We start from the raw sequence: 57,487 nt of genomic DNA on the forward strand, positions 1-57,487 counted from the left end.
AGATCGGCGAAGTCAACTTCTTCGGCGTCGTCGAGCCGCTGGTCGCCTGGCAGCCGGCGCTGGCCGCAGCCGAAAGCGCGAAAGTGGTGGTCGTCGCGAGCAACTCGGCGACGACGGTGCCCCTCGTCCCGCGCCGTGCGGTGAAGGCATTCCTCGCGCATGACGCCGACAAGGCCCTGCGGTCGGTGCGACCGTTCGGCCCGGCCGCTCCGACGATGATGTACGCGGCATCGAAGATCGCCCTGAGTCGTTGGGTGCGGCGACATGCGGTGGCACCGGAATGGGCGGGCGCGGGGGTGCGCCTGAATGCGCTGGCGCCGGGAGCCGTCATGACGCCGTTGCTGCAGGAACAGCTGGCGACGCCCCGGCAGGCCAAGGCCGTCCGGTCCTTCCCGGTGCCACTCGGTGGCTTCGGCGAGGCGCGTCACATGGCCGAGTGGATGTGTTTCATGCTGTCCGAGTCCGCCGAATTCCTCTGCGGCAGTGTCGTCTTCGTCGATGGCGGATCCGACGCCTATTTCCGGGCCGGCGATTGGCCCAAAGCGCCGCCGGCGCGCGGGTTGCCGGGATACCTGCGCCGGTTCAGGCGCTCGGGGTGGGTGTGACCGGTCGCCGGCGCACCGGCGGCTGTGTGTCGCGCCACAACGCGGCTTTTCGTGGCGTTTACCCCGGCGCGGCGCGGCCGTAAAGCGGCCCGGGTGCAATTCAATGAGTCGGCGCACAGGCCGAACAGACAAAGGATCGAACCGTGGCAACACTGCCGTCCTGGATCAGCCGGAGCCCTGCCAATCTCGATGTGGTGACGCCGATGAAGGCGCGCGCGTGTGACGCATTGCAGGCGGTGCTGCGAAGCCGGTCACGCCGTGCCACCGCCCGCGTGACGCTCATGCCACGGGGCGCGGAGCGCTGCTGACGGCCGACCGCGCGGACGACTATTGGAACCACAACGCCGCGTACCACCGCTGGCTGGTCAACATCGCCGCACGGCACGGCGGCGACGTCCTGGATGTGGGGTGCGGTGAGGGGCTGCTGGCCCAGCGGCTGGCCGCGGTGTCGCGCAGCGTCGTCGGCATCGATGCCGACCCGACCGCGATCCAGCGGGCGGTGAAGCGATTGCAGTCCACCGACAACGCATCGGTCCGGCTCGCCCGCTTCGAGGCGTTCGACGCGGAACCGCGCTCCGTCGATCTCATCACGTTCGTGGCGAGCCTGCATCACCTGCCGCTGCGCGAGACTCTCCAGAGAGCACGCGAAATGCTCAGGCCCGCGGGCGAACTCGCCGTCGTCGGCCTGTCGGCCAACAAGACGGTTGCCGACTGGGCGTGGGCCGCCCTCTGCACTCCCGTCGCGCGCGCGGGGTCACTGCTGCACCGAGAGACCGACGTCGGCGTGGCCGTCGCCGATCCCCGGGAAAGCCTGCGGGAGATCCGCACGGTGACCGCCGACGTGCTGCCGGGAGCGGCCATCCGGCGTGGCCTCTACTACCGATACCGCCTACTGTGGCGAAACGGCTGAGCCCGTCGCGTGCTCGCGTTCCCGTCGACGCGCCCGCGAAGCGCGCAGATTGGCGGCGTTGCCGCACGTCTTGACGTCGTGCCACACCCCGCTGTTGTTCTTGGAGCGGTCGTAGAACGTCGACCCGCAGCGGTGGTTGTGGCACTGCTTGACGCGCCTCCAGGTATCGGCGTGCTGGCTGAGCAGAATCTCGGCCCACAGCGCCGAGGCCAGCCAGCGCCACCCGGTGCCGCTGGGCTCGAGCCGGACCGCGCCGGTGTCGGAGACCGCCAGGGTTGCGGGAACGGCGCTTCGTCCGCCCGTCGCCTCGCCGGACACCAGCGCGTCGATGGTGTTCCGTACGGCGCGCAGCTTGGTCAGGTCCGCCTCGTCGAGCTTCGGCGGCGGCAGTTCTTCGCCGCGGGCGGCCGACCAGTTGCGCACCGCTCCCGCGACCCAGTCGCGGGCCAGCGCGGTGTCGGCGAGCAGGTCGGGGCCATATCCCGCGACGCCCCGGGTGTTGAGGAAGTCCTGGACCAACCCCAGGCCGCCGGGCGCCGGGGTGACGCCGTACCGCTGTGACGCAGCCCATGAAATAGACATACCTAAAACATACTTGACTATGTCGACACCGGCAACTACGATGACAGAATCAAAGTCAGTTTACCTAAGTCAGGAGGGCGGATCATGGTCACCATCAAGGGATCGACGGTCGTGGTTACGGGCGGACAGCGCGGGCTCGGCAAGGCCATCGTGGACGAGTTGCTGGAGCGGGGCGCGGCCAAGGTCTACGCCACGGCGCGGGCGCCCAAGGCAAGTGTGGACCCGCGGGTGGTCGCTGCGGAGCTGGACGTCACCAGCGCGGAGTCCGTTGCAGCGCTGGCAGTTTCGGCTTCGGACGCCGAGATCGTCATCAACAACGCGGGCGTTCTCGGCGCGGCGAAGCTGCTCGACAGCGACATCGAGGAAGTACGTGCGGTGTTCGAGACCAACTACTTCGGTGCGTTGCGCGTTGCCAAGGCGTTCGCGCCGATCCTGGCCGCCAACGGGGGCGGCGCGCTGGTCGACATCGCCTCGATCCTGTCCTGGATGCCCGGCTCCGGCGGGTACGGGGACTCCAAGGCGGCGCTGTGGTCGACGACGAACTCGCTGCGGATCGAACTCGAAAAGCAGGGCACGCAGGTGGTCGCCGCGCACCTCAGCTTCACCGACACCGAGATGGCGTCCGGCTTCGACACACCTAAGAACGACCCGCGTCAGGTGGCGCGCGCGATCGTCGATGGCATCGAGGGCGGCGAGCCCGAGGTGCTGGCCGACGACGACACCCGCTACGTCAAGGCGGCGCTGTCGGGGCCGGTGGAGGCGCTCCCTCGGATGCCGTAGGCATGAGGGTCTGCCCGAAGGCAGATCCCCGTCTTAAGACGGTGGGTCAATCAGGCCCTTGCGGATGGCCTCGCCCAAAAATGGGCTTGCTGCACTTCGGGCAGACCACCGGGTCGCCCCGGCGTCAACTACGTTCGCACTGCGCCGGCCGGTGCCTCGACGGTCGAAGGTCCTCAACGCATCGGCCGAAGGTCACATTCACCCCGCGGCGCCCGCACGGTCGACGTGTTTGGATAGCGATATGTCCGACATGGAAATCGAAGGCATCGTGAGCGCCACGCGCGTCATCGCGGCCAACGCCGCGCGGATCTTCGAACTGATCGCCGACCCCGCTCGCCAGCCGAGCTGGGACGGCAACAACAACCTCGCCTCCTCCGCCCCGGGCCAACGAGTCCGCGCGGTCGGGGACGTGTTCACCACGAAGCTGACAAACGGCGCCGTCCGGGAAAACCACGTCGTGGAATTCGTCGAAGGCAGCAAAATCGCCTGGTGCCCAGCCGAACCCAGGAAGCAGCCGCCCGGTCACCTGTGGCGTTGGGAGCTCAGCCCCGTTAACGCCGAACTCACCACCGTGACCCACACCTACGATTGGACGGCGCTGACCGACGCCAGCCGTCTCGAACGCGCTCGCGCGACGACGCCGGAGATGTTGCGCGAGTCCATGGACCGGCTCGCCACGGTCGCACAGAACCCAGACTCATGAGGGTCTCATGAGGGCAAAGCCGCTCTGAGCGGGGACCGACTCAGCCGTTCTTTCCGCGCACCCACTGGACGGTGCCGTAGTTCTTCACCCGCACGCTGACGAATCCCCGGCTTTCCAGGATGTCGCCGATCTCGTCGTCGTCGAAGACATGCGCCCCGACGTTCGGCAACTTCTGGAACAACCGGGCGGCCGGACCGACGGTGGGCACCATGACGGCCAGCCTGCCGCCCGGTCGCAGCACCCGCGCCATCTCGCCGAGCGCGGCATCCGGGTGGGGAATCAGCTGCAACACTGCGGTCGAGATGACCGCGTCGACCGTGTCGTCGCGCAGCGGAAGTCGCTGTGCATCAGCCCGGATGAAGCCGACCTGCGGGCCGGCTTCGTTGCGGACGGCGCGCGCGAGCATGGGCTCGGAGATGTCGATCCCCAGGGCGAGCCCGTCCGGGCCGGCGGCGCGCGCGAGCGACGCGGTCACGTTGCCCGGGCCCGACCCGACGTCCAGTGCGATGCCGCCAGGCGGGATGTCCAACCACTCGAGAGGCGTCTGCCACGCGCTGATCAGCCGCCGCGACAGGGCTTGGGCGTTGTCGTAGAGCATCGACCCGATCGGTGATGCCCACGCCGCCTGGATCGGGCCGGTGTTCTTCGCGACGCCGTCGCCCCCGTCGGATCCGCTGCCGAGCAGATCGAGGTAACCCTTGCTCACATCGGGATCCGCCGGCGGATCGGCCAGCAGTTCGAGAGCCCGACGCAACGCGGGGGGCAGCGAGACGTGCACGTCGGTCATGCGCACTCCTTTTAAGAAAAGCCAAGCGGTACAACGGAAATCGGGACTGAGCCGCCGGAAGAGGGGCCCTGTGCCAGCTTACGCCGAGCGGCGCTTCGTCACCGCCTGACGACCGCGCCCTCACGCACCAGCGAGTACAGCCGCCACTGGCCCGGCACACCCTTGAGCGCCGTCTCGCCGCGGTCGCCGAAGCGGTGGCGCGAGCCGGTGACGATGTCGCGCAGCGTGGAGGACACCAGCACCTCGCTGGGTCCGGCGAGGGCGGCTACCCGGGCACCGATGTGTACGGCCATCCCGGCGACGTCCTTGCCGCGCACCTCCACCTCACCGGCGTGGATGCCCACCCGCACCTCGATGCCCAGTACGCGGACCGCGTCCACGATGGCGTCGGCGCAGGCGATCGCGGCGCTCGGGCTGCTGAACGTCGCGACGAAGCCGTCGCCGGCCGTGTTGACTTCACGGCCGGAGAACCGGAGCAGCTCGTGCCGGACGAGGGTGTCGTGGTTGTCGAGCAGGTCGCGCCAGCGGTGGTCGCCGAGCAGTGCGGCGCGCTCGGTGGAGCCGACGATGTCGGTGAACACGATCGTGGTGAGCAGGCGCTCGGCGTCGGAGGCGCCGCGCACGCCGGTGATGAATTCCTCGATCTCGTCGAGGACGGGCGCGGTGTCGCCGACCCAGTAAAGGGCGTCCCCGCCCGGCAACTCGACGAGGCGCGACCCGGGAATGTGTTCGGCCAGATAGTGGGCGTGTGCCACGGGGCTGAAGTCGGGGTTGTCGCGATGCAGGATCAGCGTCGGCACGGCGATCCGGTGGAGCCGGTCGCGGACGTCGCCCTCCCGGATCTTGTTGATGAAGGCGCGGGCCATGCTGGGGGATGCGGCCCGGTTGCCGGCCATGTCCCACCACGAGCGGAACGCGGCGTCGCCCGCGACCGAGGGCGCGATGATGCCGAGCAGGTCGAACCCCTGCTCGACGGCGTCGGGTTCCATCCCGACCGTCGTGAAGCGGTCGGCGTCATCGAGGTCGCTGCCGATGGGATAGTCGGGACCACGCAGCGTGCGGGCCGCGCCGTTCGCGATCACCAGGCTGTTCACCCGGTCGGCGTGGTCGGACGCGAGAACGACGCCGGCCAGCGACGTGAAACCGGGCGCGAAGATCGTTGCGCGCTCGCATCCCACCGCGTTCATGACCGCGATCGCGTCCTGGGCCCACGATTCCGGGCCGAGCATGTCCAGGGAGGGGACTCGCGAGGACAGGCCGATGCCGCGCTGATCGAACCGGATCACCCGGCAGAACGACGCGAGCCGGCGATGGAACCGGAACATCGAAGGCTCGAGGTCGACGCAGTCGATCGGGATTAACGGGCCCGGCAGCACGAGCAGGTCCATCGGGCCATCGCCGAAGACCTGATAGGCGATGTCGATCTCACCGCAACTGGCGTACCGGGTCCGCGGAGCCGCAGAACTCCCAGCCACGCATCCAGGCTAGTGCAGGTCACCGACACGCCGGTACCGCTCAGCGGCGGATGATCGGCACCAGGTAGCGGGCGGCGTACGCGCGGACGGCAGCGGGGTCCGACGTGTCGAGGCGGTCGGTGGGAAACACGATGATGCCGAGTGCGACCCGCAGCAGGATGTCGGCGATGTTGGTCAGGTCCCGGTCGGGAATGTCGGCCCCACAGCGGCGCAGGGTGTGGGCGATTCCGTCGGCGAACTGGCCGATGGGGAATGCCTGCGACCGGGAGAACATGCCCAACAGCTCGGGTTCGCTGTCGGCGATCCTCGAGTACAGCGGCGAGTCGTGGACCAGGCGCACGCCGAGCGCGAACGCCTCGACCACGGCCTGCTGCGGGTCGCACCCGGTGGTGGCCCGGTCCAGCGTGCTGAAGAAGGATTCGGCCTCGCGCCGGACCACGTGTCCGAACAGGTCGTCCTTGGTGGGAAAGCGCCGGTATACCGTGCTGCGGCTGACGCCTGCACGGGCGGCGACGTCTTCGATGTTGGCCCGGCGCACGCCGTAGGTCTCAAAGACGGTGCGCGCGGTGTCCAGGATGGCGCGGTCGAGGTCGGTGGGCTCGGCGAGATTGCCGCCAGGGCTGTGGTTCGGCATGGATCACGACCCTCACTGCAATCTCGAGACGCGGTTGCTAAGCTTTGACACAAAGATACGAGTTTGTGTCATTGATTCGCAAGGATGTCGCCGGCTCGAGCCGGGGGGAGGGGAGCATGACGTTCCACAACGACGGGTTGGCCGCCGCAACTGCGGGCGCCCGCTTCGACACCGGTGTCCGGGAGGCGTTGCCCATGCCGGTCGACGGGACCGCCGATCGTGCCGACGAGCGGCTCGGGCCCGAGTCGTTGATCTGGAAGTTCTACGGGGACAACCGCACCCAGTTCTTCGGGTTCCAGCGCACGGCGGGCGTCGAGAACTGCATCGAACAACTCGCCCAGGGCGTGCTCGACCATTCGGTGGTGTTCAGCGACACCCTGGGCCGGGCCAAGCGGACCGCGCCGCCGCTGATGAAGACCGTCTACTCCGACGAACCGCGCGAGTGGGGCCGCAAGGTGCGGGACTTTCACAAGACGATCAAGGGCACCATCAGCGACGGCTCGAGGTACCACGCGCTCAATCCGGAGCTGTTCTACTGGGCGCACGCCAGCTTCGTCGACCAGGTCATCTACAACGCCGACACGTTCATCCGCCGGCTGTCCCACGCGGAGAAGGAGCGGATCTTCGACGAGGGCAAGGTGTGGTACAGCCTCTACGGCGTCAGCGACCGCGGGCAGCCGCAGACCTACGACGAGTTCGTCGCCTACTGGGACGAGATGCTTGAGCGGTTCGTCCCGCACAAGACCGTCTTGTACGGCACCGGTTACATCAGGAAGGGGATACCGGGCCCCCGTTGGATCCCGGAGCCGATCTGGAAGGTGGTGTCCGCGCCGCTCAACGCCTACACCCGGCTGGTGTTGGTCGGGACCATGCCGCCGCAGATGCGCGAGGTCTGCCAGCTGGAGTGGAACGCGAAGAAGGAGAAGCGCTTTCAGCGTTTCGCCGCCGCCATGCGCGCGCTCAACCCACTGATCAACCGGCTGCCCGTCGGGTTCATCTACACGCCGTGGGCGGCGGCGGCGTGGCGGCGCGCGGGCATCGACCCGCGCCGGCTGCACAACCGCCCGAACTAGCCGATGCGCAACAGCCGTTCGCCGTTGCCGTGCGCCGACGACTCGCTCAGGAGCGGCGTTCGGCGGCGGCGATGCCGCCTTTGAGCAGCTCGTCGATCACCTTCTTGAACACCGGCAGCATCAGCCGGTCAATACCGGGAATTTTCAGCGTTGACCGCAGATGCCAGCTGATCTCGGTCCCGGTGTCCGTTTCACGCAGCTCGACCGTGCCGATGTGATCGCGGGTCGGTGCGCCGGAGAGCATCTTGTACGCGTAGCGGGTGGGCCGCTCGTACTCGATGATCTCCTCGACGAACGGCGGCCCGATCGCCACCAGACGTCTGATCGCGCCGACACCGTTTGGAGCGGGGGTTCCCTCGCGATCGAGCGTGCTGCGCCGCAATAGCCGCGTATGGTCCGCGATCGCACGGTGGTCGGTCATGGCGTCGAAGGCGGTCTCGATCGGCGCCGTGGAGGTCCGGGTGAGGGTGAACTCGATCATTGGCACTCCGTGGTGCCGATACGCCCCGCCGGCATGCAGGTGTCCGCCGTCATGATCCGTCCCCTCTCGCTACCGAGAACATAGCCTGATGGCCGACAGCTCATAAAGGTGGCACACGCCCCACCGGCGCCGAGGCCGACTCACCGGAAGCAGCCGAGCGGGACCGCGCACCCGGGGCTCCAAGGTGAACGGCGGGTACACGGGGCCGAAATTCCCTGCGAAGTAAGCCAATACGGCGGCGGACGCTTGGCGATCGGTTGCGGATGGGCCAGGATCTCTTGATATGGCCGAGGTCGACTTCTCGTTGTTGGACGTTCCGCGGTCGGAACCGCCCGAGGGTCCGGAGGCCTACCTGCGCGCGGCGATCGCGTGGCATTTCGGGGAGGACACCGGGTCCGCGTTCTGGTTGCGGACCGCTGCGACGCTGGACTTCAACCCGACGACCGACGTCAAGACGTTCGCCGATCTGCGACTGTTTCCCAACCTCGTCAACGAATTGCGCAACGTGCCGGTCGAGGACCTCATTCCGCGCGGCTACGGGCAGCCGCCGCCGGTGCCCCAGATCTTCGAATCCGGCGGCACCACCGGCGCGCCGAAAAGGACTGTGCAGCTGCCGGATTGGGTCGCACAGGTGGTGCGGTGGCAGACCGAGGACTTCGCCGCCGGCGGGTTCCGCCGCGGCCAGGGCTTCCTGTGCCTGATGCCGAGCGGGCCCCACGGGGTGGGGTATTTCTCGCGGCTGGTCGCCGAGCGGCTCGGCGCGGTCTTCCACGGCATCGACATCGACCCGCGCTGGGTCAAGAAGATTGCCGCGCGCGGCTCGGCCACCGACGTGGCCGCCTACGTCGACCACGTCGTCGAGCAGGCCGTGTTCGTGCTGCGGACACAGAATGTCGCGAACCTGCACACCACTCCGCCGTTGCTCGAGGCCATGGCCCGCGACGACCGGGTGGTCGACCTGCTGAACGACAAGGTCCGCTACCTGTTGCTCAGCGGCGCGCACGTGGACCCCGACACCCTCGACGTGCTCCGCGACATCTTCCCGGCGACCACGATCACGATGGCCTTCGGCAGCACCATGGTGCTCTCGCAAGCGGTCACCCGAACCACCGACGGCGACGCGTTCGTATTCGACCCGCGGACACCGTATGTGGTGTTCTGGGTGGTCGACCCCGACACCGGAGAGCGGGTGCCCTACGGGCAGACCGGCCAGGTGGTGATGAACCACGTCAGCAAGGGCATGTTCATCCCGAACAACCTCGAGCGTGACTTGGCGGTCAGGATGCCCGGGCCGGCGGCCGAGCTCAGCGACTCGATCAGCGCGGTGCGGCCGGTTTCCACCTTCGAGGGCGAGGCCGTCATCGAAGGGGTGTACTGAGCATGCCGGCCCAACGGAGCGGCGTCGCAGCCGATCTGCTGCCGATCGATGCGCTCGGCGCCGACGGTGAGTATCGCACCCGCCGCCGCGAGGTCATCACCACCACGGCCGGTGCCGCGGTCGCGGAGCTGAGTGTCGTGCCGCCGCTGTATGTCTCGCGCACCCTGGCCGCCCAGCGCAACGTGACCCCGCTCCCGGTCGGGCGGCGCGCCGCGGCGCTGTCGGCCGCCGCCGACGTCTTCGCGGGCGGTGTGATCGCCGGCCTGGACTTCGAGGCGTATGTCGGCCTGGCGAGCCGGATTTCGGGGCTGCCCATCGCCGTTACCCGCGCCGGGGCGCGTGGCGTGGCCGACGCCGTCGGCGGCGCGTTCGACGCGGTCCGCCCCGCCCGGCCGGTGGGCGCGGCACTCGATTGGCGTGAGGAAAGCCCCCGCCGCGGTGGGGCGGTCTGGGCGCGGCGCGGCGAGGTGTTCGCCGTGCACGCCGCCGGCAACGGTCCCGGCGTGCACGGCCTGTGGCCGCAAGCGCTGGCGCTCGGCTATCGCGTCGCGGTGCGCCCGTCGCGCCGCGAGCCGCTGACCGCGCACCGGCTGGTGCACGCCTTGCGGCAGGCCGGCTTTCGCCCGGAGGACGCCGTCTATCTCCCCACCGACCACGCCTGTGCCGACGAGATCATCTCCTCGGCCGACCTCGCGATGGTGTACGGCGGCCAGCAGGTGGTCGACAAGTACGCCACCGACCCGGCGGTGATCGTGAACGGGCCGGGCCGCGCCAAGATCCTCATCACGGCGGACCGGGATTGGCGCGACCACATCGACGTCATCGTCGACTCGATCGCCAACCTCGGCGGCATGGCCTGCGTCAACACCACCGCCGTGCTGTACGAGGGTGATCCCGCCCCGCTGGCCGCGGCGATCGCCCGGCGGCTGGCGGACATCGAGCCGCTCCCCATCGACGACGAGCGGGCGATCCTGCCCACCCGGCCCCTCGACCAAGCCCGGGCCCTGGCGGGTTACCTGGCAACGAAGGCCGGCGGATCGACGCCGCTGCTCGGCGCCGATCAGGTGGTCGCCGACCTCGGCGACGGCCACGCCGCGCTGCGGCCGGCCGTGCACCTATTGGCCGAGCCCACCGCGGACACGCTCAACGTCGAGCTGCCCTTCCCGTGTGCCTGGGTGTCACCGTGGTCGCCCGCCGCGGGCCTGGAGCCGTTGCGGCGATCGTTGGTTGTCACCGCGATCACCGGCGACGGGCAGCTGATCGACCGGCTGCTCGCCGAACCGACGATCGGCAACGTGTATTGCGGCCCGCACCCGACGTGGTACACCGCGCCCGGCATCCCGCACGACGGCTTCCTGGCGGACGCCCTGATGCGCAACAAGGGGTTCATCAGGGACAGTCGCTGACGCGACATTGCCGCCGCCGCGGCTCAGCGCTCAGCTGCCGAAGCCACCCCTACTGCTCGCCACCGTCGAGGCGCCACTGGTGCCCGCGTCGAGGTGGCTGGAGGCGAAGGCGACGCCTTTGTCGATCATGGCGCCGTCGTCGGCGTAGGTGTTGTGGGCGGCGAAGTTCATGCCGTCGGAGCAGACCGGGTCTTCGGTGGCGCAGACCTTGATGGTCTTGTCGGCGAAGGTGGGGCCGATGACGACGGGGGGTTCGCCGAGGAAGTTCATGGCGCGCACGTTGGGCATGCCGAAGAGCACGACCGAGGAGACGTGGTTGGCCACCGAGGGGTCGAGGGGCTTGGGCACGGTGTTGGGGTCGATGCCGTCGGGCACTGAGGGGGAGGTGACGAAGCCCATGACGGCCGCGCCCTGGGAGTAGCCGCCGAGCACCATTTTGGTGTTGGGGCAGTCGTGGGCCATCGAAACGATGTGGGCGCCTGCGTCTCTGACGCCGTCGATGCCGGTGGCCCATTGGTCGCTGGCGGGGTAGTTCACCGGGTAGACGTCGAAGGACTTGGCGCCGACGCGTGAGTGTAGGGCGTCGACGAAGGCTTGGCCGGTGGGGCCGACGCCGGGGGCTTCACCGGTGCCGCGGGCGAACACCACCTGCACGTCCGGACATTGGGCGGCGGCGGTGGGGAGGAGGGAGCCGGTGAGGGCCGACGCGCCGATGCCGGACGCGGCCACTACTGCTGGACCGAGAAAACGAGCTATTTGACGTGCGATCATGCCGCAATTGTGCCCAGAGAAGCGTCCGCCTAAACAGCGCGGACCCGGGAAATTACTGGGAATTCACACAACACCGTCCACATGGGGAAACGGGGCCGAGATGGCTTGCGCGCGACGGGCATCCGGGGGTGGGCGCCCACCGCTCCGGCGCCCGCGCCGACGGGCGGCACAACGGCGGGGCGCAGCGCGGGGGCGGACCGTGATGTGGTCTGCTAGCTATGACGAGTCGAGTGCACGGTGAAGCCACCCGCCGATCCTCGACATCCGGCTCGAGTGGATGCAGCGGCGATGTTGAACGTGATAGTGCAGGGCCTCAACAAGGTCACGGACCACGTGGCCAATCCGGCGCGGGTGTCGGATCCCGACAGATTGCGCCGCGCCGTCACCGGTAAGACCGCTCTGGTTACGGGCGCCTCCTACGGGATTGGGGAGGCGACGGCGCGCCGGCTGGCCGCCGGGGGAGCCACCGTGCTGGCGGTCGCCCGATCCGAGGAACGTCTGGGCGACCTGGCGGCGTCGGTCAACGCCGCGGGCGGCCGCGCGATCGCGTACCCGACCGACCTCACCGACGAGGCCGCCGTCAGGGCGCTCACCAAGGAGATCACCGAGGAACACGGCGCGCTGGACATCGTGGTCAGCAACGCCGGAAAGTCGTTGCGCCGCTCGCTGCATCACCAGTACGACCGCCCGCACGACTTTCAGCGCACCATCGACATCAACTATCTCGGGCCGATCCGCCTGCTGCTGGGGCTGCTGCCGGCCATGCGCGAACGCGGCCGCGGGCACATCGTGAACGTGTCCAGCGTCGGTGTGCGCGTGGTGCCGGGGCCGCAGTGGGGTGCCTACCAGGCGTCGAAGGGCGCCTTCGACCGCTGGCTGCGCAGCGTCGCTCCGGAGCTGCACGCCGACGGCGTGCACGTCACGTCGGTCTACTTCGCGCTGGTGCGCACCCGGATGATCGAACCCACGCCCGTCCTGGGCCGGCTCCCGGGCATGACGGCCGACCAAGCGGCCGACGCGATCGCCAAAGCGGTGATCGAGCGGCCGCGGAGCAACGAACCGCCCTGGGTGTTGCCTGCCGAGATGGCTTCGGTGCTGCTGGCCGGCCCGGCCGAACGCGCCGCCAGGCTGTGGTACCGGCGGTTCTTTTCCGATTCCGGCGCGGGGCGGGACCGGCGATGAGCAACGAGGGTGTGGTCGGCACCGCGGTGCGGGCGTTGTTGCGGTCGCGGCTGCTGGCGCCGCCGTCGCCGCTGGCAACCCTGCGGGTGCTCCGCGAGGCGCGCCGGGGCGGCACCAACCCGTACACGCTGCTGGCGGTGACGGCGACCCGCTGGCCCAACCGGGCGGCGATCGTCGACGACGACGGTGCTTGGGATTACCGCGAGCTGCGGTCGGCGACCGACTCGGTGGCGCGCCGGTTGTCCCGCGACGGTGTCGGACCCGGCGCCGCCGTGGGCGTTATGTGCCGCAACGGGCGGGGTTTCATCGTCGGCGTCTTCGCCGCCGCTCTGGTGGGCGCCGACGTGGTCCTGGTCAATACGGAGTTTCGCAGCGACGCCCTGGCGTCCGCGGTGAGCGCCCACCGGATCACGGCGATGATCGCCGACGACGAGTTCGGCGATCGGGTTCGGGCCGCCGACGAATCAGTCACCCTGATCGACCCGGCGACGGCCACGACGGCGGAGGGCGACGCGCGGCCCGACGTGGCCGCACCGGGCCGGATCATCCTGCTCACGTCCGGCACCACGGGCACGCCCAAGGGGGTTCCCCGCTCGCCTCAGCTGCGGTCGGCGGTGGGCGTGTGGGTGACCATCCTCGACCGGACCGGCCTGCGCACCGGGTCGCGAATCTCGGTGGCAATGCCCATGTTTCACGGGCTGGGGCTGGGGATGCTGATGCTCACCGTGGCCCTCGGCGGCACCGGCCTCACCCATCGCCATTTCGACGCCGAGGCCGCGCTCGCGCAGGCGTCGCTGCATCGCGCCGACGCGTTCACCGCGGTGCCGGTGGTGCTCGCGCGCATCCTCGCCCTGCCGGACCGGGTGCGGGCGCGCAACCCGGTGCCGTACCTGCGGGTCGTGATGTCGAGCGGCGACCGGCTCGACCCCACCCTCGGGCAGCGGTTCATGGACGCCTACGGCGACATTCTCTACAACGGTTACGGTTCCACCGAGGTCGGCATCGGCGCCCTGGCGACACCGGCGGAGCTGCGCGAAGCGCCGGAGACCGTGGGGCGACCGGTCGCCGGCTGCCCGGTGCGCATCCTCGACAAGAACGGCAGGCCTGTTGGGCCCCGCGTCACCGGGCGCATCTTCGTCGGCGGCGAGCTGGCGAGCGAGGGCTACACCGGCGGCGGGGCCAAGACGGTGATCGACGGCATGACCAGCACCGGCGACATGGGCTACCTCGACAACGAAGGTCGGCTCTACATCGTCGGACGCGAGGACGACATGATCATCTCGGGCGGCGAGAACGTCTACCCGCGCGCGGTCGAGAACGCGCTCGCCCAGCACCCCGCCATCGCCGACAACGCGGTCATCGGCGTTCCCGACGACAAGTTCGGCCACCGACTGGCCGCGTTCGTGGTGCTGCAGCCGGGCAGTGACACCGATGAGGCGGCATTGCGGGAGTACCTCAAGGGCAAAGTCTCCCGATTCGAACAGCCCCGCGACATCAACCTCGTCGCGAGCATTCCGCGCAATCCGGCGGGCAAGGTCGTGCGCAAGGAGCTGTCCGGCTAGCGGCAGAAAGCCTCAGTCCTGCTTCGGTTCCAGCGCGGCCACCCGCTGCGCCAGCCAGTTGGGCGCCAGCACCGAGACGACGGTGGCGCCCGCGGTGGCGCTGATGACGCCGGTCCACGCGACCGGGCCCAACGGTGTGCAGCCGAAGAAGTGGCTGACGCCGGGGGTTTGGACGATGGCGACCAGGACGCCGGCGCTGCCCAGCGCCGTGCCCAGCACCAGAGGGCTGTGGCGCCTCGTCAGCAGGGTCTGCGCGAGCTGCGTCGTCACCAGCGCGGTGAGCCCCATGGTCGAGGTGCGACGCTCGGTGCCCGGCGTCCAGCGGCCGATAGCCCAGGCCGCCGTCGCACCCGCGGCCGTGACGGCGCCCCGGGTGACGATCTGCCGCATCAGCGGCGCGTCGAGGGAGGGCGAGGGCCCGGAAAGCGTCGCCAGCTGGAACGCGCGGTGCAGCTCCTCGGCGTCACGGTCGACGCCGTCCTCGGCCTCTTCGGGCTCGGGGTACTGCGGGGTGACGGCGACCGCGAGCGCGGGGAACATGTCGGTGAGCAGGTTCACCAGCAGCAGCTGCCGGGTGCCCACCGGCGCCCGGCCGGTGCCCAGGGCGGTCCCGATGAGGGTGAACAGCACCTCGCCCACGTTGCCGCCGACCAGGATGCTCACCGCGTCGCGCACCCCGCCCCACATCCCGCGGCCCTCGACCAGCGCGTCGAGCAGCACGCCCAGATCGTTGTCGGTCAACACGATGTCCGCGGCGCCGCGGGCGGCGGACGAACCGCGACCGCTCACGCCGATGCCCACGTCGGCAATCCGGATGGCGGCCGCGTCGTTGGCCCCGTCGCCGACCATGGCGACCGCCTGCCCGCAGTCCTGCAATGCCGCGACGATCTGCACCTTCTGCTCCGGGCTGACGCGGGCGAAGACCTGCACGTCGGCGGCGACCTTGGCGCGGTCCTCCTCGCCGAAGGCGGCCAGCTCCGCGCCGGTGATCTCGCGCGCGTCCGCAGGCAACCCGAGTTGCCGGGCGATCGCCCGGGCGGTCACCGGATGGTCGCCGGTGATCAGCACCACCCGCCGGCCGGCCTGCACCAGCGCCTCGATCAGGGGCCGCGCCGACGCGCGAGCGGTGTCGGCCAGCCCGACGTAGCCGATCAGCTCGAGGTCGTGCGCCGCGGCGTCCACGGCGTCGACGTCGGTGTCCTCCTCGCCGGTCCCGTGCTCCCACCGGCGCTGCGCCACCGCCAGCACCCGCAGCCCCTGCTCGGCCAGGCGCAACACCAACCACTCCGCATGGTCGCGGCCGCCGTCAGGATCGGCGAAGCGGCAGCGCGGCAGGACTTCCTCCGGCGCGCCTTTGAGCATCAGCATCGGGCCGCCGTTCCCGCCGGTCACGCCGATCGCGGCCGAATACCCGCGGCTCGATTCGAACGGCACCTCCGCAAGCACGGTCCAATCCGAGGCCCATTGCGCGTCGACGGAATTCGCGGCCGTCAGGATCGCCTCGTCGGTGGCGTGCGCGTGGCCGCCCCCATTGTGCGGCTGGGTGCTGCTGCGCGCGGCGGCCCGCAGCACCGCCGCGGACGTCGGGGCGGTGACCTCGGGGAACGCGCCGTCCGCGCTGGCGTCGTGCGGGACGCCGTGCACGACGCGCAAGCGGTTCTCGGTAAGCGTGCCGGTCTTGTCGAAGCACACCGTTTCGACCCGGCCCAGGGCTTCGACCGCCCGCGGCGTGCGGACGAGGACGCCATGCCGCGACAACCGCTGGGCGGCGGCCAGCTGGGCCAGGGTGGCCACCAACGGCAGGCCCTCGGGGACGGCGGCCACGGCGATGGCCACCCCGTCGGCGACGGCCTGGCGCAGGGATCCCTGGTGCAGCAGGGCCAACGCGGTCACCGCCGCGCCGCCGGCCAGGGTCAGCGGCAGGACCTTGCTGGTCAACTCCCGCAACCGGGCCTGCACCCCGGCCGCCGACTCGACGTCGGCGATGGCCGAGATCGCGCGCTGGGCGGCGGTGCCCGCGCCGGTCGCCACCACGATCGCCCGGGCGTGCCCGGCGACGATGGTGCTGCCCTCGAACAGCATGCTGGCGCGGTCGGAGTCGGCGACGGCGACCGGTTCGACCTGCTTGTCCACCGGCAGCGACTCGCCGGTCAGGAAGGACTCGTCGACTTCGAGGTCCTCGGCCACCAGCAGGCGGGCGTCCGCCGGCACGACCTCCGGGGCGGCCAGGTCGATGATGTCGCCGGGCCGCAGCGACTTCGCGCTCACTGACACCGTCCGCTCGACGGTGCGCGCAGCCTCCAGGCGGCGGTGCGCGGTGGCGACCGCGGGCAGCACCACGCGCCGGGCGTACTGGTCCTGCTCGGCGAACAGCTCGGCGACCGCGGCCTCGGCCCGCAACCGCTGCACGCCACCGGCGACCGCGTTCGCCGTCATCACACCCGCTACCAGCAGCGCGTCGACGCTGCTGCCGACGATCGCCGAGGCCGCCGCACCGACGGCCAGGATGGGCGTCAGCGGATCGGCCAGCTCGGCGCGCGTCGCGGCGAGCAGCCGCCCCACCCGGCTCGCCGGGCCGCGCAGCGGCGCGACTACCGGGTTGTAGGACAGGTCGTCGAGGAGCTGCCGCCAGGGCGCGACGCCCGGCTCGACGGCCAGGGGGCGGGTGCGGCTGGCCAACCGGGAGTAGACGATCTCCGGGTCCAGGGCATGCCAGGCGGTCAGCGGTTGGGGTGTCGGGTCTGCTAGCCGAAGCACCCGCGAGGCCGCGAAGCTGCCCTGCATCAGCGCGGCCGCCGCGGCGGCGTTCACCGGATTGAGCCAGCGTTGCACGGCGAACGGGCTCAGGGTGCGTGGGTCGCCGGTGACGAGCAACAGCCCCGCCAGGGTGCTGCCGCCCTTGGCCAGGCGCACCGCCGATTCCGTGGCCTCCCGGGCCACCGGCAGCGCCGACAGGATGCGCACCGCGGCGGCCAGGTCCGTGCCGGTGATGATGTCCGCGGTCCACGGCGTCGCGGCCTGTGGGTCGTCCAGCGCGACGCCGACATCGGCGACGGCCAACGCGGCCAATGTGTCGGTCGACGCGAAATCACGGTGCAGCGCGGTGATCAGCAGCACGGGCCCGCGGTCCGTGCGCAGGTCTCGCACCAGCTGCAGCAGCGGCGTGCCCGGGGGGTGGCTCACCGCGACGCTGGCGGTCAGGTCCTCGGTGCCGGCGACGTGGCGCAGCACCACCCGTGCCCCGGTCCGGTTGGCGATCTGCAGCAGCGGGATGGCGAACGGGTCGACCTCCCAGCCGACGTCGACGCTGCCCACCCGCTCGCCGTCGACCACCAGATCGGCGTGCTCGAGGCCCTGCGCCGGCGTTGCCGACGAGCCCTGCGCCCGGACCCACCGCAGGCGCGCGCCCGTGGCCGGCAACTCGTCGGGGTCCGGTTCGGGCGCCTCCTCCCCGTGCAGCAGCGCGTCGGCGACCTCGTAGACGCGGTCCTCGTCCCATCCGGGTACGTCGCCCCGCGCCTGCAGCACGGCGCGGTTGTCGCCCCGTAGCGCGGCTCCGTCGACGACGATCACCTTGACCCGGTCCAGCCGCCGCAAGGCGCCCGGGTCGAGGAACAGCTGCCCGGCATTGGCCAATCCGCGGCCCAGCACGGCCGCGAATGCCTGTCGGCCCGTGTGCGCCGCCCTGGGCACGCCGGCCAGCAGGGCGCCGGCCGCATCCTCGGTGCCGCCGCCGGCCAACAGCGCACCGGCCGCGGCCACCAGCGAGGCGTTGGCGGCTTGGTCGGCGTACTCCTCCACCGGGCCCGCCATCGATCCCTTCGCGGTGTCGATGGCGGCGTCGATGGCACCGCCCACCACGACATGGGACGCTTCTCCCGCTGCGGCGGCTGGCGAATTATGCCGGCGCGCTTGGGATTTGGGCCCGGCCGACGAAATGACGGGCACCACGGGTGCCTGCGGCCGATTGGGCGAGGCCAGCTCCGGCTCGCGTTCCCGCCATCGCTGGCGGTGCGCCGCCGCTTCGGAGACCTGCAGGCTGCGTTGCGCCAGATCCAGCAACGGCGTGCCGACCGCCTGCGTCAGCCCGTTGGCCAGCGCCGTCGAGGCGCTGAGCGCGATGTCGGTCCCGACGCGGCCCAGCCGCGACTCGAGCACGGCGACGACGCGCGGTTGGTGGTTCAGCAGTGCGGCGGCGGCGCGCGCGCTGCGCGGCGCGACCGGGAGCCGGCCCAACCAACCGGTCACCGCGGCGCCGATGGCCGCCACGTCCATCGCCGCGGCGCTGAACGGGACCAGGATCGCCAAGGGGTTTCCGGGGTCGGCGAACGGCGCGGTGCGGGGCGCGTCCTTGAGTGCGACCAACCTCAGGTCCGCCGCCACGCCGCAGACCGTGTCCCGGACCCGGTCCAGGACGGCGTCGGCGTCGGCTTCGTTCTCGAATTCGACCACCAACCGGCCGAGGGCGCCCTCCACGTGGGCCGAGGCCACTCCGGGGATCCGGCGGACCGGTTCCTCCACCGCAGGCGCGTGCTCGTGCCAGCCCGGAAACGGCAGCAGCGGGTCCAGGTCCAGATGCACCCGCCGCCCGCTCTGCCAGCGAATCGGCGGCGTGACCGCGGGTCCGGAACCGTTGGCCGAACCGGTCAATCCGATTGCCCGGCCGGTCGTTTGGGCCATCGACTGCACCACCGGCACCGCCAGTTCGGCGACCGGGCTGGCCAACGACTGCAGCGCACCCGCGGCCCCGGCCGCGGTGGACACGCCGGCTCGCACCACCTGCGCCGCTCCGTCGGTCACGCCGGCGACGACGCTGGCAACGCCCGGAATCCTCACTCGGTCACCCTTCGATTACGTCTACCGCGCCTAATGATCCGGTGGCGCAGGGGGGCTGTCCACATTTGACCCGTGCGACGACACCGAGGACTCCGGTGGGTTGGGCCTTCTTTCTCCTAACCGGCGGTGCAGTCGCGTCCCTGCGGACAGGTTACCGGCAGGACGGGAAACCAAACCTGCTGAACAGGCCGGGGTCCAGGAACACGGTGATGGTGGCGATCCCGTCGGCGCCCCCGGTCAAGACGTGAATGGAATGGGCCCGCATCGCCCCGTCGGCGCCGCGTCGGTACTCGGCGACCGCGGGCTGCGTGTTGGCGGCCGTCGGGATCATCGCGATTTCACCGGGCTTGGCGAGCGCACGGGCGGCGAGGAATCGCAGCACCGGCTCGCGACCGGCGAACCAGACAGGGAAGGGCGGCATTTCGAGTTTCACGTCTGCTTGCAGCAGCGCGGTGAGGGCGGCCATGTCCGCGTTCTCGAACGCTGCGCAGTAGCGGTCGAGCAGTGCGCGGCGCTCGGCGTCGTCGGGCTCCGACAGGCTCTCCTCGGTGGGGGAGAGCTCGGCGAGGCGGGCCCGCGCCCGCTGCAGCGAGCTGTTCACCGCGGCGGGTGTCGTTTCGAGGAGCTCGGCGACCTCGGCGGCGCTGAATTGCACCACGTCGCGCAGGATGAGCACCGCGCGCTGTCGGGCGGGCAGCTCCTGCAGCGCGGCCATCACGGCCAGTCGCAGGCTTTGGCGCGCGGTGACGTTGTCCTCCGGTGTGGGGAACGTCAGCGCGTCGGGGATGGGCTCGAGCCACTCGTGCGTGCTGGCCGCGTCGAGTGCGGCGTCGGGATCGATCGATCCGTCGCCGAGCCCGGCGGGCAGCACTCGGCGGGCGCGGTTCTGCAGGGCCCGCAGGCAGGCGGTCGTCGCGATCCGATACAGCCACGTCCGCAACGCGGCTCGCTCCTCGAACGCCTGATAGCCGCGCCAGCCGTTGAGATAGGTCTCCTGGACGAGGTCCTCGGCGTCGTGCACCGACCCGAGCATGCGGTAACAGTGCGCGATCAGCTCGGCACGAAACGGCGCCGCCTGCGCGATGAAGTCCTCTTGGGCCGGCACGGCCTCTCCTGTCTCGGCGGGGTTCGAACGCTACTCCAGTACAGAGACGGCGGGCGGCCGAAAATCATCGGTGCAGCGGCGATGAATTCGCGCGCCGCGCCGCATCTCAATTGGTGAACGCACCTTCCGTTGAGAGCGAGGATGAACATGAACGAACCCCTGACATTCCCGTCGGGTGGCCTGGCGGGCACCACGGCGATCGTGACCGGGGCGAGCCGCGGGTTTGGCCGCGCCATCGCGGGCGCCCTGGCGGCGGCCGGCGCCGAGGTGGTCGGCGTCGCACGCAGCGTTTCCGGTCTCGACCTCGTGCGCGACGAACTCGGCGGCGGCTTCGTCCCGGTGGCCGCCGACGCCGCCGATCCCGCGACAGCGCAGCGGCTCATAGACGAATACCGGCCGCGGACACTGGTCCTGTGCGCCGGCGCGGCACCCCACATGAGCGCGCTGCAGGAGCAGAGCTGGCAGAGTTTCAGCGAGAACTGGAATGTCGATGTCGCGCAGGCGTTTCACTGGACCCGCTACGCCCTGCGACGTCCGCTGCCGCCGGGCAGCTCGGTGATCGTCATGTCCAGCGGCGCCGCCCTTGCCGGGTCACCGCTGAGTGGCGGCTACGCGGGAGCGAAGGCGGCGGTCAGGTTCATCGCCGGCTACGCGGCCATCGAGTCGCAGCGGGGCGGGCTGGGCATCCGGTTCGTGTCCGTCCTGCCGCGGTTGACGCCGGCCACCGACCTGGGCGCCAAAGCCGTCGCCGCGTACGCCGAACGGCAAGGAGTGGACGTCGAATCGTTCGTGCGGGCCGCCGGGCCCGCGCTGAGCCCCGAGCAGGTGGGCCGCTCGGTCCTGGCCATCGCGACCGGGGATCCCGGCAGCGACGACGCGTACCTGCTCACGTCGACCGGCCTGTCGGCCGTGGCCTGATGCCCCGAAACATTCAGGAGGACAACGACATGCACACACCCCCCATCGTGTCGGCCCGGGACTGGGCCGCCGCCCGCGAACAGCTGCTGGTGAAAGAGAAGGAAGTGATGCGAGCCCACGACGCCCTGGCGGCGGCGCGCCGGCGGATGCCCTGGCTGGCCGTCGAGCGGGAGTACGCGTTCGAAGGGCCCGAGGGCCCCGTCGGCCTGCTGGGTTTGTTCGAGGGGCGGCGTCAGCTGATCGTCTACCGCGCCTTTTTCGAGCCAGGCGTGGACGGCTGGCCCGACCACGCGTGCCGCGGCTGCTCGATGATTGCCGACCACGTGGGGCACCTCGCCCACCTGAACGCCCGCGACACCACCCTGGCGTTCGCTTCGCGGGCGCCACAAGCCGACATCACGCGGCTGAAGGCGCGGATGGGCTGGCAGATGCCGTGGTACACGATCACCGACGGCTTCGACGCCGACTTCGGCGTGGACGAATGGCACGGCACGAACGCGTTCATCCGTGACGGTGACCGCGTGTTCCGTACCTACTTCATCAACAACCGCGGTGACGAGGCGCTGGGCAACACGTGGAGCTACCTCGACATGACCGCGCTCGGGCGCCAGGAGAACTGGGAGGACTCGCCGGAGGGTTACCCGCAAACCGCGCCGTACGAGTGGTGGGAGTGGCACGACGCGTACGGCGAGCGGGCGCCGTCGCGGTGGTTCGGTGATCCCGATCCGGACAATCCCAACGATCCGCGGCCGGCGCGCGCCCGCTAAATGCGGCCGACCGATATTCGAGTTTTTAGTGCGAATAACACGAATGCGCGGTAGCCGTCCAACGGCTACTCGCGCACTATTCGGCTGAGTAATTCGGGCTATAAGATTCGGTGGTTCGCCCTGTTGACGTGGTAGCCCGCCGGGAACGACTTCTCGATGACCTGCAGCTGGTGGTCCACCCTGGATTCGAGCTCGAGGACCACGCAGCTGTCGCCGACGGCCTTCGATTCCAGGACTATGTACCGCTGGCCGCAATCCATGATCGGATCACCTGAGTGCAATGTTTCGACGGGCACCAATTCCGGGGTTCCGTTTGATTCCACCCGTCACACGCTAGGTCAAATTCGCGGGTGAGGGAATACTTTCGTGGCCGCCCGGGCGATTCACCGCGCGGCGGGCTGCTTGAAGAACACACTGACGTGAGAGATCAGCCCATCGTCGCCGCGCTCGAAGAGGATGCATTCGGGCCACCGCTTGGCTTCGCCGTCGATCAGGAACGACTCCGTCAACTCCGCGTACGACAGGCGGCTGTCGACATGCGATATCCGTTGCACCTCCAGGCGATGGCCGTCCAGGTTGGTCAGGACCTTGCGCAGGTAGGCGACGTAGTGCTGCTTGCCCTCGACGACATCGCAGAACGGGCCCTCGCGGGTCAACCCGTCGTCGGCGATCGTCGCGGCAAGACCGTCCCAGTCGTGCGCGGCCAGGCACTCCAGGTAGCGCTCGACCACTCCGGTGCTCACGCAGAAGACAGTAGGCGCAATGGGCCGGGCAGAAAACAGCTTTGCTAAAGCGCTGCGCCCGGCCCGGCGGCGCGGGCAAGAATAGGGCGATGAGCGCACCCAGCACACCGGATTCGCCACCCACTGCTCCGAGTTGCTATCGGCATCCGGGCCGCCCGACATACGTCCGTTGCAACCGCTGCGAGCGCTACATCTGCGGCGACTGCATGCGCAACGCCGCCGTCGGTCACCAGTGCGTGGAGTGCGTCCGTGCTGGCGCGCGGACGATCCGGCAACCCCGTACGCCGTTCGGCGGGCGGCAGCGGTCGGCAACCCCGGTGCTCACCTACGCCCTGATCGGCATCAACGTGCTGGCCTTCGTGCTGCAGATGGCGTCGGGAAACCTGGAGAAGCAGCTCGCGCTGTGGCCGCCGGCCGTCGCCGACGGCCAGTTCTACCGACTCGTGACGTCGGCCTTCCTGCACTATGGCGCGACCCATCTGCTGTTAAACATGTGGGCGCTGTATGTGGTGGGGCCGCCGCTCGAAATGTGGCTGGGCCGACTGCGATTCGGGGCGCTGTACGCGCTGAGCGGGCTGGGCGGTTCGGTGTTGGTCTATCTGATATCGCCGCTCGACACGGCGACGGCGGGCGCCTCGGGCGCGATCTTCGGCCTGTTCGGCGCCACCTTCGTGGTGGGCAAGCGGCTGTCCGCCGACGTCCGCTGGGTGGTGGCGGTGATCGCGATCAACCTGGTCTTCACGTTCCTGGTGCCGTTGTTCAGTGCGCAACGCATCAGCTGGCAGGCGCACGTGGGTGGGCTTGTCACGGGTGCGCTGGTCGCCGCGGCCTACGTTTACCCGCCGAAGGAGCGCCGCAACACGATTCAGGCCGCGGTGACCATCATCGTGCTGGCGGCGTTCGCCGTGCTGATCTGGTGGCGCACGGCCGAGCTGCTGCTCGAGTTCTCCGCATGAGCTGGTGGGTCGCTCACGCCGAGCACACGCTGACGGAGGAAGTGCCGGCGCCCCCGGATGAGGTCCGCGACTTCTATGTGGACCTGGACAACATCAAGCTGGTGCACCCGCTGATCGTGTCGGTGGAGATGCTGTCACGCGGCGAAACCCCGGACGGGGTCGACCTCAGCTATCGGGTGCGCGACCGGATTCCGTTGGGGCCGTTAATGATGACGATCGCCTACCGGGCACGGCTGCAGGTACCGGCGGAGGGCGACGTGCTGACCGAGGCGGACCAGTCGCCGGGGGTGCGCCTGCGCGGGCGGGTGAGCTTCGAGCCGACGCCGGCGGGCACGCGCATCACGGAGCGGATCCGCATCGCGGCGCCCCGGCCGCTGGCGCCGATGACCACCCGCGAAGCCGTCAAGGCGCACATCGCGATGCTGGCCGGCATCCGCCGCCACTTCGAGGCCGGCTGATCAAAGCGGCAAGCTATTGGCCGCCCTTCTCGGGCGCGTAGCCCAAGATGCTCTTGACCTCCAGGTACTCGTGGAACCCGAACTCGCTCCACTCGCGCCCGTTTCCGCTGCGCTTGTAGCCGCCGAACGGCGTGCTCATGTCAAACGCGTGGTTGATGGTCACCCAGCCGGCCCGGATCCGGCGCGCCACCGCCCGCGCCTTGTCTCGATCGGCCGCCGAAACATAGCCGGCGAGACCGTAATCCGTGTCGTTGGCGATATCGACGGCCTGGTCGAGGTCGTCGTAGCCGAGCATGCACAACACCGGCCCGAAGATCTCTTCCCGCGCGATCGCCATGTCGTTGGTGACGTTCGCGAAGACGGTCGGCCGGACGTAGTAGCCCTTGCCAAGCCCGTCCGGCCGGCCGGGACCGCCGGCCACGACGGTCGCGCCCCCGTCGATGCCGCTCTGGATGAGGCGTTGCACCTTGTCGAACTGTGCCCTGGACGCCACGGGCCCGATCGCGGTCTTGTCGGCGGGGTCGCCCACCTTCACCCGCCCGGCGGTCTCCCGCGCGATGGCGATGGCCTCGTCCATGCGCGAGTTCGGAACGAGCATGCGCGACGGCGCATTACAGCTCTGCCCGGAATTGGGCATCATGTTGGCGACGCCGGCCCGCACGCTGTCGGCGAAGGCGGAGTCGTCCAGGACGATGTTGGGGCTCTTGCCGCCCAGCTCCTGGGTCACCCGCTTGACCGTCGGGGCGGCCGTCTTCGCCACCTCCACCCCGGCGCGGGTGGAGCCGGTGAACGACACCATGTCGATGCCGGGATGGCCGGCAATCGCCATGCCGACGCCGGGGCCGTCGCCGTTCACCAGGTTGAAAACCCCGGCCGGCACGCCCGCGGCGTCGAGGATCTCCGCGAAGATGTAGGCCGAGAACGGCGCCACCTCAGAGGGTTTGAGGATCATGGTGCAGCCCGTCGCCAACGCCGGGTACACCTTGACGGCGATCTGGTTCAGCGGCCAGTTCCACGGCGTGATCAGCCCACAGACGCCGATGGGCTCCCTGGCGATCAGCGACGCCCCGTGCTGCTCCTCGAACGGGAAATTCTTCAGCACGTCGATGGCCGTCACCAGATGGCCGATCCCGAGTTGCACCTGCGGTCCCGCGGCCAAGGACGGCGGGGCGCCGATCTCCTCGGTCACCGCTTCGGCGAGATCGCCCGCGCGCCGCTGGTACTCGGCAAGGATGCCCTCCAGCAGCTCCAGTCGCTGCTCGCGGCTGGATTGCGACCAGTCGGCGAAGGCCCGCCTGGCGGCGCTCACCGCCGCATCCACATCCGCGGACGACCCCAGCGAGATCCGGCCGCAAACGTCTTCGGTGGCCGGGTTTTCGACGTCAAAAGCGTCGGGCCGGAGCGGGTCGACCCATTGCCCGTCGATGTAGAACTTCAGGTAATCGCGCATGGCTCCTCCTTCGGGGATCCTTCAACTACTGGGTGCCTTCGGCGTACCAGGTGCGGAACTCGTCGTACTTGGGCATCTCCTCGGAATTGGCCTTCGGATCGATGCAGACGTGGACCACGGCGGCCTTGCCGCTCGCATACGCTCGCTCGATCGCCGGGCCGATCTCGTCCTCCTTCTCGACGTACTCGCCGTGACAGCCGAAGCCCTCGGCGACTTTGTCGAGACGGACGTCCTTGCTCCAGTGCACGCCGGGCTGGGGTGACGGCTGGGGGAAGGTGCGCTTGTAGACACCCACCTCGAGGCCCCACTGGTGGTCGACGCCCACCACGCACACCAGCGGAAGCTTTTGCCGCGCCGCGGTTTCCAACTCGGCGATGTGGAACAGGAACGCCGAATCGCTGGTCAGCAACATCACCGGACGCTTGCCGCCGTCGGCGACCGACGCCCCCACCGCGTACGGCAAGCCGGTGCCGAGGTGACCGAAGTTCTGGTTCCAGATGACGTCGCGCGGTTTGGCCTGCGAGTAGGTCCACTGAAAGATGACCGTCGCGCCGCCGTCGCGGACCAGGATGCCGTCCTTCGGGAACGCTCGGGTGGCCTCGACGACGAACCGCGCCGGGTGGATCGGCGTGCGCCCCGTGGGAGCGTTCTCCGCGAGCCGCGCCAGCTCCGCCGCGTCCTCAAAGATCCAGCGTTCGAGGTCGGCGGACGCTTTTCTCGGGTTGCCGCGGAGCGCGTCCACCAGCTGAGGCAGCACGCCGCGAAGGTCGCCGACCAGGGGGACGTCGATGGGACGGTTGACGCCGATCGCCACCGGATCCTGTTCGACCAGAACCCATTTCCGTTTCGCGTCGTTCGGCGCCCAGTGGCGGGTCCTGCCGTAGTGGCTCGGTTCGCCGAGCTCCGTGCCGAGCGCGACGCACAGGTCGGACTTCACCACCGCCTCGACAGCAGCCGGCGAGAATCCGTACGCGAAGGTGCGGTCCTCGAGGCCGTCGATGAACGACGTGCCACCGGAGGTCTGGATCACCGGGCAGGCCATCAGGTCGGCCAGCTCCCGGACCGCCGCACCGGTGCGCGACGTGTGGACCCCGTGCCCGACGAGCAGGATGGGGCTCTCGGCCGCCTGAATCAGCTTCGCCGCCTCGGCCACCTCGCGCGCACCCGCGGTCTGGTCGACAAGCCGATACCTGTTGGGCGACGGCGGATCCGGTACGTCGAGCTCTTCGAGGATGACGTGGGACGGATACTCGATGTAGGCGGGGCCGGGTGTTCCCGACATGGCCCGGCGGATCGCCTCGTGGACGATCTCGTCGGTCTGGTCGGCGTACTCGATCGAGGCGCTGTACTTGACCGACGGCGCGAAGAGCGGTTCCTGCCGGACGAACTGGATGCGGCCGCGCCGGACCCGGCGCTCGGTGATCCGGGCGCGCTGGCCGCCGATGACGATCACCGGTGAGTTCTCCACCTTCGCGCACTGAATCGCGCCCGCGATGTTGGCCATGCCCGGCCCGAGCGTGCCGATGCACAGGCCCGGGTTACCGGTCATCCGCGACGCCGCCTCGGCCATGAAGCCCGCGCTCAGTTCGTGATGCGGGGCGACCACCGCCCAGCCACGGGCATCCGCCTCGGCGAACATGTGCACGAAGTTCGGGTCCGGGATGCCGAACAGGGTATTGACGCCTTCGGCCTCGAAGAGGTCCAGAATGCGCTTATAGACTGGTACACCCATCCTTACGGTTCCTTTCCGCAAATTTCGGCGAGTACCTCCGCCGTGTCGGCGCCGAGCTCGGGGGCCGGGCCCGCGACCCGGCCCGGCGTCCGCGAGAACCAGGTGGGCACGCCCGGGAAGCGCACCGGGCCATGCGGGGTGTCCACGGTCTCGAACATGCCGACGGCGTTCAGATGCGGGTCGTCGAACAACGCGCCCGGCGTATTCAGGGGTGCGGCAGGTATCTCGAGCTCGCGGAACAGCGACAACCATTCCTCGGTCGAGCGCTGTTTCATCGTCTCGGCCAATAAGCCGTAGACGGCGTCGATCTGGCGGGCGCGCTGCTCCAGCGTCGAATACGACCCATTGGCCCACGGCGGCTGCACGGCGTTGATGAACGCGCTCCAGTGCTTGTCGTTGTAGATCAATGCGGCGATGTAGCCGTCGCTGGTGCGGTACGGGCGGCGGTTGGGCGCCACGGTGCGCGGGTATACGGCCGGCCCCAGCGGAGGATCGAACATGGCGCCGTTGGCGTGTTCGACGAGCATGAACGAGGCCATGGTTTCGAACATCGCGACCTCGACCTCCTGCCCCTGCCCGGTGCGCTCCCGGTGGAACAACGCCATGGTCGTCGCATACAGCGCCGTCAGGCCGGCGATCTTGTCGGCCATGATGGTCCCGACGTAGTCGGCCTCGCCCGTCAGCTGCTGTTGCACCGCGGGCAGGCCGCATTCGGCCTGAATGGTGTCGTCGTATGCGGGCCGGTCGCGTTCGGGTCCACGCCTGCCGTAGCCGTAGCAGTTGGTGTAGATGATCCGCGGATTGATCGCGGCGACCTCGGCGTAGCCGAAGCCCAGCTTGGCGATCGCCTTGGCGCGCATCGAATGGATGAAGACGTCAGCCGTTCCGAGCAGCGCGCGCAAAGCGGTCGCGTCCGTGTCGGTTCGCAGGTCCAGCACGGCGCTGCGTTTGCCGCGGTTGACGTTGACGAACACGCCGCTCATGCCCGGCGCCGGACCCACCGAGATGTAGCGGGTGTTATCCCCTTCCGGCGGTTCGACTTTGATCACATCGGCGCCCATGTCGGCCATGATCTGCGTGCAGTATGGTCCCATCACCATGGCGGTGAGGTCGATCACCCGCACGCCGCCGAGCGGGCCCGCCGCTTCAGCCATGCAACGCTCCTTGATCGCTGGAGCGGTGCGACAACTCGAAGCTGTACCGAATGTGTCGGTCATGCCCGTCCGGCAGGACCGGAAAGATCAGCGGCGCCTGCACGTATCGGATCGCCTCCAGATGCCGGCCCACGTCTTCGACCGTCCAGGAGGGCCGGTAGACCCCCGGGCTTTCGGCGATGACCACCCGTGCCACCCGACCCGCCAGCGCGATGAACACTTCCCCGGTCACCGAGCAGGATTCGTGCGCGAGCCAGCCCACCACGGGCGCAACCAGTTCCGGGCCCATCGGGGGGTAGGTGGAGACGTCAATGCCGTCCGCCATCCGGGTCACCGCGGCCGGGACGATGACGTTGCACCTCACGCCCTCACCGGCGCCTTCGAGCGCCGCGACATTGGCCAGTCCGATGACGCCGGCCTTCGCGGCCGCATAGTTGGCCACGCCCGCGTTGCCGTACAGGCCGCCGATCGACGACGTCAACACGATGCGCCCGTAACCCGCCCGGCACATGAGCGGAAACGCCGGCCGCACGACGTGGAACGCGCCACGCAGGTGGACGTCGAGCACCGCGTCGAAGTCCTCGTAGCTCATGTCCTTGAGCGATCCGCGGCGGACGTTGCCGGCGTTGTGGATGAGGATGTCGACGCCGCCGTAGCGCTCGACGGCCGTCTCGATGATCGCCGCGCCGCCTTCGCGGGTCGCGACCGACGCGGTAGAGGCGACCGCGTCGCCGCCCGCCGCCGCGATCTCGGCCGCGACGCGCTCGGCCGGTCCGGGATCGCAGCCCTCGCCGGTCAGGTCGCCGCCCGGATCGTTGACCACGACCTTCGCGCCCCGCGCGGCGAGCAGTTGCGCGTATGCGCGGCCCAGCCCGCGACCGGCTCCGGTCACCACGGCGACGCGGCCGTCGAATCTCAGTTCCGCGGAAGGGATCTCGTTCACCTGCCCAGGACCAGACCTTCCAGGTCGCCCTTGTCCCGCCAGGCGCGCAGCAGATCGTCGAAGGCGTAGAAGCCGGGGCCGTACGGCTCACCCAGGTGGGACCGGATTCCCTCGCCGCCCCCGCCGCCTTCGTTGTTGTAGTAGCCGGGCGTGCATTGGGTGTCGAACGCCGAGTTGTCGACCGCCGTCTCCCGGATCGTCTGGCACCAGGCGTCCTGGGCCACCTGGCTGGGCTCGACGGTGGTCACACCGCGCGCCAGGGCTTCGGCGATGATGTAAGCGATGTGCTCGCCCTGAACCTCGTAGTTGGCGGCGATGTTCGCGGAGATGCCGACCTGGGTGAACCCGGTGTAGAACTGGTTGGGAAACCCGCGGCTGGTCATGCCGTGCAACGTCTGGTAGCCGTCGTGCCAGTAGTCGAACAGCGAAAGCCCGTTGCGACCGCGGATCGTCTCGATCGAGTAGCGTCTGCTGATTTCGGTGGTGATCTCGAATCCGCTGGCGTAGATGATGCAGTCGAGCTCGTACTCGATACCGTTTGCGAGAAGGCCGTTTTCGGTGGCACGCTCGACCCCCTTGCTCGACGACACGTCAACCAGCGTGACATTGGGCCGGTTGAACGTCGCCAGGTAGTCGTCGTTGGAGCACGGGCGTTTGCACAGGAACCGGTAGTAGGGCTTCAGCGCCTCGGCGGTCGCCTCGTCCTCGACGATGGCCTCGACGCGCCGGCGCAGCCGCTCCATGACCTTGTAGTCTTCCTCCTCCCGGATCGCCATGAACTGATCGGGAGTCAGCGCCGCCGGATCATCCAGGGCGAGGACCCGGGCCGCGGTGTTGCGGCCGAGCTCGGTCCAGAAGTCGCACACCAGATCCGGCTGACCGAGCGCCATGCCCTCGAACGTCCAGGAGTGGAAATTGCGCTGACGTTCCTTCTGCCAGCCGGGCTTAAGCGTCTTGACCCACTCGGGATCGGTCGGCGCGTTGTTGCGCGCGTCGACGGTCGACGGGGTGCGTTGAAACACGTACAGGTGTTGGGCGTGGCGCGCCAAAAACGGCACGATCTGGATCCCGGTGGCGCCGGTGCCGACCACGGCCACGCGCTTGTCGGCCAGTTTGTCCAGTCCGCCCCGGGCATCGCCGCCGGTGTAGGCGTAATCCCAGCGCGACGAATGGAAGCTGTGTCCCGTGAAGTCTTTGATGCCGGGAATTCCGGGCAACTTCGGCCGGTGAAACGGGCCGGACGCCATCACGACGAAGCGCGCTCGAATGTCGTCGCCGCGGTTGGTGCCGATCCGCCAGCGCTTGATGTCGTCGTCCCAGCACAGATCGTGCACCTGGGTGGAGAAGATCGCCGAGTCGTAGAGGCCGAAATGCTTGCCGATGTTCCGGCAGTGCTGGTAGATCTCGGCGCCGTCGGCGAACTTCTTCGACGGCATGAAGTCGAGCTCTTCGAGAAGCGGTATGTAGCAGTAGGATTCGTTGTCGCATTGGACGCCCGGATAGCGGTTCCAGTACCAGACGCCGCCGAAGTCGCCGCCGAGCTCGATGATCCGCACGTCGTCGACCCCCGCCTTCTTCAGGTAGGCCGCCGACAGCAGGCCCCCGAAGCCGCCCCCGAGAACCGCGACGTCGATGTCCTCGTTGATCGGGTCTCGAGGCGTCACCGGCGTGTACGGGTCCACCTCGTAGTACCCGGCGAAGTCGTCCTCGAGTTCGATGTACTGTTTGGAACCCTCCTTGCGCAAGCGCTTTTCGCGCTCCTGCCGATACTTCTCACGCAGCGCCTCGATGTCGATGTCTTCGGGCGTCTGCGACGGTCCGCATTCGTTTCCGAACATGGTCATGTGTCTCAAAGCTCCCGCGGTTCGCCGGTGCCCATGTACTTCGACAGCTGGTAGTGCAGATTGACGGTGCTGCGTTCCCGGTACGGGTTGGGCTTGGTGCCCGGGAAGCCCAGCGATTTCATGCCCTGCTGCACGGCGGCCATGTTCGAGAAATCCTGTGGCAGGACCGATCGCCACCTGGGGTCGCCGACCGGCGTGTGCTCCCACTCCGTTTCGGGTTCTTCGCCTTTCGGATACAGCTCGAAGACCGACACCTCGAAGATGCATTTGTCGGGGTTGTAGCTGGGGTGCGGTCGTGCGCTGTAACACAGCGCGCTGGTCAGGCCCTGGCCGATCTGGAAGTTCGGGAAGATCTGCCACGCGGTGCCGGCCTGACCGAGGATATCGGCGGGAATCGTCGGCCAGGTCACGCCGCGGGCCTCGTCGTCGCGCCGCGCGGACGCCAGCCAATGCTCGAGGACCTTGTCGGCCGGTGTGCCCTCGGGCAACTCGTCGACCAACCGCTTCGCGGCGTTCACCAGGGTTTGGGTGGTGGTGGCGTTCGTCTCCTCCATCGTGTACACCTGCATCTGGGCGGTGGACACGCGCGGATCGTCGCCGATGCCGAGGCGGATCTTGGACTTGGTGGCCTCCATGTCCTCCGGGGCGTCATAGCCGATGTTGCTGTGTTTGCCCTGCGCCTTCGCCCAGCCCTTGAATTCGCCGAACTTATTGAACTCGGGGTGGGTGGTGTAGACGTGGTAGGTCTCGTTGAAGGCCTCCAGCGCGACCTTCCAGTTGCAGTCGAAGGACAGCCATTTGCGCCATTTGTAGCGCATGTTCTCACACCCGAAGGGGTCGAGAATCTTCGCCGCGGGGAACAGGTAGTCGGCCAGCGATTCGCAGTCGGGGTCCATGTTGATCCACAGCCACCCGCCCCAGGTGTCGACCCTGACGGGCCGCAGGTGGGTGTTGTCGGGTGTGAGGGTCTGCTGCCAGTCCTGTTGTTCGCGGATGTGGGTGCACGCCCCGTCCAGACCGTAGGTCCACCCGTGGAATCCGCAGACGAACGACTTGCGGGCGCGGCCGTGGGCGTTCTTTGCGCCATCGGGTGTGTCGATCAACCGGCGGCCGCGGTGCATGCACACGTTGTGGTGGGCCTTGAATTCGCGGGATCCGGTGCGCACCACGATGATCGAGTCGTCGAGGATGTCGTAGGTCAGATAGCTGCCCACCTCGGGCAACTCTTCGACGCGGCCAACCTGTTGCCATACCTTCCGCCACAGCTTGTCGCGCTCGGCACGGGCATAGTCTTCGGAGATGTAGGCCTCGACCCCGATCGTCATCGGTCGCGAAAGTTCTTCGGCCGCCGAGGCATTCATCCCCTTGGCGAGATCGGTCATCGCATCCTCCTGATGGCCGCGCGGAAGGATTCGTCCTTGAGGAACACCGACGTGTTGTCGGCGTCGAGATGACTCCATTTGAGGTCTAGCCCACCGTCGACCAGCAGCGTCTGTCCGGTGATGTAGCTGGAGAGTTCCGACAGCAGGAACAGGATGGCGCCCGCCTGTTCCTCGGGCCGGCCGCGCCTGCCCATCGCGATCGCCCGCCGATCCCGGTCCGGGTCCTGCTCGACGTAGGTGCGCGACGCGGCGGTCTCGGTGACCCCGGGCGCCACGGCGTTCACCCGGATTCCCGCCAACGCCAGTTCGAGTGCCATGGTCCGGGTCATCGCGGCGATGGCGGCCTTGGCGGTGCCGTAGGCGATGTGGAAGGGCGCCGTGTTCATGCCGCTGATCGACGAGATCGACACGATGGATCCCGGCCGCTGCTGTGCCACCAGCTCGCCCGCCACGGCCTGGCTCATGAAGAACGCGGTCTCGAGGTTCGCGGCGAAGATATCCCGCCAGTCCCGTCGCGTCACCCGGGTGGATGGCATCCATGTCGATGGCGCGGCGCCGCCGGCGACATTGACGAGTCCGTACAGGTTGCCCTCGGCGCGCCGGGCTTGGTCGAGCACCGCGGCGATGCCGTCGTCGGTCGACGCGTCGGCCGCGACGGGCACCACCGCCAGACCCTGGCCGGCCAGCGGGGCGATGTGCTCGTCGAGGTTTTCCTTCGACCGGCTCACCGCGATCACGGTGGCGCCGGCCCGGGCGGCCATCGCCGACACGGTGGTGCCGATCCCGCCGCCGCCGGCGCCGGAGACCACCACGATGCGACCGTCGAGTCTGAGGAAGTCCTCCATGGCCCGCTTTCCCCCGCTGCGAACGCCGGCATGCGTGCGGCGGGCGGTGCTATCTCCTGGTCCGGACAAAATATGCCATTCTGCCGTTCGGAGAATACTATTCCGATCGCCGGATGCGACTGTCAAGACCGATGCCGGCGGGACTGGCGGCTATTGTCTGGACTAGCGCAATTGATAACGTCCAGCGCGAACGGCCGACGGAAGGATCGCGGCGAGGCATGTCGATTTCACGGGCCACCGCGGCGGAACCATCACGGTATGCGCCCCTCCATCACCAGGTCGATGTGGCGGAAGGCTGGCGCCTGGATCGGGTCACCGCTCCCAGCCGGCTGTTCGGCGCCAACGGGCTGCGCACCGGCCCGGACGGCCGCGTCTACATCGCGCAGGTGACCGGCAGTCAGATCAGCGCACTGGATCACCGCACCGGCCGGCTGGAAACCGTGAGCCCCAAGGGCGGCGAAATCGTGGCTCCCGATGACGTCGCGTTCGACGCCAGCGGCAACCTGTACGCCACCGAAGTCATGGACGGCCGGGTCAGTGTGCTCGACACCGCCGGGCGAACCCGGGTGCTGCGTGCCGACATTCCGTCGGCGAACGGGATCACGTTTTACCGGGACCGGTTGTTCGTCGGCGAATGCCGCGAGGGCGGGCGGCTGCTGGAGCTCGACCCGGGTGGCGGATCGCCGCGGGTGCTGTTAGAGAACGTCCCGTCACCGAACGCGATGGAGGTCGGCCCCGACGGCCTGCTGTATTTCCCGGTGATGGGCGCCAACGAGATCTGGCGCGTCGATCCCGACGGCGGCGAGCCGCAGTGCGTCGCAGCCGATCTCGGGGTACCCGACTCGGTGAAGTTCGACCGCGGCGGCCACATCGTCTCGACCCAGGTCGCCAGCGGCCAGGTCCTTCGCATCGATCCCCGCAGCGGCGAGCGGCGGGTGTTGGCCCAACTGAACCCCGGCCTGGACAACTGCACGTTGGTCGGCGACCGGGTGCTCGCATCGAACTTCACCGGAGAGGTCACCGAGATCGCCTCGAACGGCGCGACGCGAACGGTTCTGCCCGGGGGGCTCAACTGGCCACTGGACCTGGCCGTGGACCACGACGGTCGCCTCTACATCGCCGACGGCACCTACTTCTACGTCCTCCAGCCGGACGGGTCGTTGCAGACCGTGGGCATGTTGTTCAGTGCCGGTTATCCCGGGTTTCTGCGCGGCGTCGCGCCGAGCGGGCCCGGCGAGTTCATCGTGACCACCTCGGGTGGTCAGGTGGCCCGGTACCGGCCGGCGACCGGCGAAAGTGAGGTACTGGCCGACGGTTTCGACCAGCTCTATGGCGTCGCGGTCGGTCGCAACGGCGTCGTCTTCGCCGAGCTGGGCACCGGGCGGGTGCTGTCGCTGGCGGCGGGCGGCGTCCAGGTGCTGGGCACCGGCCTGCGGGAACCGGTCGGCATCGCGATCGACGCGGACGGCGCGTGCCTGGTGGCAGAGGCCGGGCGGGTCGTCAGGGTGAGCGGATCCAGGAGCGACATCGTGGCGGCGGATCTGCAACGCCCGCAGGGCATTCTGGTGCGCGACGGCGTGCTCTACGTCGTCGACGCCGGCGCCAAGCAACTGGTCGCCTTCGACCTGCACGGCCAGGGCCGCCGCGTCATCGCATCGGGGTTGCCGGTCGGCCCGCCGCCGGGTGTGGTGCCCAAACCGTTGAAAGGGATGCCCCCGTTTTCCGGCCCGCAGGGCCCTTTTGCCGGCATCGCGTCCGCGCCCGACGGCACCCTCTACCTCTCGGCCGACGGCGACGGCAGCGTCCTGGCCCTGCGCCCGTCGCGGGACGGCGACTGATGCCCCAGGCCGTCGCGGGTGAACACCGCTACCTTCAGATCGCCCGCACACTGCGTAAGGAGATCGTCGACGGCGTCTATCCGGTCGGCTCGCAGCTGCCGACGGAGCATCAGCTGTGCGAGCGATTCGCGGTCAGTCGCTACACCATTCGGGAGGCGCTGCGCCGGCTGCGCGACGACAACCTCGTCGCGTCCCGGCCGCGAGCGGGCACGCGGGTGGTTCCGCGCCCCGCCTCCAGCTCCTATGCGCAGGACGCGCTGTCAATCGACGACCTGCTGATGTTCGCGGCCGGCGCGCAGCTGACCATCGAGTCCAACGCGATGGTGACCATCGACGACGAGCTGTCCGCTCGGACCGGATTGCCCACCGGCACAGAGTGGTTGAGCGTGCGCGGGTACCGGCGGGCCGATGGCGCGTCGGCGCCCCTGTGCCGAACGGAGTACTACATCAACCGCGATTTCGCGGCGGTCGGCAGGTTGCTGCAACGGCACGCCGGCCCGATCTTCCCGTTGATCGAGGACCTGTTTGGCGTCACCATCGCCGAGCTACACCAAGAGATCGCCGCAGTGGCGCTCTCACCCGAGGAGGCTGACGGCCTCGGGGTCGAAGCGGGGATGGCCGCCCTGCAGATGCAGCGCACCTACCAGACCTCTGATGGCCAGGTCGCCCAGGTCACGATCAACACCCATCTGTCCTCGGACTTCCGGTACGCGATGACAATGCGCCGCGTGAAGGACTAGGTTGTTGCGGTGATCGCCCCGGCTCGCCACGACCCCGCACGCGCGGCAGACGCGTACCGGCGCGAGCTGTGGGTCCATGCCACGCTGGCCGACTCCCTGCTCGTGGCCGCGGCGACCTCGCCACAGCGTGTTGTGCTGGTAGACGGGGACATTCGGCTCGACGCCGCCACGCTCTACGCCCGGGCCACCGCGTTGGCGAACGCCCTGCTAGCGCGCATGCCGGAGGGCAGCGTCGTGTCGTTCATGCTGCCCAACTGGCACGAGGCCGCGATCATCTATCTGGCCGCCACCCTGGCCGGGATGGTGGTGAACCCCATCCTGCCGTCGCTGCGCGACCGCGAGCTGCGCTTCATCCTCGAAGACGTCGGCGCCGCCATTATCTTCGTCCCACACCGGTTCGGCGGCCACGACTACGCGGCGATGCTTGACGGCGTGACGGCCGCGATGGAGCGGGCCCCCGAAGTGGTGGTGCTGCGCGGAGACGCCGGCCCGCACACGCCGTACCCGGAGCTGCTGGCCCAGCGGCCGGAAGCGGCCCAGCTCCCGAGCCTGGATCCCGATGCCGTGCGGATGGTCCTCTACACCTCCGGAACCTCAGGGCGGCCGAAAGGCGTGCTGCACAGCCACAATTCGATCCATGCGTTGATCTGCCAGATACGTGACCACTGGGACGTCGACCCCGGCGACGCGTTCCTGGTGCCGTCGCCGGTCGCACACATCGGCGGGTCGATCTATGCGTTCGAGTGCCCGCTGCTGCTGGGCACCTCCGCGATCCTGATGGACCGGTGGGACCCATCGGTGGCCGTGACGCTGATGGAGGGCGAGCGGTGCACCCACATGGCCGGGGCGACACCGTTTCTGCAACAACTGCTCTCCGCCGCCGAGCGCGCCGGCAGCCGGCTGCCCGCGTTGAAGGTGTTCATCTGTGGTGGGGCCGCCGTGTCGCCGTCTTTGATCCGCCGGGCCGGCGCGTATTTCGACCGGGCGGCGATCACCCGGGTTTACGGCTGTACGGAGGTGCCGGTCACGACGGTCGGCGCGCCAAGGCCGGACGAGGCCGCGCGCGCCGCCGACACCGACGGGCGCGCGGGCATCGCCGAGATCAAACTCGCCGCGCACCAGGCCGCGCCGGCCGGCGAGGGCGAAATCTGCGTCCGGGGGCCGCAGATGCTGCTGGGCTACCTGCACGCCGCGGACGACGCCGAATCGTTCGACGATGCAGGCTATTTCCGCACGGGCGACCTGGGGCGCTGGGTCGACGGTCACTACCTCGTGGTGACCGGCAGGGCCAAGGACGTCATCATCCGCAACGGCGAGAACATTTCGGCCAAGGAAGTCGAAGACTTGCTGGCCGATCATCCGGGGGTGGCCGAGATCGCGGTCGTGGGGCTACCCGACGACCGCACCGGAGAGCGCGCCTGCGCGGTGATCGTTCCCGCGGGTTCGTCCCGGCCGGACGTCACGAGCCTGCTTGCCCTGCTGCAGAGCAAGGGCGTCGCCAAATTCAAGGCGCCAGAACAGGTTGTCTTCTGGGACGCGCTGCCGAAGAACGACGCGGGAAAGGTGCTCAAGCAGCAGATCAAGGTGGCGTTGACGAAGGTAGATGGGTGATATGCAGGTCGCAATCGTTACGGGAGCAAACAGCGGCATCGGCCTGGGATGCGCAAAGAAGCTCGCCGATATGGGGATGGCAATCGTCGGTACGGGCCGTGATCAGCGCCGGCTGGCCGAGCTGGAAAGGTCCATCAACGATCCGAGCCGCGTCGCGACACTCGCGGTCGATCTGACCCAGGACGACGCGCCGGGCCGCATCGTGGACCTCGCGGTCAGCCGCTGGGGTCACATCGACTTCCTCATCAACAACGCCGGGGTGGGCAGCCCGAAACCGCTGCACGAGACCGACGACGAAACACTCGACTACTTCCTGAGTTTGATGCTGCGGGCACCGTTCAGGCTGGCGCGTGAGGTGCTGCCCCACATGGGGCCCGGGTCGGCGATCATCAACGTCACATCGACTTTCGCGGTCGTCGGCGGCCTACGCGGCGGCGCCTACTCGGCGGCCAAGGGCGGGCTGACCGCACTCACCACCCACATCGCCTGCCAGTACGGGGCGGCCGGCATCCGGTGCAACGCTGTGGCACCCGGCGTGACGGTCACTCCGATGGTCGAAAAGCGGTTGGAAGACGAAAGGTTCCGAAAGATCAACACCGAAATGACGCCGCATCAGCGGCTCGGGACCATCGATGACATGGCCAGCACCGTCGCGTTCCTGTGTTCGGAGGGTGGCAGTTTCATCAACGGGCAGACGATCGTCGTCGATGGCGGCTGGAGTTCCACGAAGTATCTGTCGGACTTCGCGTTGAACTCGCGTTGGGTCGATCGCTGAGGAGTCGGTCCTCAGACGGTGAGCAGCACCTTGACCGCGCGGCGCTCGTCCATCGCCTTGTAGCCCTCGGCGGCGTCCTGGAGCGGAAGGTTCAGGTCGAACACCTTGCCGGGGTTGATCTCTCCGTCCCAGATCAGCCTGATCAGCTCGGGCAGGAATCGGCGTACCGGGGCCAGGCCGCCGTGCAGGTGCACCATGGAGGAGAACAGCTCATCGCCGGGCAGCGCGACGTCGTGCGAGAGGCCGACGAAGCCGACGTGACCGCCCGGCCGCGTGCAGGAGATCGCTTGCATCATCGATTGCTGGGTGCCGACCGCCTCGACAACGCTGTGGGCGCCGAGGCCGTTGGTCAGATCCCTGATCCTGGCCACACCTTCGTCGCCGCGTTCTTCGACGATGTCCGTCGCCCCGAATTCACGGGCCAACGCCTGGCGATCGGGGTGCCGGCTCATCGCGATGACCCGTTCGGCTCCGAGTTGCCTGGCGGCCAGGACCCCGAGCAGTCCGACCGCTCCGTCGCCGACCACCGCGACGGTCTTGCCGGGACCGGCCTCGGCCGCCACCGCGGCGAACCAGCCGGTGCCCAACACGTCGGAGGCCGCCAGCAGGCTGGGGATCATCTCGGCCGGCGGCGTCTCGGGCGTGGCCACCAAGGTGCCGTCGGCCAGCGGGATCCGCGCGTACTGGGCCTGGGTGCCGATGTGGCCCATCAGCTCAGCGTGCACACAGCGGCTCTGGTAGCCCGCCCGGCAGATCTCGCAGGTGTTGTCCGAGGCGACGAACGAGCCGACGACGAATTGGCCCCGCCGGACGTTGCGGACGTCGCTGCCGACCTCTTCCACGATGCCCACGTATTCGTGTCCCATGGGTGCGTCGTGAACGTCGTCGGCGCCGCGATACGGCCACAGATCCGAACCGCAGATGCAGGTCGCGGACATCTTGATGATCGCGTCCGTCGGGTGGATGATCTCCGGGTCGCCCCGGTCTTCGACTCGCACGTCCCCCGGGGCATGCATCACGACGCCGCGCATTGGTGGGCCTTCCTCTGCATCATCGCTTCTTCGTTTCTCGACCCTAGTCGCGACGCCCTTCGGCCGCGCGGGCGGCGGCGCCGCTCAGTCGCGTGCCCGCGCCTGGATCTCCGGACGAAGTCGGAAAACCGTTGCGTGTCTTCCGTGCAAGCGCCACCGTCGCCTTTAAGCTGGCTCCGATCAAGAGGAGGGGCAGCGACGTATCGGCATCAACTATGGCGCCGGGCGACAAGGTGGTCAGGGCGCGCTAACCGCGAGCGCTGAGCCGGGCGGGATCCATCCCGCGCCGGCTCGTCGTGGTCGGCGGGCCCGGTGGGTCGCTCCCGTGCGCAGGGCCGGTCGGCTGGCGATCTGGGACAAGCCGGAGCGGCGCAACGGGATTCCGGCGCTCGACGGGCTGCGCGCGATCGCCGTCGCGCTGGTGCTCGTCGGGCATGGCGGCATCCCCGGGGTGGGCGGCGGATTCATCGGCGTCGACGTCTTCTTCGTGCTCAGCGGTTTCCTGATCACCTCACTGCTCCTCGACGAACTCGGCCGAACCGGCCGGATCGAGCTGACCGGCTTCTGGATCCGCCGCGCGCGGCGCCTGCTGCCGGCCCTGGTGCTGATGGTGCTCGCGGTGGGCGCGGCCCGCCAACTACTTCCCGACCGCTCCCTCACCGGCCTGCGCGACGACGCGATCGCGGCGTTCCTGTGGATGGCGAACTGGCGGTTCGTCGCACAGAAGACCGACTACTTCACGCAGGGCGCCCCACCCTCGCCGCTGCAACACACCTGGTCACTCGGGGTGGAGGAGCAGTACTACTTCGTATGGCCGGTGCTGCTGATCGCGGTGACGCTGCTGTTGGCCGCGCGCGCGAGGCGCCGCTTCACCCGGGCCACCGTAGGTGGTGTCCGATTCGCGACGTTCGTCATCGCCACCGTGGGGGCTCTGGCGTCGGCCGCGGTCGCCATGGTGATGGTGTCCGACGCCACCCGTGATCGCGTCTACTTCGGCACCGATACCCGCGCACAGGCGCTGCTGACCGGCGCCGCTGCGGCGGCTCTACTGGTCCGCGATTGGCCGTCGCTGAACCGCGGCTGGTGCCTGATCCGAACCCGGTGGGCGCGGCGCGTCGCCCGCGTCCTGCCGCTCGTCGGATTGATGGGGCTTGCGGCGGCGACCCACTACGCGACCGGCGGGAGCGGCGAATTCCGCCACGGTCTGCTCATCGGCGTCGCGATCGCGTCCGTCGTCGTCGTGGCGCCGGTGGCCTTAGAGCAGCGCGGGGCGGTCGCCCGCATCCTGGCCGCGCCGCCGCTGGTGTGGCTGGGCACCATCTCCTACGGCGTCTACCTGTGGCACTGGCCAATCTTCCTGGCGCTCAACGGCGAACACACCGGATGGAGTGGGCTCCCGCTGTTCGGCGCGCGGTGCGGCGCGACGGTGGCGCTCGCCGCCGCGTCCTGGTGGCTGATCGAACAACCGATCCGCCGCTGGCGGCCGACGCGGGTGCCGCTGTTGCCGTTGGCGGCGGCGACCGTGGCCAGCGCCGCCGCCGTGACCCTGCTGGTGATACCGGTGGGGACCGGTCCCGGCCTGCGCGAGGTCGGCCTGCCGCCGGGAGTCTCGGCCGTCGCCGCCGTGTCCCCGTCGCCGCCGGGTGGCAGCCGCCCCGCCGGTCCCCGCGATCCCAACCGGCCGTTCACCGTTTCCGTGTTCGGCGATTCGATCGGGTGGACCTGGATGCACTACCTGCCGCCGACGCCGGGGTTCGCGTTCCTCGACCACACGGTCATCGGCTGCAGCCTGGTGCGCGGCACGCCGTACCGGTACATCGGGCAGACCCTGGAGCAGCGGCCCGAGTGCGACGGCTGGCCGATCAGATGGTCGACCCAGGTCGCCCAGGACCGACCCGACGTCGCGCTGTTGGTCATCGGCCGCTGGGAAACCGTCGACCGGGTCAACGAGGGTCAGTGGACCCACATCGGTGACCCCACCTTCGACGCCTACCTCAACGGCGAGCTGGAGCGGGCGTTGAACATCGTGGGTTCCACCGGGGTTCGAGTGGTGGTCGCCACGGTGCCATACAGCAGGGGTGGCGAAAAGCCGGACGGGCGGCTGTATCCCGAGGACCAACCCGATCGAGTCAACCTGTGGAACACCATGCTGCGCAAGGCGGTCAGCCACCACCCGAACGTGCAAATCCTGGACCTGAACAAAAAGCTATGTCCGGACGGTGTTTACACCGCCAAGGTCGACGGCATCAAGGTGCGCAGCGACGGCGTCCACCTCACCCCCGAAGGGGTGAAGTGGCTGACGCCGTGGCTCGAGGAATCCCTGCGTTAAGCCCCGGTGCGGCAGCTGATTTCCATGCTGTCGCTGTCCCGGACGGCGAAGTTGAAGCTGACGTACCCGTTTTCGGGATCACGCACGCGGTCCAGATACGGTTGGGTGTCGGCGGCGTTGGTGTTGTCGGCGACCACCAACGCACCCGTCGACAGCCGCGGTTCGAGCAGCCCGAGCACCTGCAGGTACAGGTCCTTCCAGCCGTCGAGCAGCACGAAATCGACCGGTCCGTCGAGGCCGGCCAGCGTGGCCAGCGCGTCCCCTTCGAGGATGGTGATCAAGTCGTCGAGGCCCGTCTGGGCGAATGTCTGCCGCGCCGCGGTGATCTTGGAGTCGTTGAGCTCGGTCGTCACCACCCGGCCGGCGCCGTTGTCGCGCACCGCCGACGCCAGGTGGACGGCGGAGATGCCGAACGACATGCCGAACTCGACGACTGTCGCCGGACGGGTCGCGCGCACCAGCGCGTAGAGCAACCGGCCGGCCTCGGGCGTGACCGGGATGTAGAACTCGCTCATCGCGTCGGCGCGCTGCTGCGCGGTCATCGGCCGGTCAAAGTCGCCAATTCGCTGACGCAGCAGCGACATCTGGTCCTTTGCTTCGGTGTACATGTGGTCGAGGGCGGACGCGACCTTCGGATCGCGGAGAGTGTTGGCCATGCCGTCGAGGGTAGGCGTCGGTAGGGCGCGAGCGGCTGCGTGGCGCCAGCAGGGGCCACGACCTGCCGTAATGGTTACGCAAATGAGTTTGACGGGCACTGGGCCGCGGTGTAGAAAGGGTTTCGCAAGCACCTCGGTAGGTGAGGCGTCTGCATGGACACAGGCCACTGACCCCGAACGTCGAGAGACGCCCCGGGTCAGGACAGCTCTTCCCGGACCCAAGGGTTGAGCCCAAGTGGCTTCCGGAACGACCGTCGGTCAAGTTTCCGGATACGCCGTGCAGTGCCGAAGCTCCGACGAGAGGGGTGCGATCGTCGGCGTTTAGCCGTCATTCGCTTCCCTCCCGTTTCAGGTGACGTGATGACACCCGCGCGTGTCGTGGCCGTGAGGAGGTGAGGGCGCGAGATGAGTCCGGGCGATAGTCCCTATCCGAAATCCGTCTTGTCCCGATCCGGTTCCGGCATTCGTTCTGCCGCTTGAGCTTTCGCGGTCATCGTCGGCAATTCGCGCGCATCGAAGCGCCCGCGACCTGCCGTTGCTGCCCGCCTGATCTGAGCCGATCGGGCCTCCCTTGAAGGAGAAGATCATGGCTTTTGTTGTCACACATCGGGTTACCGGCCGTACCGGGGGGCGCGGCTGGGCCTTGCTGCGGTCGGCGCGCCTGCTGGCGACCAAGTTGCACGCGCGCAGCGCCCTGACTCCCCAGGAGCGGGCCAACCTGTACGTGTCGCGGATGCCGATCGCGGTGGTCACGGCATCGTTGGGCGGGCACCCCTCGGCCGGCGACCGCCGCTGACGATTCGGGCGAACACACCATGACCCCCGTCTCATCCGAGGCCCTGGGCGCCGTCGCGGCGGCCGCGCCAACGAGTCCGGCCACGGCACACGCCGGCGACATCGTCGGCGCGTTCGGCCGTATCGGGCGCGACGGCGCCGGGGCCGCCGGCGGTCGCTGGCGCCGCCTGCGCACGCTGATGGTCATCAGCGGCCCCGGGCTGATCGTGATGGTGGGGGACAACGACGCCGGCGGCGTAGCGACGTACGCGCAGGCCGGTCAGAACTGTGGGATGGCGCTGTTGTGGACGCTCGCGCTGCTGATCCCGGTGCTGTACGTGAACCAGGAAATGGTGCTCAGGCTCGGCGCGGTCACCCGAGTCGGCCATGCGCGCTTGATCTTCGAGCGATTCGGTAAGTTCTGGGGCGCGTTCAGCGTCGGCGACCTGCTGCTCCTCAACGCCTTGACGATCGTCACCGAATTCATCGGCGTCGCACTGGCGCTCGGGTTCCTGGGCTGTCCCAAGGTGATTGCGATCCCCGCCGCCGCCGTCCTGCTCTTCGCGGTGGTGGCCGGGGGATCGTTCCGCCGCTGGGAGGGGCTGATGTTCCTGCTGATCGCGGTGAACGTCCTCGTCATCCCGATGGTGCTGTTGGCGCATCCGACGGCGAGCGGGGTTGCGGGCGGCCTGATTCCGGGCTTCGCGGGCGGGGTCAACTCCGCCGTGCTACTGTTGGTGATCGCCATCGTGGGCACCACGGTCGCGCCCTGGCAGCTGTTCTTCCAGCAGTCCAACGTGGTGGACAAGCGCATCACCGCCCGCTGGATGGGTTACGCCCGAGCCGATTTGGCGATCGGGATCGTCGTGGTCATGGTCGGCGCGACCGCGTTGATGGCGGTCACCGCGTTCGGTCTGGCAGGCACGCCGGACGCGGGCCACTTCACGGACGCCGGCGCGGTGGCTGCCGGGTTGTCCAGACACCTCGGCGGCACGGTCGGCACGCTGTTCGCGATCGTCCTGCTCGACGCATCGCTGATCGGCGCGAACGCCATCGGCCTGGCTACCACCTATGCGATCGGGGACGCGATGGGCAGGAGGCATTCGCTGCACTGGAAGATCAGCGAGGCTCCCTTGTTCTACGGCGGCTACGCGCTGCTGCTCGTGGTGTCGGCGGCGGTGGCGTTCAGCCCCGACCATGTCCTGGGTCTGGTGACCCAGGGTGTGCAGGCTCTCGCCGGTGTCCTACTGCCCTCGGCGACCGTGTTCCTGGTGCTGCTGTGCAATGACCGCGCGTTGCTGGGTCCGTGGGCGAACAGCGTGCGGCAGAACATCGTGGCGTGGACGACCGTGTGGGCGCTGGTGCTGCTGTCTCTGGCGCTGACCGCGACGACGTTCTTCCCTGGCGTCGCCACGTCCACCATCGAGGTTGGGCTGGCGGTCGGCGCGGCGATCGGGGTGATCGGCGGCGCCGCCGTCATCGTCGCCGGCCGCCGCTATACCAAGTTGCGCGACGCCGAGGCCCTGGTACGGGCCCTCGGGGGCGGACTCGACCCCGAGCAGGTCGACGAGCTCGACGACGCCCCGACGCTCACCCGCGCCGAACGCCGCGCCGTCCGCCGGCAGGATCGGATGAATTGGCAGACCCCCAGCCTCGCCGGCCTGGCCCGCCCCGCGATGTCGCCCGTTCGCCGCGCGGGGTTGTTCACCCTGCGGGCCTATCTGGTCGTCGCGGTCGCGCTGGTGGTGGTCAAGATCGTGCAGGCCGGCGTCGTGGGCCCCGCCGCGTCAATGTGAATCCGTAGGCAGCAGAACGATTTTGCCGCGGGTGTGGCGCTTCTCCAGTTCTTCGTAGGCGTCGGCGACCCGATCGAGCGGATAGGTGGCAGCGACCTCGAAATCGATCGCGCCACTGGTGACGAGATCGGCCATCTCTGCCAACACTTCCGGCGTCGACGCCTCGGCGCTGCCTTCCGTCTTGGCGCCCACCTCGGCGGCCTTCTGGAACGAGATGATGGTGTCGATTCGCTCGGGTGCGACGCCGAGGTCGACGGCGAGCTGCACGTAGTCGGGGCCGAACAGGTCGATGAACGCGTCGATCCCGGCCGGCGCCGCCTCGTGCAACCGATCGGCCAGCCCGTTCCCATACGGGATCGGGGTGACGCCGTGGGCCCGCAGCCAGTCGGCATTGCCCGGTCCGGCGATGCCGAGCACCCGCGCCTCGCGGAGCACCAGGAGTTGCACGGCGAGGCTGCCCACCCCGCCCGCGGCCGCCGAGACGCCGACCGTCTCACCCGGTTGCGGTGCCACCGCCCGGACGGCCGCGTACGCCGTCACGCCGACGACGTAGAGGGAACCCGCCACCTCCCAACCGAGTCGAGGCGGTTTGCGAATCAGCTGGCCCACCGGGACCGCGGCGTGGGTCGCGTGGCTGGATCGGCGGAGGCTGAACCCCAAAACCTCGTCACCTAAGGCGAATTCGCTGACCCCGGGGCCCACCTCGGTCACGATCCCGGCAAGGTCGCTGCCCTCCCCGGATGGGAAGGTCGCGGGAAACATCTCATGCATCGCGCCGCTTCGGATGGCCGCCTCGCCGGGGTTGATCCCGGCGGCGCGAACCTCGACGACCACCTCGCCCGGCCCCGGCCTGGGCATGTCGACGTCGGCGACGTACAACACCTCGCGGCCCCCGTACCGGTCGAACCGTACGGCGCGCGCCCCACCAGCCGTCATGACAATCTCCCTCCCACCGCGAGCATCCGTCCCGCACGCCAGCATAGGCACGCAAAACGGGTACCCCATTGCCCGCCGAGCCGCTACACCAGGCCAAGCAACCTCAGGTCGAACACATACTTGGCGATCAAGTCGGCCGACAGGTGCGGAATATCCTTATCCGCACCGATTTTGGCCGCCTGGACCGCCTCGCGGAAGACATCGGTCGGAGCCGGGGCCCCGCGCAGCGGCCTCTCCGGTTGGCGGTAGGCATCCAGCAACGGCAGCACTGATTGTTGCCGCTGCTTGTCCGGCAGGGCCCGGAGCGCCGTACCGAATCGTCGCAGCCACTCGTCGTAATCCTCGATCCGCCGGATGTCGTGACCGTCGGCGATCAACCAGTCCACGAACACGTCCAGGGAGATGCCATCGTCGTGCGGGTTCATCACGTCGAAGGAGTGGAACGTCCCGGACGGCCCCGCCCCGTCGGCGGCCGTCGCGAGCTGCTCACCGAGCGTCGTCACCGCCTCGGCCACGAAGTCCGCGGGCAGGCCGTCGTAGTGGGCGCGGGCCCGGTCGCCGGTGGCGGTGGCCTGGTAGAACGACGACGGTGCGATGCCCGTGACCAGCAGGCTGAAGATCAACCGCGTGAAGGCGTCCGGCACGTTCAGCTGTCCGGCGTAGCGGCTGTGGGCCAGGATCATGTCGGACCGGAAGACGGCGACCGGCAGCTCGCACAGGTCGTGCGCCTCGCGCAGCAGCACCTCTCCGGCCCACTTGCTGTTGGCGTACCCGTTGGCATAGCCGGATCCGATCGGCCGCACCGGGCTGATCGCGCGGATATCGCCGTCTTCGATGAACTCGTCCGGATCGACGGACATCGCCACCGCGACCGTCGACAGATAGGTCACCGGTTTGATGCGCGCGGTGAGCGCCAGCCGGATGATTTCCGCGGTGCCAACAACATTGGGTCCGAACAGCTGGTCGTACGGCAACACGTGATTGACCAGCGCTCCCGGGTGAACGATCATGTCGACGTTGCGGGCCAGCCGGTCCCACGTCGCCTGATCCAGCCCCAGGTTCGGCTCGCCGATGTCGCCCGCGATCACCTCGAGGTGATCGGCTGCCAATTCGCGGAATCGATCGACCAGATGTGGATCACCGCTGCGGTAGACATCTTCGAGCCGCTTGCCGGCCGCCGCGGCATCGGTGCCGCGCACGATGCAGACGAGTCGTCCGCCGGTCTCGGCGAGTCGCTCCAGCCATTCCAGGCACAGGAAGCGTCCGAGGTAGCCGTTGGCGCCAGTCAACAGCACCGTGTGCGGTGTGCCGGTGGCCCGCGGCAACGTCGGTGCGTCGGCCAGGGTCTTCGGGTCGAGGAATTTGTCCAACCGGAGATCGGCCGCGCGGGCCTCGGTCGCGTGCCTTCCGTGCACGGACGCGAACGTCGGGCGCCGCGACTCCGATTGACGTTCGGCCTCAACGAAATCCGCGAGCTGAGCCAAATCGGTGGCCGGACCGATGATCACTCCCACCGGCACCTCGACATCAAAGATGTCCTGCAGCAGGTTGGAAAAGGTCAACGCCGACAGGGAGTCCCCGCCGAGTTCGACGAACAGGGCGTCCGGTTCGGGCGGACCGCCGACGAGCCCAAGCAACGCCTCGGCCGCGCGGGACAGCGTGTCGATGACCGGCCGGTCCGCCGCTCCCTCACGCAGCGCACGCAACTCGGTCACCCGATTGGCGGCCAAGTCCGCATACAGCTGCTCGAGCCGCTCGCCGTAGTGCTCCTTGAGCTTCGGCCGCAGTAGCTTGCCGACGCCGGACAGCAGCCCGTTGTCCTCGCTGAACGGCTCGACCTCGACGAGAAAGTCGGCCGGCACCTCGTAGGACTGCAGCTCGGCGAGTTTGGCTGCCTGGCGCAGGGATTCGTGCAGGGCGGTCTTGAGCCCGTCGGCGTCAGCGGCGAACCGGTCCAGCGCGTCGGCGGTCGGCACGATCACGGCCAACAGATAGGGGCGTTCGCTGTTGCCGTAGACGAAGATCTGGCGAACCAGCGCCGCGCTGCTGAACACGGCCTCGAGGCGGGCGACCGCGACGAATTCGCCTTGGGCGAGCTTCAATACGTTGTTGCGTCGGTCAACGTAGGCGAGCCGGTTCGGTTCCAACTCGGCCATCACGTCGCCGGTCCGGTAGTAGCCCTGCGCGTCGAAGGCGTTCGCGGTGACGTCGGGGCGCTTGAAGTATCCGGGTGTGGCCGTGAGCGACTTGACCAGCAGCTCGCCGCGGGGAAAGGGTTTGTCGGTAAGGAAGTAACCCAGTTCGGGAACGTCGATGAGCTTGTAGTCCAGTACCGGGGGCGCAGCGATCCGGCCGTCCTTGGTGACCATTCCGACCTCGGTCAGCCCGTAGCCGTCGAGGACGTGGACATCGAGGCAACTCTCCACGAAGGTCCTCATCTCGGCTGCCAGCGGTGCGGTGCCGCAGAATGCGGTGACGATGCGTCCGCCCAAGACCCGTTCGCGCAACTCGGTCCGCGCCTCGGCTTCCGCGGACTCCGCATCGGCTCCCTGGGCGACCCGCCGGTCGACCGCGCTCTGGTAGCGCTGGTACAGCATTTCCGCCACCCTGGGCACCAAGCCCATTTCGGTGGGGCGCACCAGGTTCCAGTCGTCGAACAGCGTGGACAGGTCGCTCTCGGGCACGAAGTAACTGGTGCCGCCCGCCTGGAACGCCGTCGACAGCGGGATGCGCCCGCCGAGGTGGTTGAGCGGCATGAAATTGACGTTGAACACCGGCGTGTCCGCGAAGTCGGGCATCAGCGCGCTGGTCCACAGCTTGCACAGCATGCGCTCGGTGTACATGGCGCCCTTGGGCAGCCCCGTGCTGCCCGATGTGTACATGATCATCGCCAGCCGCTCGTCGGGGTCGCCGGCGTACGCGGGCTCGGGCGGCAGGGTCCGGCCGCGCTCGATCAGCTCCTCGAACGTCTCGATCGTCACCGACATGCCGGAGGCCGAAAGCTTCGCCCGCGCACGCACCAAAGCCTCACGCTGATCGTCGATTTGGGGGGAGTAGTCGAAGACCACCAGGCGCCGCAACGACGCGCTGCCCAGCGCTGCCTCGACGGCCAGGTCCAGGTAGCCGGCGCCCGCCGCGAGCACACGCGGCTCGACCTCGGCGACGGTGGGCCGCAACCGAGACGCCGCCGCGTTGTGCTGCAGCGGCACCGCGACCAGCCCGAGGTACCCGCACACCAGGTCCAGGGTCAGGTACTCGGCGCTGGCGAAACCGAGTGTGGCGACGAAGTCTCCAGGCATCACCGGGTCAGCGCTGTCGTGCCGCCAGGCGGTGGCGATCGCTCCCACGTTGGCCCACAGGTCGCGGTAGCTGATGGTCTCGAACCGGGGGAGCAATTGCGCAGTGGTGCGGCCGCTTTCGGAATCGGTGGTCAACGTGCGAGCCCGCCACCCCAATGCCGGGCGATCGGCGTAACCATCGACGAAAGTCTGCAGGATCTCGGTCAGCCGCAGCCCGGGTTGGCGCGCCGCCCGCTGGACCGACGGGTCTGGCCTTGCGCTCCGGAACTGCTCGTCCTCGGCGTCCAGTCGGCGAATTCGGCCGGCTACCCGCTCGCGCACCGGCCCGCTCGCACCCTCAGCGGTCGATTCTTCGTGCTCCGCAGCACCGCTCATGAGTAGCCTCCCGCTCGGATCTTCGCTCTACCGGAACTCACCGCCGCGGGCCAGTCTTCCGTTCAATCGTTGTGACGGTTGTCACACGGGGAGGCGGGCGACGACCACCCGCTGTTCAAAAGGGTGCCGGCGGGGCCAGGATCAGGCGACGACCTGGATCGGATCGCCCACGTTCACCTGGTTGAAGTACCAGGCGGCGTTGTCGGGGCTTAGGTTGATGCAGCCATGGCTCACGTTGGCGTAGCCCTGGGAATCGACCGACCAGGGTGCGGAGTGGACGTAGACGCCGCTCCACGTGACACGGACGGCATACTGCGCGGTGATCTTGTATCCCTCGGGCGAACTGAGCGGGATGCCGATGGTCCGCGAATCCATCACGACGGAGCGCTCCTTTTCCAGCGCGGTGAAGTTGCCGATCGGCGTGGGCCGGCTGGGCTTGCCCATCGAAGCGGGCATCGTGCGTAGCACTTCGCCGTTTCGGCTGACGGTGAAGGTGTGACCGGAGATGCTGGCAACGCCGAGAAGCGCGTCACCGGTGTCGAATCCCGTGGTGAGGGCCTGGATCCCGACCGAGACGTGGGTGTGGGGAGGCCAGTACTGGTTGGGCACCCACTGCACGACGTCGTCTTTGACCCATTCGAAGTGTCCCGGCGTGTTGCTCGGCGACGTGACGTGGATGGACCGCTCGACGGCGGCGCGGTCGCCGACGGGTGCGGTGAATGTCACCACCACCGGGTGGGCGACCCCGACCACCGCGCCGTCGGCCGGCAAAACCGCGGCGATGCGGGGCACGGCTTGGGGTGTCGGAATGGCGGCGTGGCTTCGGCCGGTCGCTCCGACGAGGCTCAGTGTCGTGATCGCGACCATAACAAACAGATAACGAACACCGCGGCGCATGGCGTCCACCCTTCGGTATGGTGCGATAAACACCAGATTATTCTACTGGCTGTCCCGGCGCTGCCGCTTTCAGCAAACTTTGGGGGGTTCGCCGCTCCGCGGTAGCGATCCGATCATCGCTTGGATTCCGCCATGTTGATGGGTGCTCGGTCATGGCAGGCCCTGGCCCGGTCTGACGAGAATTACCACAATCAGAGGGAGATAAACGGCCGGCTTTTGCAGCGGTTGCCGCCGTTGGGGCGGTTACTCACCAGCGCAGTCGTTTTCGGCGGGTGGCCGAGTTCGCCGCCCCCTCGCCGTCGCCGTTCGCCGAGTGTCCTCGTCGGCCCGCTGGTTGGCCGGGGCACCGGTGACGCGTTAGCCTCGGCAAAACTCCTTCAGGCCGAGGAGGTGCGGGTGCTCTTCCGTCAGCTGGAGTATTTCGTCGCGGTCGCGCAGGAGCGGCACTTCGCCCGCGCGGCCGAGAAGTGCTTCGTCTCCCAACCGGCGCTCTCCGCCGCGATCGCCAAGCTGGAACGGGAGCTGAACGTCACGCTGATCAATCGCGGCCACAGCTTCGAGGGCCTCACGCCCGAAGGGGAGCGGTTGGTGGTGTGGGCCAGGCGGATTCTCGCCGAGCACGACGCGTTCAAGGCCGAGGTGCATGCGGTGCGCTCCGGTATCACCGGCATGCTCCGGTTGGGGACGGTGCCCACCGCCTCCACGACAGCGTCTCTGGTGCTCTCGGCGTTCTGCTCGGAGCACCCATTGGCGAAGGTGCACATCCTTTCCCGGCTGGCAGGCACCGAACTGTACCGTCGGCTGCGGGAATTCGAACTGGACGCGGCGATCGTGCATGCGGAGCCCGACGAGGCCCATGAGGTGAACCTGGTGCCGCTGTACCGGGAGCACTATGTGCTGCTGTCTCCAGCGGACATGTTGGGGTCCGCCGCATCGACGATGACGTGGCCGGAGGCCGCGCAGCTGCCGCTGGCGTTGCTGACCGCCGACATGCGGGACCGCCAGATCATCGACAAGGCCTTCGCCGACCACGCCATCGAGGTGTCCCCGCAAGTCGAAACCGACTCCGTCGCTTCGCTATTCGCGCAGGTGGCCGCGGGCAATTGGGCGTGCATCGTGCCACACACCTGGCTGTGGACGTCGCCGCTGGGCCCGGAGGTCCGCGCGCTTCAGATGGTCGACCCAGAGCTCACGGCGGACATCGCCCTGGCCACCAATTCCGCCGGCCCGGGGTCGCCGATCGCCCGGGCGCTCACCGCGTCGGCCGCGCAGCTGTCGCTGAACGAGTTCTTCGAAGCGCAGCTGTCGCGCATCACCCACCGGCGCTGATCGCCTTGCTGGCCGGGTTCAGGCTCGCCAGATGTCCGCTCTCCACGCCCGCCGCCGGGTCGAGCTCACAGTCGATGATCGCCGGCGCGCGGGAGGCAATCGCCTCGGATAGCGCCGAGCGCAACTCCGCGGGGGTGGTGACGTGATATCCCTTGCCCCCGAAGGCCTCCGCGATCAGCTCGTGACGCGCCCGCGCGTTGAGCACGGTCGGTGCCGGGTCGGACCCGTTGGCGGTCTCGTCACCGCGGTAGACGCCACCATTGTTGAGAATGACCACCGTCACCGGAAGGCGATAGCGGCAAATGGTCTCGACTTCCATGCCGCTGAAGCCGAACGCGCTGTCCCCCTCGATCGCGACGACGGGCTGGCCGGTCTCGACGGCGGCGGCGATCGCGTAGCCCATGCCGATGCCCATGACGCCCCAGGTGCCGGTGTCCAGCCGGTGCCGCGGTACGTCCATGCCGATGACGTTGCGGGCGAGGTCCAGCGCATTGGCCCCCTCGTTGACCACGTAAGCGTCCGGGTGGTCCTGCAACACAGCGCGAATCGCGCCGAGCGCGTTGTAAAAGCGCATCGGGCGGGGGTCTTCGGCCAGCCGCTCGCGCATCTTTGCGTCGTTGCGGGCGGTGCGTTCGGCCAGCTCTTCGATCCATTGCGCGGGCACGGTGACGGGGTGGGTGGCCAAGCCGTCGCGCAACGCCGTCATCACCGAGCCGATGTCACCGGCCAGGGGCGCCGCGATCGGCTGATTGCTGTCGAATTCCGCCGGCGCTATGTCAACCTGAATGAACTTGGCGTCCGCCGACCACTGCGGCGAATCCCCGTGTCCGAGCAGCCAGTTCAGCCGGGCACCGACCAACAACACCGTGTCGGCGCGCGCGACCGCGAGCGAGCGCGCGGCCGCCACGGACTGCGGGTGCGAATCCGGCAGTAGGCCCTTGGCCATCGACATCGGCAGGAACGGAATGCCGCTGGCCTCAACGAATTCGCGGATCACGTCGTCGGCCTGGGCGTATGCCGCCCCCTTGCCAAGCACGATCAACGGTCGCTCCGCTCGCGCCAACACCCGCAGCGCGCGCTCGACCGCCTCGGGTGCCGGCAGCTGCCGAGGCGCTGGGTCGACGATCCGCCAGACGGTTTCCGCGCCGGCCGCGGCGTCCATGGCTTGCCCCAGCACGTCACCGGGGATGTCGAGGTATACGCCGCCGGGGCGGCCGGAGATCGCGGTGCGCATGGCACGCGCCACGCCGCGCCCGATGTCTTCGATCCGGTTGATCCGGTAAGCGGCCTTCGCGAACGGCCGTGCGGCGTTCAGCTGGTCGATGTCCTGGTAGTCCCCGCGCTGCAGATCCACCAGCGCCCGATTGCTGGAGCCGGAGATCTGGATCATCGGGAAGCAATTCGTGGTGGCGTTGGCGAGCGCCGGCAACCCGTTGAGGAAACCGGGGCCCGACGTCGTGAGGCACACGCCCGGCCGGCGGGTGAGGAATCCGGCGGCCGCCGCCGCGTTGCCGGCGGAAGTCTCCTGCCGGAACCCGATGTAGCGGATGCCGGACGCCTGTGCGACGCGGGCGAGGTCGGTGATCGGGATGCCGACGATCCCGTAGACGGTGTCCACGTCGTTGGCCTTGAGCGCCTCCACCACCAGGTGGAAGCCGTCGATCAGCCGCGCGGGCCCCCGCGCTTGGCCTGCAGATGCCGAAACTGCGGTCATGGTGGTGACTCCTCACGTCTGGTCGGAGGTGAAGTACAGCCTGCGCCCTTACTCTGACGCCGCCGCCCGGCGGGTGTCCAAGACGGGGTCGCTATGCCGCGATTCACGGCGTCTATCGGCGCTGGCCAGTCCGTTTTCACGGCGTCGATAGCCGTTGGTTATCGGTCGTGAGTGATTCGGTATTGGACGGGCGGGAGGCTCACCCGGCATGGTTCGAACAGTTGCTTGTGACGGCGAAGCGAAAGGGAGCGAAGCGATGGGGTCTGAGGCGATGGTCAGCAGGGAGGCCGCGGGGTCGACGGAGACCGAAGGTGCACGCGTCGCGAATCTGGTCGAGGAGGTGGCGCGCCGGTCCCCGGAGGCGCCCGCCCTCGTCGTCAGCGCCGAGCGGACACCGCTCAGCTACCGCGACCTAGTCCGGCTGGTGGACGACCTGGCCGAGCAGCTGCGGCGGGCCGGGCTCCGGGCGGGTGACCGCGTCGCGCTGCGCTCTGCAAGCAACGCCGAATTCGTCGTCGGGTTGCTGGCGGCTTCGCGGGCCGATCTCGTTGCGGTTCCGCTGGATCCGGCCCTGCCACTCGGCGAGCAGCGCACCCGCAGCGGGGCCGTCGGGGCCAGGGCGGTGCTCATCGACGGCGACGCGCCCGACGACGAAGGGGCACCGGCCTTGCCGTGGTGGCCGTTCGCAGTCACGGTCGGTGCTACGGAGGGCCCCCCGACGGTGCGCTTGACCGCGACCGCAACTCCGGCGCAAGGCTTTTCGACGCCGGAGGGTCTGCGCGACGACGACGCCATGATCATGTTCACCGGCGGCACCACCGGGGTGCCGAAGATGGTCCCCTGGACGCGGGGCAACATCGCCGCCTCCGTGCGGGCGATCATCGCCGGATACGGCCTCGGGCCGCGCGATGCCACGGTGGCGGTGATGCCGCTCTACCACGGTCACGGGCTGCTGGCCGCGCTGCTGGCGACCCTGGTGTCGGGTGGCTCGGTGTTGTTGCCCGCGCGGGGACGGTTCTCGGCCCACACCTTCTGGGACGACATCGACGCCGTACGCGCCACCTGGTACACGGCGGTGCCGACGATCCACCAGATCCTCTTGGAGCGGGCCGGAAGCGACCGACGGGGCAACGCCGCGTTGCGGTTCATCCGTAGCTGCAGCGCGCCGCTGACCGCCGAAGCGGCACAAGAGCTGCAGGACACGTTCGGCGCCCCGGTGGTCTGCGCCTTCGGCATGACCGAGGCCACCCACCAGGTGGCGACAACCGAAATAGGCCACGCCGAAAACCCCGGTGCCACAGCGGGTCTCGTCGGCCGATCAACCGGTCCGCAGATTCGGATCGTCGGATCCGACGGCTCGCCCGTGCCGGCGGGAGAGGTCGGCGAGGTCTGGCTCCGGGGACCCACGGTCGTCCGGGGCTACCTCGGCGACCCGGCGATCACGGCGGCCAATTTCACCGACGGGTGGCTGCGCACGGGCGACCTGGGAACGCTGTCGGCGACCGGCGAGCTGATCATCCGCGGCCGCATCAAGGAACTCATCAACCGGGGCGGGGAGAAGATCTCCCCGGAACGCGTCGAGGGTGTGCTGGCCAGCCATCCCGGCGTGCTGGAGGTCGCCGTCTTCGGGGTTCCTGACAAGCTGTACGGCGAGGCGGTGGCCGCGGTGATCGTTCCCCGGGGATCGGCCGCACCGACCGCGGAGGAGCTCGCGGCGTTCGGCCGCGACCGGCTGGCGCCGTTCGAGGTGCCGGCCAGCTTTCAGCAGGCGGCGGAGCTGCCGCACACCGCGAAGGGCTCGTTGGACCGCCGCGCCGTCGCCGAGCAGTTCGGCGGCCGGGCATGACGGTTCAGACGCTGGCCTTGACCCGGGTGGCCGCGGTCTCGGGCATGGGTTCGTAGCGGGCGAAGGCGCGGGTGAACGACGCGGCCCCGTGGGCCAGCGAACGCAGGTCGATCGCGTAGCGCGTCAACTCCACCTGCGGCACCTCGGCTTTGACCAGCGTGCGTTCGTGCCCCGCGGTGTCGGTGCCGAGCACCCGGCCGCGCCGGCCCGACAGGTCGCCCATCACCGCGCCGACGAAGTCGTCGGGCACCAGTACCGCGATTTCGTCGATGGGCTCGAGCAGGCTCACCTTCGTCGCCGCGGCCGCCTCGCGCAGCGCCAAGGCGCCCGCCGCCTGGAACGCGAAGTCCGACGAGTCCACGCTGTGGGCCTTGCCGTCGAGCAGGGTCACCCGGATGTCGACGACGGGATAGCCGGCGTGCACGCCCTTTTCCATCTGCGCGCGCACGCCCTTCTCCACGCTGGGGATGAATTGCCGGGGCACCGCCCCGCCGACCACCTTGTCGACGAACTCGAATCCGGAGCCCTCCGGCAGCGGTTCCACTTCGATGTCGCACACCGCGTATTGGCCGTGCCCGCCCGACTGCTTGACGTGGCGGCCGTGCCCTTTTGCCTTGCTGCCGAAGGTTTCTCGTAGCGGCACCCGAAGCTCCACGGTGTCGACGGTGACGCCGTACCGGTTGGCCAGCGCATCGAGGACGACGCCGGCGTGCGCTTCGCCCATGCACCACAACACGATCTGATGGGTTTCGGAGTTCTGCTCGATCCGCAGCGTCGGGTCCTCGGCGGCCAGCCGGCCCAGCCCGACCGACAGTTTGTCCTCGTCGGTCTTGGCGTGCGCCTGGATCGCCACCGGCAGCAACGGTTCGGGCATCGTCCATGGTTTCAGTACGAGCGGCTCCGCCTTGTCCGAAAGGGTGTCGCCGGTCTCGGCCCGGCTCAACTTGCCGATGGCGCAGATGTCGCCCGCCACCACGGCCGCGGCGGGGCGCTGCTGCTTGCCGAGCGGGAACGACAGGACGCCGACGCGTTCGTCTTCGTCGTGGTCGGGGTGCGTGCTGCCGTTCCCGTTGACCGCGCCGAAGAACGACGCAAAATGGCCCGACACATGAACCGTCGTGTCGGGCCTGATGGTCCCGGCGAACACCCGGACCAGGCTGAGCCTTCCGACGTAGGGGTCCGACGTCGTCTTCACCACCTCCGCGAGCAGGGGCGCGTCGGGGTCGCAGGTCAGCGTCGCGTGCGGAGCGCCCTGCGGCGTAAACACCTCCGGGAGTGGGTGTTCCATCGGGGACGGGAATCCGCGCGTGGCGACCTCCAGCAGTTCCAGCGTGCCCACGCCGGTGCCGCTGCAGACCGGGATCACGGGGAAGAACGAGCCGCGGGCGACGGCGCGCTCCAGGTCCTCGATTAGCACCGCTTCGTCGATCGACTCACCGCCGAGGTAGCGATCCATCAGCGACTCGTCCTCGGATTCCTCGATGATGCCCTCGATCAGGGTCCCGCGCGCCTCCTCGATTCCCTCGGCGTCGGACGGATCGGCCGGCTGCACCGTGCGCTTGCCGTCGGAATAGTGGTAGCGCGTCTGCGACAGCAACCCGATCAGCCCCTCGCAGGACGGCAGGCCGATCGGCAGGTAGAGCGGTAACACCTTGTCGCCGAACGCGTCCTGCGCGGCCGCCAGCGCCTCGGCGTAGTTGGCCCGGGTGTGGTCGAGCTTGGTGATCACCACGGCGCGCGGCATCCCGACCTGGTCGCATTCCTGCCACAGCGATTTGGTGGGTTCGTCGACGCCCTCGTTGGCCGCGATCACGAACAGCGCGCAATCCGCGGCGCGCAAGCCGGCCCGCAGCTCGCCGACGAAATCGGCGTACCCGGGCGTGTCGACCAGGTTGATCTTGATGCCGTCGTGCGCCAGGGAGGCGACGGCAACGCCGACGGAACGCTGCTGGCGGATCTCGGCGTCGTCGTAGTCGCAGACCGTGCTGCCGTCGGTAACGGAGCCCGCTCTGGTCAGCACCCCACCGGCGACCAAGAGCGCCTCGACCAGGGTGGTCTTGCCGCCGCCGGACGGCCCCA

General features: G+C 69.1%; 47 protein-coding genes and 1 riboswitch (1 of these 48 cut by a window edge). Of the genes, 23 read left to right on the forward strand and 24 right to left on the reverse strand.

The genetic code is table 11. The features are described 5' to 3' along the window. From BRW65_RS23795 to BRW65_RS23800, 3 genes are all read left to right on the forward strand, one after another. A partial coding sequence (locus tag BRW65_RS23795; RefSeq protein ID WP_073878776.1) for an SDR family oxidoreductase occupies positions 1 to 605 on the forward strand: 605 nt, incomplete at its 5' end. Between the two features lie 143 nt (positions 606 to 748). Continuing rightward, a complete protein-coding gene (locus BRW65_RS31855; protein ID WP_167374084.1) occupies positions 749 to 913 on the forward strand; it encodes a hypothetical protein in 165 nt (54 codons plus the stop codon). Next, a complete protein-coding gene (locus BRW65_RS23800; protein WP_073878778.1) occupies positions 907 to 1,515 on the forward strand; it encodes a class I SAM-dependent methyltransferase in 609 nt (202 codons plus the stop codon). The genes BRW65_RS31855 and BRW65_RS23800 overlap by 7 nt, the downstream gene beginning before the upstream one ends. Here BRW65_RS23800 and BRW65_RS23805 read toward each other — a convergent pair. Next, complete coding sequence (locus BRW65_RS23805) at positions 1,495 to 2,097, reverse strand: CGNR zinc finger domain-containing protein (protein ID WP_244168183.1); 603 nt, start codon at positions 2,095 to 2,097, stop codon at positions 1,495 to 1,497. The genes BRW65_RS23800 and BRW65_RS23805 overlap by 21 nt on opposite strands. An 84-nt stretch (positions 2,098 to 2,181) precedes the next feature. Between BRW65_RS23805 and BRW65_RS23810 the strand changes: the two genes are divergently transcribed. Next, positions 2,182 to 2,877: an SDR family oxidoreductase gene (locus BRW65_RS23810; RefSeq protein WP_073878780.1), complete on the forward strand. Its 696-nt coding sequence runs from the start codon at positions 2,182 to 2,184 to the stop codon at positions 2,875 to 2,877. Positions 2,878 to 3,118: 241 nt separating this feature from the next. After that, positions 3,119 to 3,580, forward strand: a complete 462-nt coding sequence (locus BRW65_RS23815) for an SRPBCC family protein (RefSeq protein WP_073878782.1) — start codon at positions 3,119 to 3,121, stop codon at positions 3,578 to 3,580. Between the two features lie 40 nt (positions 3,581 to 3,620). On the opposite strand, the gene BRW65_RS23820 is transcribed toward BRW65_RS23815, so the two are convergent. The 3 genes from BRW65_RS23820 to BRW65_RS23830 all read right to left on the reverse strand — a co-directional run bounded on the left by BRW65_RS23820 (position 3,621) and on the right by BRW65_RS23830 (position 6,476). Continuing rightward, positions 3,621 to 4,367 carry a methyltransferase domain-containing protein gene (locus BRW65_RS23820; protein ID WP_073878784.1) on the reverse strand — a complete coding sequence of 249 codons (747 nt, stop codon included), beginning with the start codon at positions 4,365 to 4,367 and terminating at the stop codon, positions 3,621 to 3,623. 98 nt (positions 4,368 to 4,465) lie between these two features. Then, positions 4,466 to 5,842, reverse strand: a complete 1,377-nt coding sequence (locus BRW65_RS23825) for an adenylate/guanylate cyclase domain-containing protein (protein WP_073878786.1) — start codon at positions 5,840 to 5,842, stop codon at positions 4,466 to 4,468. Between the two features lie 40 nt (positions 5,843 to 5,882). Continuing rightward, positions 5,883 to 6,476 carry a TetR/AcrR family transcriptional regulator gene (locus BRW65_RS23830; protein WP_073878787.1) on the reverse strand — a complete coding sequence of 198 codons (594 nt, stop codon included), beginning with the start codon at positions 6,474 to 6,476 and terminating at the stop codon, positions 5,883 to 5,885. 116 nt (positions 6,477 to 6,592) lie between these two features. Between BRW65_RS23830 and BRW65_RS23835 the strand changes: the two genes are divergently transcribed. After that, positions 6,593 to 7,549: an oxygenase MpaB family protein gene (locus tag BRW65_RS23835; RefSeq protein ID WP_073878789.1), complete on the forward strand. Its 957-nt coding sequence runs from the start codon at positions 6,593 to 6,595 to the stop codon at positions 7,547 to 7,549. A gap of 46 nt (positions 7,550 to 7,595) precedes the next feature. Here the strand turns inward: BRW65_RS23835 and BRW65_RS23840 are convergent, their stop codons facing one another. Beyond that, positions 7,596 to 8,030 carry an SRPBCC family protein gene (locus BRW65_RS23840; RefSeq protein ID WP_073878791.1) on the reverse strand — a complete coding sequence of 145 codons (435 nt, stop codon included), beginning with the start codon at positions 8,028 to 8,030 and terminating at the stop codon, positions 7,596 to 7,598. Positions 8,031 to 8,313: 283 nt separating this feature from the next. Between BRW65_RS23840 and BRW65_RS23845 the strand changes: the two genes are divergently transcribed. Then, entirely contained in the window at positions 8,314 to 9,408 is a 1,095-nt protein-coding gene (locus BRW65_RS23845; protein WP_073878793.1) for an AMP-binding protein, read from the forward strand. Positions 9,409 to 9,443: 35 nt separating this feature from the next. After that, complete coding sequence (locus BRW65_RS23850) at positions 9,444 to 10,814, forward strand: aldehyde dehydrogenase family protein (RefSeq protein WP_073878887.1); 1,371 nt, start codon at positions 9,444 to 9,446, stop codon at positions 10,812 to 10,814. A 30-nt stretch (positions 10,815 to 10,844) separates the two neighbouring features. On the opposite strand, the gene BRW65_RS23855 is transcribed toward BRW65_RS23850, so the two are convergent. After that, the gene (locus BRW65_RS23855) at positions 10,845 to 11,585 is read right to left on the reverse strand and encodes a cutinase family protein (RefSeq protein ID WP_073878795.1); all 741 of its coding nucleotides are present in this window, start codon (positions 11,583 to 11,585) and stop codon (positions 10,845 to 10,847) included. 288 nt (positions 11,586 to 11,873) lie between these two features. Between BRW65_RS23855 and BRW65_RS23860 the strand changes: the two genes are divergently transcribed. After that, a complete protein-coding gene (locus tag BRW65_RS23860) occupies positions 11,874 to 12,767 on the forward strand; it encodes an SDR family NAD(P)-dependent oxidoreductase (RefSeq protein ID WP_073878797.1) in 894 nt (297 codons plus the stop codon). Continuing rightward, positions 12,764 to 14,329 carry an AMP-binding protein gene (locus tag BRW65_RS23865; RefSeq protein ID WP_073878799.1) on the forward strand — a complete coding sequence of 522 codons (1,566 nt, stop codon included), beginning with the start codon at positions 12,764 to 12,766 and terminating at the stop codon, positions 14,327 to 14,329. The genes BRW65_RS23860 and BRW65_RS23865 overlap by 4 nt, the downstream gene beginning before the upstream one ends. 12 nt (positions 14,330 to 14,341) lie before the next feature. Here the strand turns inward: BRW65_RS23865 and BRW65_RS23870 are convergent, their stop codons facing one another. Together BRW65_RS23870 and BRW65_RS23875 are read right to left on the reverse strand one after the other, a co-directional pair. Continuing rightward, positions 14,342 to 19,165, reverse strand: coding sequence for a cation-translocating P-type ATPase (locus BRW65_RS23870; RefSeq protein WP_073878801.1), 4,824 nt, complete (start codon positions 19,163 to 19,165; stop codon positions 14,342 to 14,344). A 151-nt stretch (positions 19,166 to 19,316) separates the two neighbouring features. Beyond that, the gene (locus tag BRW65_RS23875) at positions 19,317 to 20,270 is read right to left on the reverse strand and encodes a sigma-70 family RNA polymerase sigma factor (protein ID WP_073878803.1); all 954 of its coding nucleotides are present in this window, start codon (positions 20,268 to 20,270) and stop codon (positions 19,317 to 19,319) included. Positions 20,271 to 20,417: 147 nt separating this feature from the next. Between BRW65_RS23875 and BRW65_RS23880 the strand changes: the two genes are divergently transcribed. Continuing rightward, the gene (locus BRW65_RS23880) at positions 20,418 to 21,188 is read left to right on the forward strand and encodes an SDR family oxidoreductase (protein ID WP_073878889.1); all 771 of its coding nucleotides are present in this window, start codon (positions 20,418 to 20,420) and stop codon (positions 21,186 to 21,188) included. A 29-nt stretch (positions 21,189 to 21,217) separates the two neighbouring features. After that, positions 21,218 to 21,955, forward strand: coding sequence for a DUF899 domain-containing protein (locus BRW65_RS23885; protein WP_073878891.1), 738 nt, complete (start codon positions 21,218 to 21,220; stop codon positions 21,953 to 21,955). A gap of 98 nt (positions 21,956 to 22,053) precedes the next feature. Here BRW65_RS23885 and BRW65_RS23890 read toward each other — a convergent pair whose 3' ends face one another. Further along, entirely contained in the window at positions 22,054 to 22,278 is a 225-nt protein-coding gene (locus BRW65_RS23890; RefSeq protein WP_055404709.1) for a hypothetical protein, read from the reverse strand. Between the two features lie 60 nt (positions 22,279 to 22,338). After that, on the reverse strand, positions 22,339 to 22,698 hold the full coding sequence (locus BRW65_RS23895; protein WP_073878805.1) for a nuclear transport factor 2 family protein: 360 nt from the start codon (positions 22,696 to 22,698) through the stop codon (positions 22,339 to 22,341). An 89-nt stretch (positions 22,699 to 22,787) separates the two neighbouring features. Here BRW65_RS23895 and BRW65_RS23900 point away from each other — a divergent pair, with 89 nt between their 5' ends. Together BRW65_RS23900 and BRW65_RS23905 are read left to right on the forward strand one after the other, a co-directional pair. Beyond that, the gene (locus tag BRW65_RS23900) at positions 22,788 to 23,654 is read left to right on the forward strand and encodes a rhomboid family intramembrane serine protease (RefSeq protein ID WP_073878807.1); all 867 of its coding nucleotides are present in this window, start codon (positions 22,788 to 22,790) and stop codon (positions 23,652 to 23,654) included. After that, the gene (locus tag BRW65_RS23905) at positions 23,651 to 24,112 is read left to right on the forward strand and encodes an SRPBCC family protein (RefSeq protein WP_073878809.1); all 462 of its coding nucleotides are present in this window, start codon (positions 23,651 to 23,653) and stop codon (positions 24,110 to 24,112) included. The genes BRW65_RS23900 and BRW65_RS23905 overlap by 4 nt, the downstream gene beginning before the upstream one ends. 13 nt (positions 24,113 to 24,125) lie before the next feature. On the opposite strand, the gene BRW65_RS23910 is transcribed toward BRW65_RS23905, so the two are convergent. The 7 genes from BRW65_RS23910 to BRW65_RS23940 are packed head-to-tail and all read right to left on the reverse strand — an operon-like array spanning position 24,126 to position 33,462. After that, positions 24,126 to 25,562, reverse strand: coding sequence for an aldehyde dehydrogenase family protein (locus tag BRW65_RS23910; RefSeq protein WP_073878811.1), 1,437 nt, complete (start codon positions 25,560 to 25,562; stop codon positions 24,126 to 24,128). Positions 25,563 to 25,587: 25 nt separating this feature from the next. Next, positions 25,588 to 27,294 (reverse strand): thiamine pyrophosphate-binding protein, encoded by a 1,707-nt coding sequence (locus BRW65_RS23915; protein ID WP_073878813.1) that lies wholly within the window; start codon positions 27,292 to 27,294, stop codon positions 25,588 to 25,590. 2 nt (positions 27,295 to 27,296) lie between these two features. Then, complete coding sequence (locus BRW65_RS23920) at positions 27,297 to 28,448, reverse strand: CaiB/BaiF CoA transferase family protein (protein WP_073878815.1); 1,152 nt, start codon at positions 28,446 to 28,448, stop codon at positions 27,297 to 27,299. Beyond that, positions 28,441 to 29,391, reverse strand: a complete 951-nt coding sequence (locus BRW65_RS23925; RefSeq protein ID WP_073878817.1) for an SDR family NAD(P)-dependent oxidoreductase — start codon at positions 29,389 to 29,391, stop codon at positions 28,441 to 28,443. The genes BRW65_RS23920 and BRW65_RS23925 overlap by 8 nt, the downstream gene beginning before the upstream one ends. Then, the gene (locus tag BRW65_RS23930; RefSeq protein WP_073878819.1) at positions 29,388 to 31,235 is read right to left on the reverse strand and encodes a flavin-containing monooxygenase; all 1,848 of its coding nucleotides are present in this window, start codon (positions 31,233 to 31,235) and stop codon (positions 29,388 to 29,390) included. Before BRW65_RS23930 ends, BRW65_RS23925 begins: the two co-directional genes overlap by 4 nt. A gap of 5 nt (positions 31,236 to 31,240) precedes the next feature. Continuing rightward, positions 31,241 to 32,617 (reverse strand): aromatic ring-hydroxylating oxygenase subunit alpha, encoded by a 1,377-nt coding sequence (locus tag BRW65_RS23935; RefSeq protein WP_073878821.1) that lies wholly within the window; start codon positions 32,615 to 32,617, stop codon positions 31,241 to 31,243. Further along, positions 32,614 to 33,462, reverse strand: a complete 849-nt coding sequence (locus BRW65_RS23940; RefSeq protein WP_073878823.1) for an SDR family NAD(P)-dependent oxidoreductase — start codon at positions 33,460 to 33,462, stop codon at positions 32,614 to 32,616. Before BRW65_RS23940 ends, BRW65_RS23935 begins: the two co-directional genes overlap by 4 nt. Before the next feature lie 218 nt (positions 33,463 to 33,680). On the opposite strand from BRW65_RS23940, the gene BRW65_RS23945 reads away from it, so the two are divergent. Genes BRW65_RS23945 through BRW65_RS23960 form a run of 4 tightly spaced genes read left to right on the forward strand, consistent with a single transcriptional unit; the run spans position 33,681 to position 38,426 of the window. Further along, positions 33,681 to 35,300: a Vgb family protein gene (locus tag BRW65_RS23945; protein WP_073878825.1), complete on the forward strand. Its 1,620-nt coding sequence runs from the start codon at positions 33,681 to 33,683 to the stop codon at positions 35,298 to 35,300. Then, positions 35,300 to 36,040: a GntR family transcriptional regulator gene (locus tag BRW65_RS23950; RefSeq protein WP_073878827.1), complete on the forward strand. Its 741-nt coding sequence runs from the start codon at positions 35,300 to 35,302 to the stop codon at positions 36,038 to 36,040. The genes BRW65_RS23945 and BRW65_RS23950 overlap by 1 nt, the downstream gene beginning before the upstream one ends. Positions 36,041 to 36,049: 9 nt before the next feature. Then, positions 36,050 to 37,651, forward strand: coding sequence for an AMP-binding protein (locus BRW65_RS23955; protein ID WP_073878829.1), 1,602 nt, complete (start codon positions 36,050 to 36,052; stop codon positions 37,649 to 37,651). Further along, entirely contained in the window at positions 37,644 to 38,426 is a 783-nt protein-coding gene (locus BRW65_RS23960; RefSeq protein ID WP_208611914.1) for an SDR family NAD(P)-dependent oxidoreductase, read from the forward strand. Before BRW65_RS23955 ends, BRW65_RS23960 begins: the two co-directional genes overlap by 8 nt. 11 nt (positions 38,427 to 38,437) lie before the next feature. On the opposite strand, the gene BRW65_RS23965 is transcribed toward BRW65_RS23960, so the two are convergent. Continuing rightward, positions 38,438 to 39,457, reverse strand: coding sequence for a zinc-dependent alcohol dehydrogenase family protein (locus tag BRW65_RS23965; protein ID WP_073878833.1), 1,020 nt, complete (start codon positions 39,455 to 39,457; stop codon positions 38,438 to 38,440). Positions 39,458 to 39,731: 274 nt separating this feature from the next. Here BRW65_RS23965 and BRW65_RS23970 point away from each other — a divergent pair, with 274 nt between their 5' ends. Beyond that, on the forward strand, positions 39,732 to 41,786 hold the full coding sequence (locus BRW65_RS23970; protein ID WP_208611915.1) for an acyltransferase family protein: 2,055 nt from the start codon (positions 39,732 to 39,734) through the stop codon (positions 41,784 to 41,786). On the opposite strand, the gene BRW65_RS23975 is transcribed toward BRW65_RS23970, so the two are convergent. Then, positions 41,783 to 42,442, reverse strand: coding sequence for an O-methyltransferase (locus tag BRW65_RS23975; protein ID WP_073878837.1), 660 nt, complete (start codon positions 42,440 to 42,442; stop codon positions 41,783 to 41,785). The genes BRW65_RS23970 and BRW65_RS23975 overlap by 4 nt on opposite strands. Positions 42,443 to 42,567: 125 nt before the next feature. Then, a riboswitch (M-box (ykoK) riboswitch) is annotated at positions 42,568 to 42,754 on the forward strand. Between the two features lie 274 nt (positions 42,755 to 43,028). Here BRW65_RS23975 and BRW65_RS31440 point away from each other — a divergent pair. After that, complete coding sequence (locus BRW65_RS31440) at positions 43,029 to 43,238, forward strand: hypothetical protein (protein WP_139273222.1); 210 nt, start codon at positions 43,029 to 43,031, stop codon at positions 43,236 to 43,238. Positions 43,239 to 43,257: 19 nt separating this feature from the next. Continuing rightward, on the forward strand, positions 43,258 to 45,012 hold the full coding sequence (locus tag BRW65_RS23980; RefSeq protein WP_073878839.1) for an NRAMP family divalent metal transporter: 1,755 nt from the start codon (positions 43,258 to 43,260) through the stop codon (positions 45,010 to 45,012). Here the strand turns inward: BRW65_RS23980 and BRW65_RS23985 are convergent. From BRW65_RS23985 to BRW65_RS23995, 3 genes are all read right to left on the reverse strand, one after another. After that, entirely contained in the window at positions 45,004 to 45,948 is a 945-nt protein-coding gene (locus tag BRW65_RS23985; protein WP_073878841.1) for an NADP-dependent oxidoreductase, read from the reverse strand. The two genes, BRW65_RS23980 and BRW65_RS23985, sit on opposite strands and share 9 nt — an antisense overlap. Before the next feature lie 83 nt (positions 45,949 to 46,031). Continuing rightward, positions 46,032 to 49,622, reverse strand: coding sequence for a carboxylic acid reductase (car, locus tag BRW65_RS23990; protein ID WP_084187946.1), 3,591 nt, complete (start codon positions 49,620 to 49,622; stop codon positions 46,032 to 46,034). Positions 49,623 to 49,763: 141 nt separating this feature from the next. Next, the gene (locus tag BRW65_RS23995) at positions 49,764 to 50,519 is read right to left on the reverse strand and encodes a L,D-transpeptidase (RefSeq protein WP_073878895.1); all 756 of its coding nucleotides are present in this window, start codon (positions 50,517 to 50,519) and stop codon (positions 49,764 to 49,766) included. A gap of 396 nt (positions 50,520 to 50,915) precedes the next feature. On the opposite strand from BRW65_RS23995, the gene BRW65_RS24000 reads away from it, so the two are divergent. Continuing rightward, entirely contained in the window at positions 50,916 to 51,848 is a 933-nt protein-coding gene (locus tag BRW65_RS24000) for a LysR family transcriptional regulator (RefSeq protein WP_073878897.1), read from the forward strand. Here BRW65_RS24000 and oxc read toward each other — a convergent pair. After that, positions 51,832 to 53,562, reverse strand: a complete 1,731-nt coding sequence (gene oxc / locus BRW65_RS24005) for an oxalyl-CoA decarboxylase (protein WP_073878843.1) — start codon at positions 53,560 to 53,562, stop codon at positions 51,832 to 51,834. The two genes, BRW65_RS24000 and oxc, sit on opposite strands and share 17 nt — an antisense overlap. 271 nt (positions 53,563 to 53,833) lie before the next feature. Between oxc and BRW65_RS24010 the strand changes: the two genes are divergently transcribed. After that, positions 53,834 to 55,408 carry a FadD7 family fatty acid--CoA ligase gene (locus BRW65_RS24010; protein WP_244168184.1) on the forward strand — a complete coding sequence of 525 codons (1,575 nt, stop codon included), beginning with the start codon at positions 53,834 to 53,836 and terminating at the stop codon, positions 55,406 to 55,408. Positions 55,409 to 55,412: 4 nt separating this feature from the next. On the opposite strand, the gene BRW65_RS24015 is transcribed toward BRW65_RS24010, so the two are convergent. Then, a protein-coding gene (locus tag BRW65_RS24015) for an elongation factor G-like protein EF-G2 (protein WP_073878847.1) crosses the window boundary here: on the reverse strand, positions 55,413 to 57,487 show its 3' portion. Its footprint extends 82 nt past the window's final position; the window shows 2,075 of its 2,157 coding nt (coding positions 83-2,157); its start codon lies beyond the right edge, outside the window — the gene reads right to left on this strand; it ends in the stop codon at positions 55,413 to 55,415.

Origin of the sequence: Mycobacterium paraffinicum (genome assembly GCF_001907675.1) — a bacterium.
GTDB classification, from domain to species: domain Bacteria; phylum Actinomycetota; class Actinomycetes; order Mycobacteriales; family Mycobacteriaceae; genus Mycobacterium; species Mycobacterium paraffinicum_A.

What these genes read in the sequence shown, in the direction of transcription:
- BRW65_RS23805 (WP_244168183.1), bottom strand. Translation starts at nt 2,097, where the DNA reads ATGTCTATTTCATGGGCTGCGTCACAGCGGTACGGCGTCACCCCGGCG.
- BRW65_RS23810 (WP_073878780.1), top strand. Translation starts at nt 2,182, where the DNA reads ATGGTCACCATCAAGGGATCGACGGTCGTGGTTACGGGCGGACAGCGC.
- BRW65_RS23815 (WP_073878782.1), top strand. Translation starts at nt 3,119, where the DNA reads ATGTCCGACATGGAAATCGAAGGCATCGTGAGCGCCACGCGCGTCATC.
- BRW65_RS23820 (WP_073878784.1), bottom strand. Translation starts at nt 4,367, where the DNA reads ATGACCGACGTGCACGTCTCGCTGCCCCCCGCGTTGCGTCGGGCTCTC.
- BRW65_RS23830 (WP_073878787.1), bottom strand. Translation starts at nt 6,476, where the DNA reads ATGCCGAACCACAGCCCTGGCGGCAATCTCGCCGAGCCCACCGACCTC.
- BRW65_RS23835 (WP_073878789.1), top strand. Translation starts at nt 6,593, where the DNA reads ATGACGTTCCACAACGACGGGTTGGCCGCCGCAACTGCGGGCGCCCGC.
- BRW65_RS23840 (WP_073878791.1), bottom strand. Translation starts at nt 8,030, where the DNA reads ATGATCGAGTTCACCCTCACCCGGACCTCCACGGCGCCGATCGAGACC.
- BRW65_RS23845 (WP_073878793.1), top strand. Translation starts at nt 8,314, where the DNA reads ATGGCCGAGGTCGACTTCTCGTTGTTGGACGTTCCGCGGTCGGAACCG.
- BRW65_RS23855 (WP_073878795.1), bottom strand. Translation starts at nt 11,585, where the DNA reads ATGATCGCACGTCAAATAGCTCGTTTTCTCGGTCCAGCAGTAGTGGCC.
- BRW65_RS23860 (WP_073878797.1), top strand. Translation starts at nt 11,874, where the DNA reads ATGTTGAACGTGATAGTGCAGGGCCTCAACAAGGTCACGGACCACGTG.
- BRW65_RS23865 (WP_073878799.1), top strand. Translation starts at nt 12,764, where the DNA reads ATGAGCAACGAGGGTGTGGTCGGCACCGCGGTGCGGGCGTTGTTGCGG.
- BRW65_RS23880 (WP_073878889.1), top strand. Translation starts at nt 20,418, where the DNA reads ATGAACGAACCCCTGACATTCCCGTCGGGTGGCCTGGCGGGCACCACG.
- BRW65_RS23885 (WP_073878891.1), top strand. Translation starts at nt 21,218, where the DNA reads ATGCACACACCCCCCATCGTGTCGGCCCGGGACTGGGCCGCCGCCCGC.
- BRW65_RS23900 (WP_073878807.1), top strand. Translation starts at nt 22,788, where the DNA reads ATGAGCGCACCCAGCACACCGGATTCGCCACCCACTGCTCCGAGTTGC.
- BRW65_RS23905 (WP_073878809.1), top strand. Translation starts at nt 23,651, where the DNA reads ATGAGCTGGTGGGTCGCTCACGCCGAGCACACGCTGACGGAGGAAGTG.
- BRW65_RS23910 (WP_073878811.1), bottom strand. Translation starts at nt 25,562, where the DNA reads ATGCGCGATTACCTGAAGTTCTACATCGACGGGCAATGGGTCGACCCG.
- BRW65_RS23915 (WP_073878813.1), bottom strand. Translation starts at nt 27,294, where the DNA reads ATGGGTGTACCAGTCTATAAGCGCATTCTGGACCTCTTCGAGGCCGAA.
- BRW65_RS23920 (WP_073878815.1), bottom strand. Translation starts at nt 28,448, where the DNA reads ATGGCTGAAGCGGCGGGCCCGCTCGGCGGCGTGCGGGTGATCGACCTC.
- BRW65_RS23930 (WP_073878819.1), bottom strand. Translation starts at nt 31,235, where the DNA reads ATGACCATGTTCGGAAACGAATGCGGACCGTCGCAGACGCCCGAAGAC.
- BRW65_RS23935 (WP_073878821.1), bottom strand. Translation starts at nt 32,617, where the DNA reads ATGACCGATCTCGCCAAGGGGATGAATGCCTCGGCGGCCGAAGAACTT.
- BRW65_RS23940 (WP_073878823.1), bottom strand. Translation starts at nt 33,462, where the DNA reads ATGGAGGACTTCCTCAGACTCGACGGTCGCATCGTGGTGGTCTCCGGC.
- BRW65_RS23945 (WP_073878825.1), top strand. Translation starts at nt 33,681, where the DNA reads ATGTCGATTTCACGGGCCACCGCGGCGGAACCATCACGGTATGCGCCC.
- BRW65_RS23950 (WP_073878827.1), top strand. Translation starts at nt 35,300, where the DNA reads ATGCCCCAGGCCGTCGCGGGTGAACACCGCTACCTTCAGATCGCCCGC.
- BRW65_RS23960 (WP_208611914.1), top strand. Translation starts at nt 37,644, where the DNA reads ATGGGTGATATGCAGGTCGCAATCGTTACGGGAGCAAACAGCGGCATC.
- BRW65_RS23965 (WP_073878833.1), bottom strand. Translation starts at nt 39,457, where the DNA reads ATGCGCGGCGTCGTGATGCATGCCCCGGGGGACGTGCGAGTCGAAGAC.
- BRW65_RS23975 (WP_073878837.1), bottom strand. Translation starts at nt 42,442, where the DNA reads ATGGCCAACACTCTCCGCGATCCGAAGGTCGCGTCCGCCCTCGACCAC.
- BRW65_RS31440 (WP_139273222.1), top strand. Translation starts at nt 43,029, where the DNA reads ATGGCTTTTGTTGTCACACATCGGGTTACCGGCCGTACCGGGGGGCGC.
- BRW65_RS23980 (WP_073878839.1), top strand. Translation starts at nt 43,258, where the DNA reads ATGACCCCCGTCTCATCCGAGGCCCTGGGCGCCGTCGCGGCGGCCGCG.
- BRW65_RS23985 (WP_073878841.1), bottom strand. Translation starts at nt 45,948, where the DNA reads ATGACGGCTGGTGGGGCGCGCGCCGTACGGTTCGACCGGTACGGGGGC.
- car (WP_084187946.1), bottom strand. Translation starts at nt 49,622, where the DNA reads ATGAGCGGTGCTGCGGAGCACGAAGAATCGACCGCTGAGGGTGCGAGC.
- BRW65_RS23995 (WP_073878895.1), bottom strand. Translation starts at nt 50,519, where the DNA reads ATGCGCCGCGGTGTTCGTTATCTGTTTGTTATGGTCGCGATCACGACA.
- oxc (WP_073878843.1), bottom strand. Translation starts at nt 53,562, where the DNA reads ATGACCGCAGTTTCGGCATCTGCAGGCCAAGCGCGGGGGCCCGCGCGG.
- BRW65_RS24010 (WP_244168184.1), top strand. Translation starts at nt 53,834, where the DNA reads ATGGTCAGCAGGGAGGCCGCGGGGTCGACGGAGACCGAAGGTGCACGC.